This is a genomic window from Billgrantia campisalis, from assembly GCF_022341425.1.
Taxonomy (GTDB): domain Bacteria; phylum Pseudomonadota; class Gammaproteobacteria; order Pseudomonadales; family Halomonadaceae; genus Halomonas; species Halomonas campisalis.
Map to the genome: position 1 here is coordinate 1 of NZ_JABFUC010000012.1, position 56,892 is coordinate 56,892.

Annotated in this window: 50 protein-coding genes; 26 read left to right on the top strand and 24 right to left on the bottom strand. The window is 65.5% G+C overall.

The features are described from left to right. Positions 1-262: 262 nt before the first annotated feature. From HOP52_RS14235 to HOP52_RS14260, 6 genes are all read right to left on the bottom strand, one after another. A complete protein-coding gene (locus HOP52_RS14235) occupies positions 263-1,162 on the bottom strand; it encodes a hydroxymethylglutaryl-CoA lyase (RefSeq protein WP_238978066.1) in 900 nt (299 codons plus the stop codon). 177 nt (positions 1,163-1,339) lie between these two features. After that, complete coding sequence (locus HOP52_RS14240) at positions 1,340-3,385, bottom strand: acetyl/propionyl/methylcrotonyl-CoA carboxylase subunit alpha (protein ID WP_238978067.1); 2,046 nt, start codon at positions 3,383-3,385, stop codon at positions 1,340-1,342. Then, positions 3,382-4,221 (bottom strand): enoyl-CoA hydratase-related protein, encoded by an 840-nt coding sequence (locus tag HOP52_RS14245; RefSeq protein WP_238978068.1) that lies wholly within the window; start codon positions 4,219-4,221, stop codon positions 3,382-3,384. Before HOP52_RS14245 ends, HOP52_RS14240 begins: the two co-directional genes overlap by 4 nt. 7 nt (positions 4,222-4,228) lie before the next feature. Then, entirely contained in the window at positions 4,229-5,836 is a 1,608-nt protein-coding gene (locus HOP52_RS14250) for a carboxyl transferase domain-containing protein (protein WP_238978069.1), read from the bottom strand. A gap of 85 nt (positions 5,837-5,921) precedes the next feature. Then, positions 5,922-7,091 (bottom strand): isovaleryl-CoA dehydrogenase, encoded by a 1,170-nt coding sequence (locus HOP52_RS14255; RefSeq protein WP_238978070.1) that lies wholly within the window; start codon positions 7,089-7,091, stop codon positions 5,922-5,924. 184 nt (positions 7,092-7,275) lie between these two features. Next, on the bottom strand, positions 7,276-8,217 hold the full coding sequence (locus HOP52_RS14260; RefSeq protein ID WP_238978071.1) for a sodium-dependent bicarbonate transport family permease: 942 nt from the start codon (positions 8,215-8,217) through the stop codon (positions 7,276-7,278). A 131-nt stretch (positions 8,218-8,348) separates the two neighbouring features. On the opposite strand from HOP52_RS14260, the gene HOP52_RS14265 reads away from it, so the two are divergent. After that, positions 8,349-9,308, top strand: coding sequence for a LysR family transcriptional regulator (locus HOP52_RS14265; RefSeq protein WP_238978072.1), 960 nt, complete (start codon positions 8,349-8,351; stop codon positions 9,306-9,308). 24 nt (positions 9,309-9,332) lie between these two features. Here the strand turns inward: HOP52_RS14265 and HOP52_RS14270 are convergent, their stop codons facing one another. The 11 genes from HOP52_RS14270 to HOP52_RS14320 form a co-directional block, all read right to left on the bottom strand. Then, complete coding sequence (locus HOP52_RS14270) at positions 9,333-12,215, bottom strand: bifunctional diguanylate cyclase/phosphodiesterase (protein WP_275298215.1); 2,883 nt, start codon at positions 12,213-12,215, stop codon at positions 9,333-9,335. 100 nt (positions 12,216-12,315) lie between these two features. Continuing rightward, positions 12,316-13,170 (bottom strand): ABC transporter substrate-binding protein, encoded by an 855-nt coding sequence (locus tag HOP52_RS14275; RefSeq protein ID WP_238978074.1) that lies wholly within the window; start codon positions 13,168-13,170, stop codon positions 12,316-12,318. A 4-nt stretch (positions 13,171-13,174) separates the two neighbouring features. Next, positions 13,175-13,939: an ATP-binding cassette domain-containing protein gene (locus HOP52_RS14280; protein WP_238978075.1), complete on the bottom strand. Its 765-nt coding sequence runs from the start codon at positions 13,937-13,939 to the stop codon at positions 13,175-13,177. After that, positions 13,936-14,640 carry an ABC transporter permease gene (locus HOP52_RS14285; RefSeq protein WP_238978076.1) on the bottom strand — a complete coding sequence of 235 codons (705 nt, stop codon included), beginning with the start codon at positions 14,638-14,640 and terminating at the stop codon, positions 13,936-13,938. Before HOP52_RS14285 ends, HOP52_RS14280 begins: the two co-directional genes overlap by 4 nt. Positions 14,641-14,856: 216 nt before the next feature. Continuing rightward, complete coding sequence (locus tag HOP52_RS14290) at positions 14,857-16,968, bottom strand: OmpA family protein (protein WP_238978077.1); 2,112 nt, start codon at positions 16,966-16,968, stop codon at positions 14,857-14,859. Positions 16,969-17,269: 301 nt separating this feature from the next. Continuing rightward, entirely contained in the window at positions 17,270-17,743 is a 474-nt protein-coding gene (locus tag HOP52_RS14295) for a LabA-like NYN domain-containing protein (RefSeq protein ID WP_238978078.1), read from the bottom strand. Positions 17,744-17,745: 2 nt separating this feature from the next. Continuing rightward, complete coding sequence (locus HOP52_RS14300; protein ID WP_238978079.1) at positions 17,746-18,822, bottom strand: patatin-like phospholipase family protein; 1,077 nt, start codon at positions 18,820-18,822, stop codon at positions 17,746-17,748. Positions 18,823-18,946: 124 nt separating this feature from the next. Continuing rightward, positions 18,947-19,591: a hypothetical protein gene (locus HOP52_RS14305; RefSeq protein ID WP_238978080.1), complete on the bottom strand. Its 645-nt coding sequence runs from the start codon at positions 19,589-19,591 to the stop codon at positions 18,947-18,949. An 80-nt stretch (positions 19,592-19,671) separates the two neighbouring features. Continuing rightward, positions 19,672-20,481 (bottom strand): methyltransferase domain-containing protein, encoded by an 810-nt coding sequence (locus HOP52_RS14310; RefSeq protein ID WP_238978081.1) that lies wholly within the window; start codon positions 20,479-20,481, stop codon positions 19,672-19,674. Positions 20,482-20,623: 142 nt separating this feature from the next. Further along, on the bottom strand, positions 20,624-21,763 hold the full coding sequence (locus HOP52_RS14315; RefSeq protein ID WP_238978082.1) for an alpha/beta hydrolase family protein: 1,140 nt from the start codon (positions 21,761-21,763) through the stop codon (positions 20,624-20,626). Positions 21,764-22,029: 266 nt separating this feature from the next. Continuing rightward, a complete protein-coding gene (locus HOP52_RS14320) occupies positions 22,030-22,629 on the bottom strand; it encodes a TetR/AcrR family transcriptional regulator (RefSeq protein ID WP_238978083.1) in 600 nt (199 codons plus the stop codon). Positions 22,630-22,867: 238 nt separating this feature from the next. Between HOP52_RS14320 and HOP52_RS14325 the strand changes: the two genes are divergently transcribed. The 9 genes from HOP52_RS14325 to HOP52_RS14365 all read left to right on the top strand — a co-directional run bounded on the left by HOP52_RS14325 (position 22,868) and on the right by HOP52_RS14365 (position 31,655). Then, positions 22,868-23,719: a fumarylacetoacetate hydrolase family protein gene (locus HOP52_RS14325; RefSeq protein ID WP_238978084.1), complete on the top strand. Its 852-nt coding sequence runs from the start codon at positions 22,868-22,870 to the stop codon at positions 23,717-23,719. A 47-nt stretch (positions 23,720-23,766) separates the two neighbouring features. Then, positions 23,767-24,711: a VOC family protein gene (locus HOP52_RS14330; RefSeq protein ID WP_238978085.1), complete on the top strand. Its 945-nt coding sequence runs from the start codon at positions 23,767-23,769 to the stop codon at positions 24,709-24,711. Positions 24,712-24,807: 96 nt separating this feature from the next. Further along, positions 24,808-25,905 (top strand): C4-dicarboxylate TRAP transporter substrate-binding protein, encoded by a 1,098-nt coding sequence (locus tag HOP52_RS14335; RefSeq protein WP_238978202.1) that lies wholly within the window; start codon positions 24,808-24,810, stop codon positions 25,903-25,905. A gap of 169 nt (positions 25,906-26,074) precedes the next feature. After that, the gene (locus HOP52_RS14340; RefSeq protein ID WP_238978086.1) at positions 26,075-26,638 is read left to right on the top strand and encodes a TRAP transporter small permease subunit; all 564 of its coding nucleotides are present in this window, start codon (positions 26,075-26,077) and stop codon (positions 26,636-26,638) included. 3 nt (positions 26,639-26,641) lie between these two features. Beyond that, the gene (locus tag HOP52_RS14345; RefSeq protein WP_238978087.1) at positions 26,642-27,955 is read left to right on the top strand and encodes a TRAP transporter large permease; all 1,314 of its coding nucleotides are present in this window, start codon (positions 26,642-26,644) and stop codon (positions 27,953-27,955) included. A 48-nt stretch (positions 27,956-28,003) separates the two neighbouring features. Then, on the top strand, positions 28,004-28,402 hold the full coding sequence (locus HOP52_RS14350) for a YciI family protein (RefSeq protein WP_238978088.1): 399 nt from the start codon (positions 28,004-28,006) through the stop codon (positions 28,400-28,402). A 75-nt stretch (positions 28,403-28,477) separates the two neighbouring features. Next, entirely contained in the window at positions 28,478-29,338 is an 861-nt protein-coding gene (locus HOP52_RS14355) for a hypothetical protein (protein ID WP_238978089.1), read from the top strand. Between the two features lie 142 nt (positions 29,339-29,480). Further along, positions 29,481-30,986, top strand: coding sequence for a CoA-acylating methylmalonate-semialdehyde dehydrogenase (locus tag HOP52_RS14360; protein ID WP_238978090.1), 1,506 nt, complete (start codon positions 29,481-29,483; stop codon positions 30,984-30,986). A gap of 78 nt (positions 30,987-31,064) precedes the next feature. Next, on the top strand, positions 31,065-31,655 hold the full coding sequence (locus tag HOP52_RS14365) for a malonic semialdehyde reductase (protein ID WP_238978091.1): 591 nt from the start codon (positions 31,065-31,067) through the stop codon (positions 31,653-31,655). A gap of 49 nt (positions 31,656-31,704) precedes the next feature. On the opposite strand, the gene HOP52_RS14370 is transcribed toward HOP52_RS14365, so the two are convergent. The 3 genes from HOP52_RS14370 to HOP52_RS14380 all read right to left on the bottom strand — a co-directional run bounded on the left by HOP52_RS14370 (position 31,705) and on the right by HOP52_RS14380 (position 33,913). Then, complete coding sequence (locus HOP52_RS14370; RefSeq protein WP_238978092.1) at positions 31,705-32,280, bottom strand: antibiotic biosynthesis monooxygenase; 576 nt, start codon at positions 32,278-32,280, stop codon at positions 31,705-31,707. 71 nt (positions 32,281-32,351) lie between these two features. Next, a complete protein-coding gene (gene ycaC / locus HOP52_RS14375) occupies positions 32,352-32,972 on the bottom strand; it encodes an isochorismate family cysteine hydrolase YcaC (RefSeq protein ID WP_238978093.1) in 621 nt (206 codons plus the stop codon). Between the two features lie 71 nt (positions 32,973-33,043). Then, positions 33,044-33,913: a pirin family protein gene (locus tag HOP52_RS14380; protein WP_238978094.1), complete on the bottom strand. Its 870-nt coding sequence runs from the start codon at positions 33,911-33,913 to the stop codon at positions 33,044-33,046. Positions 33,914-34,039: 126 nt separating this feature from the next. Between HOP52_RS14380 and HOP52_RS14385 the strand changes: the two genes are divergently transcribed. After that, positions 34,040-34,966: a LysR substrate-binding domain-containing protein gene (locus tag HOP52_RS14385; RefSeq protein WP_238978095.1), complete on the top strand. Its 927-nt coding sequence runs from the start codon at positions 34,040-34,042 to the stop codon at positions 34,964-34,966. Positions 34,967-35,048: 82 nt separating this feature from the next. Here the strand turns inward: HOP52_RS14385 and HOP52_RS14390 are convergent, their stop codons facing one another. Next, positions 35,049-37,049 carry a sigma-54-dependent Fis family transcriptional regulator gene (locus HOP52_RS14390; protein ID WP_238978096.1) on the bottom strand — a complete coding sequence of 667 codons (2,001 nt, stop codon included), beginning with the start codon at positions 37,047-37,049 and terminating at the stop codon, positions 35,049-35,051. A gap of 310 nt (positions 37,050-37,359) precedes the next feature. Between HOP52_RS14390 and HOP52_RS14395 the strand changes: the two genes are divergently transcribed. The 7 genes from HOP52_RS14395 to HOP52_RS14425 all read left to right on the top strand — a co-directional run bounded on the left by HOP52_RS14395 (position 37,360) and on the right by HOP52_RS14425 (position 43,290). Then, entirely contained in the window at positions 37,360-37,863 is a 504-nt protein-coding gene (locus HOP52_RS14395) for a twin-arginine translocation signal domain-containing protein (RefSeq protein ID WP_238978097.1), read from the top strand. Positions 37,864-37,926: 63 nt separating this feature from the next. After that, entirely contained in the window at positions 37,927-39,510 is a 1,584-nt protein-coding gene (locus HOP52_RS14400; RefSeq protein ID WP_238978098.1) for a GMC family oxidoreductase, read from the top strand. A gap of 14 nt (positions 39,511-39,524) precedes the next feature. Next, positions 39,525-40,505 carry a thiamine pyrophosphate-dependent dehydrogenase E1 component subunit alpha gene (locus tag HOP52_RS14405; RefSeq protein WP_238978099.1) on the top strand — a complete coding sequence of 327 codons (981 nt, stop codon included), beginning with the start codon at positions 39,525-39,527 and terminating at the stop codon, positions 40,503-40,505. 14 nt (positions 40,506-40,519) lie between these two features. Continuing rightward, positions 40,520-41,551 carry an alpha-ketoacid dehydrogenase subunit beta gene (locus HOP52_RS14410; protein ID WP_238978100.1) on the top strand — a complete coding sequence of 344 codons (1,032 nt, stop codon included), beginning with the start codon at positions 40,520-40,522 and terminating at the stop codon, positions 41,549-41,551. An 11-nt stretch (positions 41,552-41,562) separates the two neighbouring features. Further along, on the top strand, positions 41,563-41,799 hold the full coding sequence (locus HOP52_RS14415) for a biotin/lipoyl-containing protein (RefSeq protein WP_043516513.1): 237 nt from the start codon (positions 41,563-41,565) through the stop codon (positions 41,797-41,799). A gap of 11 nt (positions 41,800-41,810) precedes the next feature. Continuing rightward, complete coding sequence (locus HOP52_RS14420) at positions 41,811-42,563, top strand: 2-oxo acid dehydrogenase subunit E2 (RefSeq protein WP_051496504.1); 753 nt, start codon at positions 41,811-41,813, stop codon at positions 42,561-42,563. Positions 42,564-42,567: 4 nt separating this feature from the next. Next, positions 42,568-43,290 carry a lipoyl protein ligase domain-containing protein gene (locus HOP52_RS14425; RefSeq protein ID WP_238978101.1) on the top strand — a complete coding sequence of 241 codons (723 nt, stop codon included), beginning with the start codon at positions 42,568-42,570 and terminating at the stop codon, positions 43,288-43,290. A 92-nt stretch (positions 43,291-43,382) separates the two neighbouring features. On the opposite strand, the gene HOP52_RS14430 is transcribed toward HOP52_RS14425, so the two are convergent. Both HOP52_RS14430 and HOP52_RS14435 read right to left on the bottom strand, forming a co-directional pair. Then, on the bottom strand, positions 43,383-44,432 hold the full coding sequence (locus HOP52_RS14430; RefSeq protein ID WP_238978102.1) for a 2,3-butanediol dehydrogenase: 1,050 nt from the start codon (positions 44,430-44,432) through the stop codon (positions 43,383-43,385). 192 nt (positions 44,433-44,624) lie between these two features. Then, complete coding sequence (locus tag HOP52_RS14435) at positions 44,625-45,224, bottom strand: VOC family protein (RefSeq protein ID WP_238978103.1); 600 nt, start codon at positions 45,222-45,224, stop codon at positions 44,625-44,627. Between the two features lie 539 nt (positions 45,225-45,763). On the opposite strand from HOP52_RS14435, the gene HOP52_RS14440 reads away from it, so the two are divergent. The 5 genes from HOP52_RS14440 (at position 45,764) to HOP52_RS14460 (ending at position 50,875) form a co-directional block, all read left to right on the top strand. Beyond that, complete coding sequence (locus HOP52_RS14440) at positions 45,764-46,075, top strand: helix-turn-helix domain-containing protein (RefSeq protein WP_238978104.1); 312 nt, start codon at positions 45,764-45,766, stop codon at positions 46,073-46,075. Further along, complete coding sequence (locus HOP52_RS14445; RefSeq protein WP_238978105.1) at positions 46,065-47,321, top strand: type II toxin-antitoxin system HipA family toxin; 1,257 nt, start codon at positions 46,065-46,067, stop codon at positions 47,319-47,321. Before HOP52_RS14440 ends, HOP52_RS14445 begins: the two co-directional genes overlap by 11 nt. Positions 47,322-47,407: 86 nt before the next feature. Next, the gene (locus HOP52_RS14450) at positions 47,408-48,178 is read left to right on the top strand and encodes a metallophosphoesterase (RefSeq protein ID WP_238978106.1); all 771 of its coding nucleotides are present in this window, start codon (positions 47,408-47,410) and stop codon (positions 48,176-48,178) included. Then, positions 48,178-48,477, top strand: coding sequence for a DUF1294 domain-containing protein (locus tag HOP52_RS14455; RefSeq protein ID WP_238978107.1), 300 nt, complete (start codon positions 48,178-48,180; stop codon positions 48,475-48,477). Before HOP52_RS14450 ends, HOP52_RS14455 begins: the two co-directional genes overlap by 1 nt. Positions 48,478-48,481: 4 nt before the next feature. Continuing rightward, positions 48,482-50,875, top strand: coding sequence for a DNA polymerase II (locus tag HOP52_RS14460; protein ID WP_275298217.1), 2,394 nt, complete (start codon positions 48,482-48,484; stop codon positions 50,873-50,875). A gap of 43 nt (positions 50,876-50,918) precedes the next feature. Here the strand turns inward: HOP52_RS14460 and HOP52_RS14465 are convergent, their stop codons facing one another. Beyond that, a complete protein-coding gene (locus tag HOP52_RS14465; RefSeq protein ID WP_238978109.1) occupies positions 50,919-52,367 on the bottom strand; it encodes a GntP family permease in 1,449 nt (482 codons plus the stop codon). A gap of 465 nt (positions 52,368-52,832) precedes the next feature. On the opposite strand from HOP52_RS14465, the gene HOP52_RS14470 reads away from it, so the two are divergent. From HOP52_RS14470 to HOP52_RS14480, 3 genes are all read left to right on the top strand, one after another. Continuing rightward, positions 52,833-53,111 (top strand): nickel-binding protein, encoded by a 279-nt coding sequence (locus HOP52_RS14470; RefSeq protein ID WP_238978110.1) that lies wholly within the window; start codon positions 52,833-52,835, stop codon positions 53,109-53,111. Between the two features lie 14 nt (positions 53,112-53,125). Further along, complete coding sequence (locus tag HOP52_RS14475) at positions 53,126-56,251, top strand: ATP-binding protein (RefSeq protein WP_238978111.1); 3,126 nt, start codon at positions 53,126-53,128, stop codon at positions 56,249-56,251. 185 nt (positions 56,252-56,436) lie between these two features. After that, positions 56,437-56,850 (top strand): carboxymuconolactone decarboxylase family protein, encoded by a 414-nt coding sequence (locus tag HOP52_RS14480; protein ID WP_238978112.1) that lies wholly within the window; start codon positions 56,437-56,439, stop codon positions 56,848-56,850. Positions 56,851-56,892: the final 42 nt, after the last annotated feature.

Here is a 56,892-nt window from a genome sequence, read left to right on the forward strand (position 1 = left end):
CACGTCTCCGTCCCGACCCTTGGCTGAGCCGACACGGTAGGTGGACGGTGGCAACGCTGCCACCTCGGGGGTGGGTCAAAAGCGTTGGCCGGTACTGGGTCACTTTACTTGGCCATTAACACCGGATGCCAAAACCTCCGTTTTGCTCCGGTTTTTCCATCGGTGATGGCTCGCGTTAATCAGCAATAAACACAGCGTGTAATAATCAAAAAACCCCCGAGTCAGTCACCTGGCTCGGGGGTTTTGCGTTGTGGCGCTGCAGTTACTTGGCGGCCAGCGCCACGCCTACCTTCGAGCGGTTGGGCCTGCCGATGGCCTGGGTGATCCAGCTGCCGGTGGCGGCCAGGGCGTCGAGGTCGATGCCGGTCTCGATGCCGAGGCCGTTGAGTAGGTAGACCACGTCTTCACTGGCCACGTTGCCGGAGGCGCCTTTGGCGTAGGGGCAGCCGCCCAGGCCCGCCACGGAGCTGTCGACCACGCTGATGCCTTCTTCCAGCACGGCGTAGAGGTTGGCCAGCGCCTGGCCGTAGGTGTCATGGAAGTGGGCAGCGAGCTTGTCCATGGGGATGTCGCGGCTCACCGCTTCGACCATGCGCTTGGCCTTGAGCGGGGTGCCCACGCCGATGGTGTCGCCCAGCGAGACCTCGTAGCAGCCCATGTCATAGAGCGCCTTTGCCACCTCGGCCACCTTGGCGGGGGCGATCTCGCCCTCGTAGGGGCAGCCGAGCACGCAGGAGACGTAGCCGCGCACCCGCACATTGGCGCCCCGGGCACGCTCCAGCACCGGCTCGAAGCGGGCCAGCGATTCGGCCACGCTGCAGTTGATGTTCTTCTGCGAGAAGGCCTCGGAGGCCGCGCCGAATACCGCGACTTCCTCGACGCCACACTCCAGCGCCGCTTCCAGCCCCTTGAGGTTGGGGGTGAGGGCAGCGTAGGTGACGCCCTTGCGGCGGCTCAGGCCGGTCATCACCTCGCGGTGATCGGCCATCTGCGGCACCCACTTGGGGGAGACGAAGCTGGCCGCCTCGATGTAGGCGAGGCCGGCCGCGCCCAGGCGGTCGATCAGCTCGAGCTTGGTCTCGGTGCGGATCGGTTCGGGCTCGTTTTGCAGCCCGTCCCGGGGGCCGACCTCGACCAGGCGCACCTGCTTGGGAAATGTCATGAATCTTCTCCTGTCGTGCTCACGACGAGCCGATGATGTGCCTTCGAGTCGCGGCTTGCCAGGCGACAGCTCTTCGAGGGGGCGCTGTGAACCCTTCCCTGGGCGCTACCGATGCCATCCATGGCATCGGACCCCCTCTGCGATCTGTCGCCGGCGCCGCACGTCAGAGCTGGCCTTTTACTCCTCTGCGGCGAACTCGAGCAGCACGGCGCCCTGGCCGACGGTGTCGCCGGCGGCGAAGTGGAAGCTCTCCACGTGGCCGTCGGCGGGGGCGGTCATGGTGTGCTCCATCTTCATGGCTTCCATGACCATCAGCGGCATGCCTTTCTCCACGCGTTGGCCCGGTTCCACCAGCAGCGCCACCACGGTGCCGTGCATGGGCGCGGTCAGCGTGGATTCGGCTTCGTGGTGGCCGTGGTCGATGGCGTCGATGCGCCGCCAGAACAGCCGGGTCTCGCCGCGCGGGTCAACCATCACCACCACGTTGCCGTCGCGGCGCGCCTGCAGGCGGCGGCGGTGGCCGTTGAGGGTGACCGCCACGGCATCGCCTTCCAGATGCTGCAGGCGGGCGGTGAGGGTCTCGCCGCCGATGGTCAGGTGCCAGGGATCGGCGTCGGTCTCACGGGTGCCCTCGACCACCACCACGTCCTCGGCGTCCGGCGCCTGGGCATTGGTCAGGTTCTGGCCGGTGGGGCACAGCGAGATGCGGATGGTGTGCGGGGCGTTGAGACGGAAGCCGTCGTGGCGATCCCAGGGGGAGTCGCTCTCGCACTCGCGGGCCAGCTGGTTGAGGCCGATCAGGGCGGCGCCGGCATAGGCCTCGATGTCGTACTTGACCGGGGCGAACAGGGTGGCTTCGTTTTTCTCGATGAAGCGCGTGTCGAGTTCGCAGTTCTTGAACGAGGGGTGGGTCGCCAGGCGCTGCAGGAAGGCGCGGTTGGTGACCACGCCCTGCACGTCCAGCGCCGCCAGGGCGCGGTTCAGGGTCGCCAGTGCCTGGTCGCGGTCGTCGCCGTGAACGATCAGCTTGGCGAGCATCGGGTCGTAGTGCATGGAGACGGCGTCGCCGGTCTCCACGCCGCTGTCCAGGCGCACCCGGGTCGGGTCGAGGCCGGCGCCTTTCAGGTCCATGGCGAACTGGGTCAGCAGGCCGGTGGCGGGCAGGAAGTCCTGCTCCGGGTCCTCGGCGTAGAGCCGCGCCTCGAAGCTGTGGCCGGTGATGGTCAGCTCGTCCTGGGTCATGGGCAGCGTCTCGCCCATGGCCACGCGCAGCTGCCACTCGACCAGGTCCTGGCCGGTGATCATCTCGGTGACCGGGTGCTCCACCTGCAGGCGGGTGTTCATCTCCATGAAGAAGAAGGAGCCGTCCGCATCCAGGAGGAATTCCACCGTCCCGGCGCCCACGTAGCCGATCTCCTTGGCGGCGCGCACGGCGGCTTCGCCCATCTCGCGGCGCAGTTCGGCGGTCATGCCCGGCGCGGGGGCTTCCTCCAGCACCTTCTGGTGGCGGCGCTGCACGGAGCAGTCGCGCTCGAACAGGTAGACGCCGTTGCCGTGGCTGTCGCAGAACACCTGGACCTCGACGTGGCGCGGCTGGGTCAGGTACTTCTCAATCAGCATGCGGGTGTCGCCGAAGGCGGCCTGGGATTCGCGGCGGCAGCCGTCCAGGGCGGCCTGGAAGTCGCCGCTGGATTCCACCACGCGCATGCCCTTGCCGCCGCCGCCGGCGCTGGCCTTGAGCAGTACCGGGTAGCCGATGGCGTCGGCCTCGCGGCGCAGCAGGCCGTCATCCTGGTCGTTGCCGTGGTAGCCCGGCACCAGCGGCACGCCGGCGTTGGCCATGCGCGCCTTGGCCGCGGACTTGTCGCCCATGGCGGCAATCGCCGAGGCGGGCGGGCCGACGAAGGTGATGCCGGCGGCATCGAGCGCCTCGACGAAGGGGCCGTTCTCGGAGAGGAAGCCGTAGCCGGGGTGGATGGCGCCGGCGCCGGTGCGCTTGGCGGCTTCCACCACCGCCTCGACCTTGAGGTAGCTCTCACGGGCGGCGGCGGGGCCGAGGCGCACGGCCTCGTCGGCTTCGCGCACGTGGCGGGCGTTGGCATCGGCGTCGGAGTAGACGGCGATGGTGCGCAGACCCATGGCGCGGGCCGTGCGCATCACCCGGCAGGCGATCTCGCCGCGGTTGGCGACCAGCAGGGTGTCGAAGGTGTTGGGTCGGCTCATGAGCGTCGCTCCGTGGCGGAAGTCGTGTTGTCGTCGTCGGGCTGGTTCCAGGCGGGCCGGCGCTTCTCGAAGAAGCTGGTCAAGCCTTCCTGGCCTTCAGCGCTGACGCGCAGTTCGCTGATCACGCGGCAGGTGTGCTCACGCGTTGCCTTGCTGTCGGGCTCGCGGGCCACCTCGGCGAGCAGCGCCTTGGTGGCGCGCTGGGCCTGGGGCGAGCCGCCGAGCAGGGTGTCGAGCATGCGGGTCACGGCGGCGTCCAGGTCGTCGGGGCCGACCACCTGGTGAGCCAGGCCCAGCGCCAGGGCGGTGGCGGAATCCATGACCTCGGCGGAGAGCGCGTAGCGGCGCATCTGGCGCGGGCCCAGGGCCCGCTGCACATAGGGACTGATCACCGCCGGCGAGAGGCCGATCTTGACCTCGGAGAGGCAGAACTTGGCCTTCTCGGAGGCAATCACGATGTCGCAGCAGGCGGCCAGGCCCACGGCGCCGCCGAAGGCCGCGCCCTGCACCCGGCAGACGGTGGGGCAGGGCAGGGTGTCCAGGCCGTGCATCAGCGCCGAGAGCTTGCGCGAGTCACTCAGGTTGCCGTCGAAGTCGTACTCGACCATGCGCTTCATCCAGCCGAGGTCGGCCCCGGCGGAGAAGCTCTTGCCCTCCGAGCCCAGCACCACGGCGCGGATCTCGCCCTGCCCGGCGGCCACGTGGAGACTCTCCAGGTGGGCGTTGAGCTCGGCGATCAGGCTGTCGTCGAAGGCGTTGTGGACCTCGGGTCGCTCCAGCATCAGCCAGGCCACGCCGCGCTCGTCGATGGTCAGTCGGGAATAAGTCTGTGTCATAACGACCTCACATCCGGAAGACGCCGAACTTGGTTTCCTGAACCTCGGCATTCATCGCCGCCGCCAGCGACAGGCCCAGTACATCGCGGGTCTGGGCCGGGTCGATGACGCCATCGTCCCACAGTCGAGCGCTGGCGTAGTAGGGGTGGCCCTGGTGCTCGTACTGCTCGCGGGTCGGCTTCTTGAAGGCTTCCTCGTCCTCCGGTGACCACTCGCGACCCTCGCGTTCATGCTGGTCGCGCTTGACCTGGGCCAGCACGCCGGCGGCCTGCTCGCCACCCATCACGGAGATGCGGGCGTTGGGCCACATGAACAGCAGGTTGGGATCGTAGGCGCGGCCGCACATGCCGTAGTTGCCGGCGCCGAAGCTGCCGCCGATCAGCACGGTGAACTTGGGTACCTTGGCGCAGGCCACCGCGGTGACCAGCTTGGCGCCGTGCTTGGCGATGCCTTCGTGCTCGTACTTGGAGCCGACCATGAAGCCGGTGATGTTCTGCAGGAAGATCAGCGGGATCTTGCGCTGGGCGCAGAGTTCGATGAAGTGCGCGCCCTTGACCGCGGACTCGGAGAACAGCACGCCGTTGTTGGCGACGATGCCCACCGGGTAGCCGTGGATATGGGCGAAGCCGGTCACCAGGGTGTCGCCGTAGTAGCGCTTGAACTCGTCGAAGTCGGAGTCGTCGACGATGCGGGCGATCACCTCGCGCACGTCGTAGGGCTTCTTGAGGTCGGTGCCGACGATGCCGTAGAGCTCGCTGGGGTCGAGCCGCGGCGGCTTGGGTGCCTGCATGGCGAGCTGGCCGCGCTTCTGCCAGTTGAGCCGTGACACGCAGCCGCGCGCCAGCTGCAGGGCGTGGGCGTCGTTCTCGGCGTAGTGGTCGGCCACCCCGCTGAGCTTGCAGTGCACGTCGGCGCCGCCCAGGTCCTCGGCGCTGATGGTCTCGCCGGTGGCGGCCTTCACCAGCGGCGGGCCGCCCAGGAAGATGGTGCCTTGCTCCTTGACGATGATCGACTCGTCGGCCATGGCCGGCACGTAGGCGCCGCCGGCGGTGCAGGAGCCCATCACCACGGCGATCTGCGGGATGCCTTCCGCCGAGAGGGTGGCCTGGTTGTAGAAGATCCGCCCGAAGTGGTCGCGGTCGGGGAAGACCTCGTCCTGGCTCGGCAGGTGGGCGCCGCCGGAGTCGACCAGGTAGATGCACGGCAGGCGGTGCTTGCGGGCGATCTCCTGGGCGCGAATGTGTTTCTTCACGGTGAGCGGGAAGTAGGTGCCGCCCTTGACCGTGGCGTCGTTGGCGACGATCACGCACTCCACGCCCGACACGCGGCCGATGCCGGTAATCACGCTGGCGGCGGGGACCGGGCCGTCGTAGACGTCATGGGCGGCCAGCGCCGAGAACTCGAGGAACGGCGAGCCTTCGTCGATCAGGTGATCGATACGGTCGCGCACGAACAGCTTGCCGCGGGACTCGTGGCGCGCCCGCGCCTTCTCGCCGCCGCCCTGGGCGATGGCTGCGGTCAGCTCGCGAAGCTTCATCACCTCGTGACGCATGGACGCGTCGTTGGCCTGGAAACCGTCGCTGCGCGGATTGATCTGGGTAGTCAGGATGGCCATTTATCGGCTCCTCAATTCTGAAGCGTATGAATGTGCGAGCGATACTCAGACTCTGGGGGGAGAGCCTGAGTGAGCGCAGCCATCCTTACTTGGATTCGTTGAAGATCTCGCGGCCAATCAGCATCCGGCGAATCTCGCTGGTCCCGGCACCGATCTCGTAGAGCTTGGCGTCGCGCAGCAGCCGCCCGGTGGGGTACTCGTTGATGTAGCCGTTGCCGCCGAGCAGCTGGATGGCGTCCAGCGCCACCTGGGTGGCCTTCTCGGCGCAGTAGAGGATCACGCCGGCGGCGTCCTTGCGCGAGGTCTGGCCACGATCGCAGCCGGCGGCCACGGCGTAGAGGTAGGCGCGGCAGGCGTTCAGGGTGGTGTACATGTCGGCGATCTTGCCCTGCACCAGCTGGAACTCGCCGATGGACTGGTCGAACTGCTTACGCTCGTGGATATAGGGCACCACGATATCCATGGCCGCCTGCATGATGCCGATGGGGCCGGCGGCGAGCACGGTGCGCTCGTAGTCCAGGCCGCTCATCAGCACGCGCACGCCCTTGCCCTCTTCGCCGAGCACGTTCTCGACCGGCACTTCGCAGTCCTGGAACACCAGCTCGCAGGTGTTGGAGCCGCGCATGCCCAGCTTGTCGAGCTTCTGGGCGGTGGAGAAGCCCTTGAAGTCCTTCTCGATGATGAAGGCGGTGATGCCCTTGGAGCCGGCGTCCGGGTCGGTCTTGGCGTAGACCACCAGCACATCGGCGTCGGGGCCGTTGGTGATCCACATCTTGTTGCCGTTGAGCACGTAGTGGTCGCCTTCGCGACGGGCGCGCAGCTTCATGGAGACCACGTCGGAGCCGGCGCCCGGCTCGGACATGGCCAGCGCGCCGACGTACTCGCCGCTCATCAGCTTGGGCAGGTACTTGGCCTTCTGCTCGGCATTGGCGTTGATCTTGAGCTGGTTGACGCACAGGTTGGAGTGGGCGCCGTAGGAGAGACCCACCGAGGCGCTGGCCCGGGAGATCTCCTCCATGGCGATGCAGTGGGCCAGGTAGCCCATGCCGGTGCCGCCGTCCTCGTCCGGCACGGTGATGCCGAGCAGGCCCATGTCGCCGAACTTTTGCCACAGGTCGTTGGGAAACTCGTTCTTCTCGTCGATCTCGGCGGCGCGCGGGGCGATCTCGTCGCGGGCGAAGGCGTTGACCTGATCGCGCAGCATGTTGAGTTCGTCGTCGAGGCCGAAGTCGAGGGGCTTGTAGGGCGTGTGCATGGGTGGCTCCCTTGTTGTGCTGTCAGGTGGTTGGCCGGCAGGCCGAAGCGGGCACAAAGCTGCCGCACTCTGTTGACGATGGTCCAAGCCTAGGCGAGGTTGACGTTAACGTAAAGTGCAGGTTTTGTCGGCTTCGACGAATGTCGAAGGGCGGGGCGCCGGGGAACCGGGCGCCCCGCCCGCCTCAGCCAGCCAACCAGAGCGCCAGTTGGTGGTAGAGGGGGATGCCGATGATCACGTTCAGGGGGAAGGTTAGGCCCAGAGCGGCGAGCATCGCCAGCCCGATATTGGCGTCGGGAATGGCGGTGCGCATGGCCGCCGGCGCGGCGATATAGGAGGCGCTGGCCGCCAGGGCGGTGAGGATCAGCAGCGAGCCGGCGGGCAGGCCCAGTGCCAGGCCCACGGCCAGGCCGGTGAGGGCCAGCAGCGGGGGGGCCACCAGGGCGAAGGTGAGCAGGCGCCAGTGGTACCAGGGGATGGGGCGCAGGGTTTCCGCGGCGGTCAGGCCCATCTGCAGCAGGAACAGCGCCAGCACGGCGTGGAAGGCGCCGGTGAGCAGGTCGGTGACGTTGGCGCCTTCCATGGGGCCGTACATGGCGCCGATCACCGCGCCGCCGGCCAGCAGGATCACCCCGCGGTTGGTCAGCGTCTCGTGCCAGATGCCCTGCAGCGCCTCGGCGGAGTCGCTGCCCTTGTAGCGGCGATAGAGGGCGATGGCCACCATGATCGCCGGCAGCTCCATCATCACCAGATAGAGGGTGACCTCGGCGCCGATGGTCAGGCCGCGCCCCTCGGCGAAGGCCAGCGCCACGGCGAAGGTGCCGGCGCTGACCGAGCCGTAGTGGGCGGCCAGGCTGGCGCTGTCCGCGGCGGAGAGGCGCACCAGGCGGCGCAGCACCGGCATCAGCACCAGCGGGATCACCGCCCCCAGCGCGGCCACGGCCAGCAGCTCCGGCACCAGCGACCAGCCCAGGTTGCCGTAGAGCGCCATGCCCCCCTTGAGGCCGATGGTCAGCATCAGCAGCAGGCTGAGGGTGTCGTAGGCGGCCTTGGGAATGGTCAGGTCGGACTTCACTACGCCGGCCAGCAGGCCGAGCAGGAAGAACATCACCACAATATCGGGCATACGCGTATCTCATTGGTCGGGGAGGGGAGACGGCGGCGATTGTGAGGACATCTCGATATTGAGACAAATTACAAGTCGGGCAATATACTATAGATGATTATCTATGCGAGTGTTCCGGCACGAGGCTTGCGATGAACATCCGTCATCTTACCTTTCGTCTGCTGCAGGTCTATGTGGCGGTGGTGCGCAGTGGGTCGGTGAGCGAGGCGGCGCGCCGGCTGCACCTGACCCAGCCGACCGTCTCCCAGCAGCTCAAGCGGCTCGGCGAGGCGGTAGGCGAGGCGCTGCTCGAGACCCGCCAGGGGCGGCTCATGCCCACCGAGGCGGGCAGCGAGCTGTATCGGGCCAGCCGCGAGGTGCTGGGCCGCTTCGCCGACTTCGAGGACTACCTGGAGGCTTTGCGCGGCGGTGAACGCGGACGCTTTTCCGTGGCCCTGGTCAACACCGCCCAGTATGTACTGCCGCGCTTGCTTGGCCCCTATAGCCAGGCGTTCCCTGACGTGGACGTTACCGTGCATATCGGCAATCGCCGTCAGATGCTGACCCGCTTCGAGCGTCAGGAAGACGATCTCTACGTGTTCAGCCATCCCCCCTCGCTGGCCCATGCCGTGGCCGGGCGCTTCTTGCGCAATCCGCTGGTGGCGGTGGCGCCACGGGGCCATCGGCTCGCCGGGCGAGACGCGGTGGCAATGAGCGAGCTGCTGGAGGAGCGCTTTCTGCTGCGCGAGCCGGGTTCGGCGACCCGCATGCTGTTCGAGAGCTGGCTGCAGGAGCAGGGGCTCTCCCTGGGGCCGACCCTGCAGATGGCCAGCAACGAGGCGATTCGCGTCGGGGTGGCCTCCCACATGGGGCTCGCCGTGCTCTCCGAGCATGTGCTGCCGCCGGAGCATCCCGACCTGGTGATCCTGCCGGTGGCGGGGCTGCCCATCGAGAGCCACTGGCAGTTCATCGTGCGCCGCGACCGGCGTCTGTCTCATGCGGCGCTGGGGTTTCTGCGCTTCGCCGAGGGCCATCTCGACGAGTGCGTGGAGCCGCGCTTCCTGTGCAACGAGCTGAATGCGCTGCTGGCGGGCTTGGAGCGGCTGACCTGAGGCGGCGTGCGGGACGCCGTCGGCTCAGGCGCGGGAGTCACTGGGCAGAGCGTGCTCCTCCTGGCAGGGGCGTTCGAGGGGCGGGGAGGTGCTGGGCCTGGCCAGCAGGAAGCCCTGCATGCTGTCGCAGCCGGCGGCGGCCAGGTAGTGGAACTGCTCCCAGGTCTCCACCCCTTCGGCGAGCACGCTCATCTCCAGACGATGCCCCAGGTCGATGATGCTGCAGATGATCGCCTCGTCCTTGGGGTTGCGGCCGATGTCCTTGACGAAGCAGCGATCGATCTTGATGCGGTCCAGCGGCATCTTCTTGAGGCGATTGAACGAGGAGTAGCCGGTTCCGAAGTCGTCCAGGGCCAGGCGGTAGCCGGCGTGGCGCAGGGCCTTGAGCTGCTGGAAGGCGAAATCCGGGTCGAGGTGCAGCAGGGTCTCGGTGATCTCCAGCTCCAGCCGGCGCCGCGACACGCCGGCCGCGTCCACCTGGCGGTTCAGGCAGTCGACGAAGTCGGACTGCAGCAGCTGCAGGGGGGATATGTTCACGGCCACGTAGGGAATACGCAGGGCCTCAGCGTCCCAGGCGGCGATCTGCCGGCAGGCCATCTCGATCACCTGCCAGCCGATCGGCACGATCAGCTGGGTCTCCTCGGCCAGGGGAATGAACTCTCCCGGCGATACCATGCCGCGCCGCGGGTGGTCCCAGCGCAGCAGGGCCTCGACGCCGTCCAGCGTCCTGTCCGCCAGGGTGTACTGGGCCTGGAAATGCAGCAGCAGCTGGTCGGTGCCGATCGCCAGGCGCAGGTCCTGCTCCAGGGAGAAGTGCTGCTGGGTGGCGTCCGTCTGGCTGTGCTGGTAGCGCAGGACCCGGTTCTTGCCCAGCGACTTGGCGTTGTGCAGCGCAGTGTCGGCGTTGCGCAGCAGCGTATGGTGTTCGATGCCGTGCTGGGGGCATAGGGCCAGCCCCATGCTGGCGGTGATCTGTAGATGCAGGCCGTCCACGCTGATCGCCTTGCGGGTCTCGTCCAGCAGGCGCTCGGCGGTCTCCTCGGGCACCGCATCCGGGGTCAGCCGCTGGAGCAGCACGAACTCGTCGCCGCCCAGGCGAAACAGCTCGCTCTCCTCCGGCAGGGCGGCCTGCCAGCGCCGGGTCAGCTCGATCAACAGCTGGTCGCCGGTCATGTGGCCCAGGCTGTCGTTGATCAGCTTGAAGCGGTCCAGGTCCATGAACAGCAGCGCGAAAGGGGGGTGCTCGGGCTGTTCCAGCAGCGCTGTCATCTCCTGTTCCAGCCGCAGTCGGTTGGGTAGCCCGGTCAAGGGGTCATGGTGCGCCTGGTGGCGCAGGGAGTGTGTCTGCTCGGCGACGCGGCGGGCCAGGCTGTCCTCACGGCCGTACATGCCAAGAATCACGCCGGAGGCCAGGGCGCCGACCAGCACCAGCAGCATCTGGAACTCCAGCGAGCTGTTCTCGGAGCTGGTGGCACGGTAGGCGTGGCCGGCGCTCATCTCCACCTGCCAGCGCTGCTGGGCGAAGTCGAAGGCGAAGCCAGCGCGATAGAGCTCGCCGCTGTCCATGTCGCTTTCCGGCAGATGCCGGTAGAAGGTCTCATCGGCTTCCTTGAGGGTCAGGGCGACATGCTCGAGACCGCTCATCGCGATGGCCGCCTCCACCATGCGCTGGATGGTGAAGACGCCGGCCATGAAGCCGACCAGCTGCTTGTCGCGGTCGAGCAGGCCGCCGTTCTGGGCATCGGGATTGAGATAGACCGGCTGCAGGATCAGCGCGCCGGGCTCGTCGGGGGCCTGGGTCAGGTTGAGAATCTCGGTGGCCACCGGTCGGCCGGTTTCCTGGGCCTGTATGACCCAGCGGCGCCGGTCGGGCTCGGAGAGCAGGTTGAAGCCGAGTGCCGCGGTGTTGGCGGCGAAGGGTTCGACGTACTGCACCACGACCAGCGGGTCGTCGGGCTCGGGGGACTCGCCATAGACCGCGAACGCCGGCCAGTCCAGCAGCGCTTGCGTGCGCCGCTCGAAGGCCTCGCGCTCCTCGGCGGCGACGATGGGGTCCCAGGAGTAGGCCAGCACCGCCGGGTTGTCGGCAAAGATATCGCTTGTCACCGCCCGGAAGGCATCGGGTGACATGCCCTGCTGCTGGGTGAACTCGCGTTCGAGTCGGCCGAGGTCGGCCAGATTCTGCTGATAGAGGTGATTGAGGTTGGCCTGCAGGACGGCCATGTCCCGCTGGAAGCCGTTGGCCAGCTGGCGCTCCAGCTGAAACAGGTAGGCCTGGTTGGTGACCAGAATGGCGGTGAGTCCGCCGGCGAGCAGCACCACCAGGCGCCGATGCAGGCCTGGGCTGCGGCGTTGATGGGGCGGGGTGAGCAGGGCCAGACACAGCGGAGCCATGAGGATGACGCCGAAGCTGTCGCCCAGCCACCAGGTCAGCCAGTCGTGGGCCAGGCTCATGCCCCCGGTCGGCTGGGTCAGCCACCACAGGCTGGTGACGCCGATGCTGGCGCTGATCAGGGTGCTGCCGAAGCCCGCCAGGAGGATGAAGCGTCCCAGGCGGATGTCGCCGCGCAGCGAGACCGGGTCGCCGAGGCGCTTCAGCAGGTAGGTACCCGCCGCCGCCTGCAGGGTCACGCCGACGGCGATCAGCAGGGCCGAGAAGAATAGCTCCGGGGTCAGGGCAAAGCTCCACTGGGTGGGCATGCCCAGGTTGAACAACAGACTGCCCAGGCCGGCCCCCGGCAGGATGCGATAGCCGAAGTGTCGTCCCGCCGCCAGTGCGACCCCGGCGGGGAGCCAGAAGGGAATGATCTGGGAATGTAACCCAGAGTGACTGACGACAACGCCCATCAGGAGATAGACGAGCGCAAGCGCGGGTATAAGGCCCCACAGTGATGGTCGAGAGCGCAACGCTATCCTCCAGGCATGCTGTCCGGTGTCATCCCCATTAAGGCACAGTTACTTGCAGGGTTACAGATATACGAAACGATCAGGGTGGCCGGGCGAGGCGTCATAGGACAGCCGGAAAGAACAGCGGTTCGCCGTCGAGGCGGAATTCGGCGATGGCGTCCTGGCCCTCCTCCGAAAGCAGCCAGTCATGCCACTGTTCGGCCAGGTCGTGCCTGAGGTGGGGGTGGCGTTCGCGGGAGAGCAGCAGGCTGGCGTAGCCATTGAACAGCGCCTCGTCACACTCGAACAGCACCGCAAGCGCCTGGCGATTGACGAAGGTCGCCCAACTGGCGCGGTCGGCGAGCGCGTAGGCGTCCATGGCGGCGGCGGTGTTGAGGGTGGCGCCCATGGCGCTGCCCAGTTCGCGGTACCAGGGGGCGCTGGGTTCGATTCCTGCGGCAGCCCAGAGGCGCTGCTCGGCGCGGTGGGTGCCGCTGTCGTCGCCGCGGGAGGTGAAGGGCGCCTCGGCGGCGGCGATCCGGGCGAAGGCTTCAGCCGCGGTTGGCGCTTCATCGATCGCCGCCGGATCCTCGGTGGGGCCGATCAGCACGTAGTCGTTAAACATGATGTCGGCCCGTTCGCTGGCGTGCCCCGCGGCGATCAGCGCGGCTTCGCCCGCGGGGTCGTGAACCAGCAGGGCGTCGGCGTCGCCGCGCCGAGCGAGGGCGAAGGCCTGGCCGGTGCCCACCGCGACCACCCGCACCTCGATGCCCGTTGCGTTGTGAAAACGCGGCAGCAGGTGGTCGAAGAGCCCGGACTGCTCGGTGGAGGTGGTGGAGGCGAGCAGCAGGACCTTGTCCGCCGCCGCGGCCGTGCCGGCGGCCAGGGTGCTGACCAGGCTCAGCACGCTCAGCGCCATGACGGCCGGGCGCGGGGAGTGGGAGCGGTGCGAGCCTCGACGCGAGCGTCTCATCATGGCCTCACCAGATCAGCTCGCCGGAGACGAAGGCGCGGGCCAGCGGGGTGCGGGGCTCGGCGAAGAAGCGCTCGGCGGGGGCATGCTCGACCACGCGGCCCTCGTGGAGGAAGACCACATCGTCGGCCAGGCGGCGTGCCTGGTTCAGGTCGTGGGTGGACATCAGGACATGCGTGCCCTGCCCATGGAAGGCGAGCACGGCCGCTTCCACCTCGCGTATGGAGGCCGGGTCCAGCGCCGAGGTGGGCTCGTCGAGAAACAGCACCTCGGGGGCCAGGGCCCAGGCTCGAGCCAGGGCCAGGCGCTGCTGCTCGCCCCCCGAGAGCACCCGCGCCGGTCGGTCGGCCAGTCCCCCCAGACCGAATCGCTCCAGCGCCGCGGCGGCCAGGCCGCGACGCCGGCGCCAGGGCACTCGCTGGGCGGCCAGCGCGTAGGTGAGGTTGGCCAGCGCCGAGCGGCGCAGCATCACCGGACGCTGGAAGACCATGGCTTGGCGCAGCGGGCGCCCGCTCGAGTGGGTCTGCCAGTGGATCCGGCCGCTGCTGGGGGCAAGCAGGCCATGGGCCAGACGCATCAGCAGGCTCTTGCCGGCCCCGTTGGGCCCCAGGATCAGGGTGCGGCCTCTGGGCGGCAGGGTCAGGGAGACGTCGTGCAGCAGCGTTCGACCGCGGTGGGCAAAGCCCAGCCCCTCCAGGCGCAGCAGCGGCGCCTGGGCGGGATGTGCCGGACGCCGGTGTCGGTCGTCGATGGGGGTGCTCAGGTCGGTCATCCCAGGCGTCTCCGGGCGCGTTCGCCGATCAGGTAGGCGGCGGCGTTGACCAGCGCCACCAAACCCAGCAGCACCAGGCCGAGGCCCAGCGCCAGGGCCAGGTTACCGCGGCTGGTCTCCAGGGCGATAGCGGTGGTCATCACCCGGGTCACGCCCTCGATGTTGCCGCCGACGATCAGCACCGCGCCGACCTCGGCGCTGGCCCGGCCGAAGCCGGCCAGCACCACCGTCATCAGCGTGAAGCGCGCGTCCCACAGCAGCCCCGGCATGGCGCCCAGGCGGGTGATGCCGAAGGAGCTTAGCTGCTCGCGATACTCCTGCCACAGGGTGTCGATATGGTCGCGGGTCAGGGCGGCGATGATCGGCAACACTAGCAGGGTCTGGGCGATCACCATGGCCGTCGGGGTGAACAGCAGCCCCAGGTTGCCCAGCGGGCCGGCCCGGGAGAGCAGCAGGTAGATGACCAGCCCCGCGACCACCGGCGGCAGGCCCATGAAGGCGTTGAGCAGGGTGACCACCAGGCCGCGGCCAGGGAAGCGCCACAGCGCCAGCGCCGCCCCCAGCGGCAGGCCGATCACCGCGCCGATCAGCACCGCCGCCAGCGAGACCTGCAGCGACAGCGTCACGATGCTGACCAGCATGGGGTCGAGACTGAGGAGCAGGGTCAGGGCGGACTGGAAGGCGTTGTCGGTCTCCGGCATTGCGCGTCTCTGGCGAGCGAGGTGGTCGGCGGTTCGTCACCGCTATCCTACGCTACGCCAGCCTGGGCGGCATTCGCGAAACGACACCGGCGAGCCTCTCTGGCCCGCGGCAATGCCGGACGCAGGGGGCCCTGTGCCATTGAAAAAGCCGACAGAGCGCATTGTCTGCCGGCTTTACCAGCCCTTTACCTTGCCTTTAGCCGAGGGCCGGACGCATCAGTGACGGGCCATGCTGGCATCGATCAATGGGGTGATCCGTCGGACGCTGGCGCGCCGGTTTTCCTGGCTGGGCCCCTGCGTGTCCACTTTCAGGTAGCGTTCACCATAGCCTTGTACGATCAGGTTTTCCGGAGGAATGGCGAAGTATTCCGTCAATGCCAGGGCAACGGCTTCCGCTCGTCGGTCGGAAAGGCCGAGGTTCATCAGATCCGACCCGACGGCGTCGGTGTGCCCCTCGACCAGGAAGATTTCGTTCGGGTGCTCCTCGATGATATCGGCCATGGTAAGCCCTATCATGCGCAGGGCTTCGGCTTCGGAAGGCTGGATAGCCGACGAGCCGGTGGCAAACTGGATGACGTCAAGATCGACGCGCGGCATCAAGTCGCGGAGACGCTGGTTCTCGCGCACCTGTCGGAGCGTGAAAACCTGCTCGAACTCCTGTACCGGCGGCGCCAACAGCGCCTGGCGCAGGATATCCTGATCGGCGCGACGGTAATTGACCACGTAACGATCATCCGGCAGGTCGTGGTGCAGGGGAGGGAGCGACTCGTTCAGTTCGACGGAAGATACCCAGCTGTCGGTCCTGCGGGTTTCGTCGATCAGCACGATAGCCGTGTCATCGGGAAGATAACGGGTACGCTTGAGCACGAAGCCACCGGAATCGCGAATGGTCACGATCCGGCTGCCATCCTCGCGAGTGACGGTGGAGCGGGTGACGCCATCGGCAAAGGATTCGGTGGTCTCGGTGACCCCGGGGCGACGCAGCAGCAGGTTCTCGTCCTTGCGCACATGCAGTTCGCCGTCACGTTCGACGATCATGCGGTCGCCTTGATCCGCGACGACACGTCCACCCAGCTGTGGAATCAAGGCGCCCACGACGGCACCCGCCGCGGCGGCGCCCAGGTACTTCCACATCTGGCTCTTGTCACTCTCGGTCTCTGACGCCGTCGCGACCTTGACTTCCTCGTCGCTGCTGCGGGTGGTGTCGGAGGTCACGACTTCCTCGGACGTCGTGGTGGCTTCTTGGGTGTCGAGGTCGGCGACAGCGGCCAGGGCTTGTGCTTCAGCCTCGGCGAGGGCTTGAGCGTCCTCCTCGGCCTGCTGCTTGGCCAGGGCCTCTGCCTCGGCTTTCTCTATGGCCTCCTGCTCGGCCAGGGCATCGGCTTCGGCCTGCTCGATGGCTTGCTGCTCGGCCAGGGCGTCGGCTTCGGCCTGTTCGGCCTGCTGCTCGGCCAGGGCGTCGGCTTCGGCCTGCTCGACGGCCTGCTGTTCGGCCAGGGCATCGGCTTCGGCTTTGTCGATAGCTTCCTGCTCGGCCAGGGCATCGGCCTCGGCCTGCTCGACGGCTTCCTGCTCGGCCAGGGCGTCGGCTTCGGCTTTGTCGATAGCTTCCTGCTCGGCCAGGGCATCGGCCTCGGCCTGCTCGACGGCCTGCTGCTCGGCCAGGGCATCGGCTTCGGCCTGCTCGACGGCCTGCTGTTCGGCTAGAGCGTCGGCTTCGGCCTGTTCGGCCTGCTGTTCGGCCAGGGCATCGGCCTCGGCCTGTTCGATGGCTTGCTGCTCGGCTAGAGCGTCGGCTTCGGCTTTGTCGATAGCTTCCTGCTCGGCCAGGGCATCGGCCTCGGCCTGCTCGACGGCCTGCTCGACGGCCTGCTGTTCGGCTAGAGCGTCGGCTTCGGCTTGTTCGGCCTGCTGTTCGGCCAGGGCATCGGCCTCGGCCTGTTCGATGGCCTGCTGCTCGGCCAGGGCGTCGGCTTCGGCTTTGTCGATAGCTTCCTGCTCGGCCAGGGCATCGGCCTCGGCCTGTTCGACGGCTTGCTGCTCGGCCAGGGCGTCGGCTTCGGCCTGTTCGATGGCTTCCTGTTCGGCCAGGGCATCGGCTTCGGCGTCGGCCTTGGCCTCGGCCTGCTCGATGGCCTGCTGCTCGGCCAGGGCGTCGGCTAGGGCTTCCGCTTCAGTGTCTTCTGCGGACTCTGTGACCTGAGCGAGTTGAATGATCTCGGTATCGGCAGGCGTTATCAGCGCCGTCTGGGCAATACCTGGGCTCATTAGCGACAGCGATGCCACAAGCACCGCGGGCTTTCTGAGAATACGCATTCGCTGTTTCATGTTCATCTTCCTCGACTAGCGCCCTGGGGTGGATCGCCGTGCTCTGCCAATCTGCCGAGGCAAGTTTCGTTTTCTGAGGTGAGTGACTAAGCGGGAGCCCTGGCAAGCAAGGAGGGAGAGGAGCGACTACCCCACCTGATGGATTCAGCATGGCCTAAGAAACGTGAATCATCGGTACGACAGCGCACACAGGAGTTCGATTGTCCGATTGCCCCTGCCCACTGGCGTCGTGGCACGGGTCAGCCATATCGCCCTGGGCCAGGTACTGTCGCGGCAGCGGGGAAGGTCGGAGGTCATCCGGTTACAGCAGTAGATCACCCTCGAGGGGCACGAAGCGTGTGGCCGAGCGCATCAGTGCGCCGGCGGTGAGCGGGGGGACACCGTAGACTTCGACCTCCACGCCGTAATCGCGGCGCAGGGTGTCGGCCAGCAGCGCGAAGTCACCGTCGCCGGAGGCCAGTACCACCACGTCGACCCCCTCGGCGTGTTTCACCGCATCCAGGGTGATGCCTACGTCCCAGTCGCCCTTGGCCGAGCCGTCGGCCCGCTGGATGAAGGGTTTGAGCTTCACCTCGAAGCCGATGGCCCGCAGGATGTTCTGGAACTGGCGCTGCTTCTCGTCGCCCCGGTCGATGGCGTAGGCGAATGCCCTGACCACCCGACGCCCCCGGGTCGCGCGCGCCCAGAGGGCGTTATAGTCGATATGCCGGCCGTAGGCATGGCGAGCGGTGTAATACAGGTTCTGCACGTCCACCAACAGCAGAGCGTTCTGCATGGTCAGGTACCACCGCCGTTGGAGGGGGGCTCCGCGGGCCGGCAGGGACGGAAGGTGTCCTGAAACACCGCATTCAGGTCGAAGGTCGAGCGCTCGCCGAGCGCATCGAAGTGGGCCTCCAGCCACTGTTCGGCCCAGCTGCGTCCCTGGGCGTGCAGGCGGGAAATGAAGTCCCACTCGGCGTTCATCTTGCTGGAAGCGCTGAGTTGTTCGACGTCATGCTCGGCATGGATCAGGTGCAGGCGCATGGCGCGGTAGGCCTCCATTTCCAGCCCTTCGGCATCGATCAGCTGCTGCAGCAGCTGAATGCTGCGCAGCTCCTTGATTAGGCTCGAATTGAAGGTGATCTCGTTGACTCGGTTGATGATATCGCGGGCGCTGTCGGGCAAGGAACGACGCACCAGGGGGTTGACCTGTACCACCACCAGATCGCGACAGCCCTGATCGTCGACCAGCGGGTAGAGTGCCGGGTTGCCGCTGTAGCCGCCGTCCCAGTAGGCTTCGCCGTCGATCTCCACGGCCGGGAACATGAACGGCAGGCAGGCCGAGGCCATCACACTGTCGGCGGTCAGCTCGGGTTGGCGGAAAATCGTCGCCCGACCGGTGCGCACGTTGGTGGCCGTCACGAAAACCTTGACCTTGCGACAGGCGTTGACCCGCTCGAAATCGACCAGCTCGCTCACCAGGTCGCGCAGCGGATTGATGCCCATGGGATTGAGCTTGGCGGGGGGGATCAGCTGGGTAAGGCTTTCGAAGAACAGATAGCTCGGTGAGTGGTCGAGGCTGTCGTTGCCCAGCAGACGATCCAAGGGGGTGCGCTGTATGGGCGAGAAACGCGCTGCGTCGCTGACCCCTTTCCAGAAGCGGTGCAGGGCCTCACGGGCCGCGTCGCGACCGCCCCTGTGCAGGCCGTCGGCCAGCACCACGGCATTCATGGCCCCGGCACTGGTGCCGCTGACGCCGTCGATCTCCAGTCGCTCCTCTTCCAGCAGGCGGTCCAGCACGCCCCAGGTCAGGGCTCCGTGGGAGCCTCCGCCCTGCAGTGCCAGGTCGATGCGTTTGCGCTCCTTGCGTGTCATAGGGGCTCCTTTGTGATGGTAAGTGTCTATGGCGGTGCAGTGTAGGCGCTCTGTACGCCGCTGTCTGCTCGCTGCCTGGATACCTGAGCGGGGCGGTGTCGAGGCGCGCCGCCGCAGTGCCCGCCTACGGACTCATCCAGCGTTCGAGGCCAAGCAGGCCGGTGACGAAGGCCAGCGGCAGAAAGCTGGTGGCCACCGCCACGGTGGCGATGAAGACGGCGGGCGAGAGCAGCCGGCCGGCGCCGTAGGCCATGGCGATGCCGCCGCCGCCACCGACGGCGGTATTGCCCGGCATGTTCAGCAGGGTCATCAGCGATAGGATCGGCAGCACACCGGCCGGAAGGCCGGCGCAGGCGGCGTTGAGCCGTGCGCGGTACCTCGCTGGCAGGGCGATGCGGCGCAGCGGTGCGCTTCGGCCCAGGCGCCGCCCGAGCAGGTAGGCGCCTGCCAGGCCGACAGAGGTGGCAAGGTAGGCGCCTGCGGCGCCGGGCGGGCCGAACAGCGCCATGATCAGCAGTCCAAGCTCCACCGACGGGACGAAGGGAATCGCCAGCACCAGGGCATAGAGTCCACAGGCCACTACCAGCACCAGGGTGCTGTCCGTGCCCTGCAGCAGCCACTGGGGTGGGGCGCCCGCCAGTTGGATGACCACCAGCACCACGGCCGTCACCACGAGGACGATACGCAGCAGGACCAGGTGGCGGCGGCACCGGCGCCCCAGCGCCCGCCACCGGTGCTCCCCAGGATTGTTCACCGCATCCGGTCGCATGTCGGCGTTCCTCCGCGCGGCTGACGGCCGCTGTCGAGGCCTGTTGCGCGTCGATGCCCTCCGGCGAGGGGCGTTGCCCGTCAGGCCGGCTTGGTCGCCAGCAGGCTGAGGCTTTTCACCCCGTAGGCGCGGCTTGCCCCCTGGGCGGCCTCGGTGAGGAAACGGTACTGAGGGTTGTCCTGCACCCTCTCGACCCGCAGCCCGGCGGCGCGGATACCGCGCTGGTAGTCGTCCTGCTGCATGGCGCCGCCGATGCAGGCCGCCCACAGGGTGGCGTCGCACTTCACTTTTTCCGGGAGCTGGCTCTCGGTGACGATATCCGACAGGGCCAGGCGGCCGCCCGGTTTCAGCACCCGGGCGATCTCGGCGAATACCCGGTCCTTCTGGGCGGAGAGGTTGATGACCCCGTTGCTGATCACCACGTCGACGCTGGCGTCATCGAACGGTGGCTCCTCGATGTAGCCGGCATGGAAGGTGATATTGGTAAACCCGGCGTCCCGTGCCAGGCGCTGGGCCTTGTCCCGCTGCTCGTCGGTCATGTCGAGTCCCAGCACGCGGCCTTCCGGGCCGGTGTAGAGGGCGGCGAGGAAGGCGTCGGTGCCGGAGCCGCTGCCCAGGTCCAGCACCGTCTCGCCGGGCTGGATGTTCGCCAGCGCCAGGAAGTGTCCGACCCCCGCGAAGGACTCCAGGGCCTGCCGGGGAATGCGGTCCAGGTCGGCCGGCGGATAGCCCAGCTCCTCGGCCAGGGGCCGGCCCATGGCAAAGTGGAAGTCCCCCTCGGGCTCCTTGGCGACCCGGCGGTACATCTCCTTCACCTTTTGGCGCAGGGATTCCTGATCCACCAGGCTGGATTCACGGATTGTGGTGGTTGATGTCGTTGCAGTGCTCATGGCCATCTCTCCTCGGGTTTCCCGGTTTTTGGGGCACTCCTGGACACCCGTCCCGGAGTGCCCCCAAGGACGCACGAGGGGGGTAAAAGGGTTCCAATCGGTGGGGCAGCGCAAGTGGTAGGGCGCAGTCAGTTGTGGGGGCTCACTCGCGCTCACCCAGGGCGAGCAGATGGGTGGTCGCGCGCCACAGGCCCCAGCCGTCCCGCCAGCCTGGAGAGACCTCCACGTGATTGAGCCCACCGGCCTCGAACAGCCGGGCTTGGCCCTGGGGTAGAGCATCCTGCAAACGCCGGCTGTGGCTGACCGGAATCACCCGGTCTTCGGGCCCGTGGATCAGCACCAGCCGTGCCTCCAGCTTGCCGAGATCCTGGGCCGACAGGTCCAGCGCCTCGAACTCCTCCACCATCGGCGGCGGCAGTTCCCGGATCAGTGCCTCCACCCGCTGGGGATCCTCGTTGGTCGCCAGGTCATAAGCCGCTCGCCCCTGGGGCCCCAGCCGATCCACCTCGGCCTGCACCGCGGCGTGGGGGTCGTCCAGCTTATTCCGGGCAATGGACGCCAGAACTGCCCGGTCGCTTTCGTCATCCAGCCAGTGCAGCTGACTCAACAGCACCGCCCAGCGCCCCTCCCGCAGCGGCGGTGGTGCCTCCTGACCGGCGCCACCGCGGTCCTCCCCGGTGGTGACATAGCGCAGCATGTCGGTGAGGTCGTAGTAGCCCCCCAGGGCGATCAGGAAGCGTACCCGGTCCTTGGTATCCTTCTGTTTGGCGGCGATCAGCGCCGGTCCCACCGCCAGGCTGATGGCGGCCACCGCCGTGCCCGACTCTCCTGCCGACAGCTCATCCGTGGCATAGCGAATGGCATCGGCGATGGCGTCCGCCTCGCGGGTGCTGATGGAAAAGTCCTTCAGTCCCTCCAGGTCCGGCACCATCACCGTGAATCCCAGGCGGGACAGCGTGATCGCGAACTCCATCAGGCGCGGATCGCGGCGACCCGCCTCGGTGAAGCCATGGACCAGAATCAAGCTGCCCCGGCGGGGCTCCTCCGGGCGGTAGAGGTCCGCCTGGTACTCGTGCTCGTCGATTGCGTAGGTCAGGCTCTCACGGCTGGGGTCCGGGGTTCGCTGCTTCAGCCGGCTCTCCTCGCTGCCCGCCGCAATATCCCCCAGGGCGAGCAGCGCTTCGTAGCCGCGGCTGACACTGCCGTGTCCTACCAGCAGGGTGGCGATGAGCCCCGTCACCAGCAAGAAGGCGACGACTCGTGTTGCAAGCGTCATGGCCATGCCGTTGATCCGTAGGGTTGGCAGTCTAGAAAGTATCACCTGTGCTGCAGGTTCTGCGATAGCCGCCGTCAGTGACCGCTGGGAGGTGGACATTGGTGGCTTCTGCATGGCGGCAACCATCAGCCGGGGGGAGGTGTCCTCGATGGCCTGGGGGCCGAGCCCGATGCCGCCTTCGGGAAGTTTCCACAGGCGCTGACCGAACCGCTTAAGGTTGGGCGGCCGCTGGCGACGGCAAGGGGGAAGAGCTGGTGGGGGGGATGAGTCTGTCAGCGGTTGCTCATGAGCCCATGCAGGAAGATATCGACCGCTTCATCGGCCGCGGCTGCCAGTCGCGCTCTGTCGGGCTCGCTGACCAGCCCCAATAGGCAGCGCAGCTGGATGTCGCCGGTGAGCGCATCCAGGAAGAGCGCCGCGCGTTGGTGGCTGTCGCCAGGCTTGATCAGTCCCTCGTCCTGCGCCCAGGCGAAGTAGTTGGCGAGGCAGCGATACGAGACGGAGGGCGCCGAGGCGAAGAAGGCCTTGGCGGCATCCGGAAAACGCGGTGCCTCGGCGACGACCAGGCGATGCAACTCCAGGGTGTTGGGGGCCAGCACGACATCGAAGAAGGTCTCCGACAGCTGCTTGAGTGCCTGGCCTGGCGGCAGTCCCCTCAGATCGAGATCGGTGAGCGGCGAGACGATCTTGTCACAGAGATTGTGCACGATGGCGGAAAAGAGCCCGTCCTTGTCGCCGAAATAGGAATAGATGGTACGCTTCGAGCCGCCGACCCTGGCGATGATGGCATCGACGCTGACCCGGGAGTAGCCACTCTCCAGGAATAGCTCGGTGGCGGCATTCAGGATGATCTCTCGCTTTTTGCTATTCATCGTATGGCCATGTGTCATCGATGGGCAGTACCGACGGCAATATGGTACTGACTATTACCCTACTCTAGCATGCTGCCCTGCGAAAGGGTACCCACGCCTTCGCTGTCCCGCGACACCTCCGATGGAAAAATCCTTGACAGCTGAAAAACAGGCGGCTAAAAGTTATCTCTAACGGTACTGTACGGTACCGTATCCTTCGTAAGCACAACGTCATACAACGTCATAGAGAGAGAGCGGCATGCGATTTGTGACCTTTGAACAGAATCAGCGCAAGGGCTTGGCAATCGAGGTGAATGGAGAGCTGAGGGGGATGATGGAAGGCGCCGAGGGCTATCCCGGCGATCTCCTCGCGCTCCTGCAGCAGGGTCCGGCAGCTCTGCAAGGGGCGTTTCACACCCTTGCCGCGGCGGCACCGATCGAGGAAGCGGCGATTCGCTACCTGCCGCCCATCGAGCGGCCCGGCAAGATCATCTGCGTGGGCTTGAACTATGCCGACCACACCAAGGAGAGCCCCTATGAGCAGCCCGACTACCCGACGGTCTTTCCGCGCTTCGCGTCGAGCCTGATCGGCCACCAGGCAGCGATCATCCGACCCTCGGTCTCGGAGCAACTGGATTACGAAGGCGAGATGGTAGCGGTCGTCGGGAAGGGGGGGCGCAACATTTCCCTCGAGCGTGCCCTGGAGCATATCGCCGGCTACTCCATCTTCAACGATGCCTCGGTGCGGGATTACCAGTTCAAGTCTCCCCAATGGACCATGGGCAAGAACTTCGACAGCACCGGCGCCTTCGGTCCCCGTTTCGTGACGGCGGATGAAGTGCCGCTGGGGGGCAAGGGGCTGCAGATCAAGACCAGGCTGAATGGCGAGGTCGTCCAGCAAGCCTCCACGGAGGATCTGATCTTCAGTGTGGCCGAGCTGGTCGCCATCATTAGTGAAGTCCTTACCCTCGAGGCCGGTGATGTCATCGTGACCGGGACCCCGTCCGGTGTGGGGTTTGCCAAGAAACCGCCTCTCTATATGAAGGAAGGCGATATCTGCCAGGTCGAGATCGAGGGATTGGGAATCCTCGAAAATCCCATTGCATCATGATGATGGATCGCTCTCATTCATCCATATGAGACAGTAGGTGAAGCTCCATGATTAGAATAAAAGATATTCATCATGTCGTGTATCGGCATCCTGACCTTGATGCGGCGGAAGCGTTCTTCTGTGATTTCGGAATGAGCGTGCAGTGTCGCGATAACAGCCATGTCTACTTCCGGGGCGCTGGGCAGAATTACTATATCTACATCGCCGAGAAATCCGATCGTTCAGAATTCGTCAGCATGGCGTTCGAAGTGGAGGATCGGCAGGATCTTGAACGGGCATCCCGACTCGATGGCGCCTCGAGCATTCAGCGCCTCGAGCGGCCAGGAGGCGGTGAGCGGGTCACGCTGCAGGATCCGTCAGGCCGCCAGATCGATCTGGTACATGGCATAGCATCTACCGATAAGCGGCCGATGAGGGCGGCGCTCGTTCACAATACCGCCGATGCCAAGCAGCGACTCGGGGAACTGCAGCGCCCAGGAAAGGGGCCGGCCGAAATCCTCCGGCTTGGTCATATTGCGCTGGGCGTGAAAGACCTCAAGGCCAACCTGGATTGGTACAAAGAGACGCTGGGCCTGCTGCCATCCGACATGGTCGTCGAGGGTTCGAAAGATAATGCTCATGCCGTCTTTCTGAGGCTGAACCGTGGCCAGTCATGGACGGACCATCATACGGTCGCCTTGTTCACGGCCCCGGAAGACCATGTGCATCATGCCTCTTTCGAAGTTCAGGATGTCGATGCTCAAATTCTCGGGAATACTTGGATGAAGGAGAGAGGATGGAGCCCCTTCTGGGGCGTAGGACGACATCTCCTGGGCAGCCAGATCTTCGACTACTGGTACGATCCGTCAGGAAATATCGTCGAGCATTTCACGGATGGTGACCTCTATAACAGCGAGTCTTCAACGGGGTTCGTGGAGGGCGGCGATGACAGCCTTTACCAGTGGGGTCCCGAGATGTCGATAGAGAAATTCCTGGGGTTGTCCGGTCAGTAAGTAAGCTTGCCCTGACGACGATGGAAGCAGTATGGAAGTCAGCCATATCGCTTCGTTCGATGATTACAACAAGAAAGAATCCATGAGGTGAACAAGATGATGTCCGTAAAAGTGTCGGGAGCCATCGCGCTCGCACTGGTCATGCCGGTGCTGATCTCCGGGTGTAGTGAAAGCTCCGCTCAGGATGTACAGACGATCAATCTGAGGGTCGGTGCCAGCCATCCCACGACCCTGCCTTGGGTAGGGTCCATTCCCAACAACTTCATTCCCGAAGTGGACCGCCGTGTCGCCGAGCTGGAGACCCCCTACCAGATCAACTGGCAAGAGGCCTACGGTGGCCAGCTCTACAGGGCAAACGCCTCCCTGACCTCGGTTTCGCAGGGCATCGTGGATATGGGGTGGGTCTTCAGTACCATGGAGGCGTCCCGTCAACCCCTGACCCAGGTGTCCGTTTATGCACCGGCCGTGACCGATGACCCGGCGGTCATGATGGAGGTGTTCAATGAGCTTAACCGCTCGGTCCCGGCACTCAAGGCAGAGTGGGAGAGCAATAATCTGGTGTTCCTCGGCGCCAGCGCCAGCGACCCCTTCCAGCTGTTCACCGTTACGCCGGTAGAAGAGGTGGGTGATCTCGATGGCAAGCGGATCTCGGCAGCCGGCGTGCTCTCCTCCTGGCTGCGGGGGACGGGAGCCATCGGCGTTCAGGGCGCCTTGCCCGACTTCTACACCCAGGTGCAGACCGGTATCACCAATGGGGCCCTGGTACTCCCCTCGGGTGGCTTCAGTATCAAGATCAATGAAGTGGCGCCGCATCTGACGAAGGTCAATCTCGGCTCCATGTATTTCGGTGGGCTGGCCGCCAACAAGGATAGCTTCGAGAGGCTGCCTGAGGAGATCCAGGAGATCCTGCTCGATGTCGGCGCCCTCTACTCCCAGAGTATTGCCGAGGACGTCATGGCGATCTACGAACAGGGCATGATGAATATGGAGAGCGACCCCAAGGTTACGGTCAATGCCTGGTCTGTCGACCAGCGCATGGCCTGGGTCCACAACATGCCGAACCTTGCCAAGGAGTGGGTGGAAGATAATGAGGCCAGAGGGCTTCCGGCAGGCGAGGTGCTCCGGGCTTATATGAACGCCATGCGTGAGCGTGGTATCGAACCCTTGCGCGACTGGGACAAGGAAATCAACTGAGGCTCTGATATCGTGATAAGAAGCGATCGCCAGTTGAGTCTTACCTACTACATGAATGGCCTGGCTGGGATGTGTGTCATGAGTCTTTTCTTGACACTGGGTTGTGCCAAGTCACGCTCAGCCAGGTTCAGATTTCATCGGTAGACACCGTTGGTATTGGGAGGTTGCTATGAACAATAACAACCATGCATTGAAGAGTAAGAGGTCGCACTTAGGGCCGGAAGCCATGTTCGGGCACCTTGCCGATGGCATGAGTGCACTGGGATCGCTGGTTATCTTCGGCATGATGCTGCTGGTCTGCAGTGATGTGGTGCTTCGCTCGCTCATGAATCGACCCATTTATGGCGTGAACGAGATCATGTCGCTTTCCATTGTGGCGATAGTGTTTCTTCAGCTGGCAAGCACTTTGAAGAACAATCGGATGGCGAGGGCCGATATATTCATCGATAAGCTGATAAGGACGTCTCCAGGATTAGGCTATGCGCTGCGTGCCTTGTTCGGGGTGGCTGGCATGATTGCATTCAGCTTCGTCATCTACGGTACCTATCCCCTTTGGGAAAGGGCATGGCATGGCAGTGAGTACATTGGCGTTCCGGGGCTGTTGACGGTGCCCACATGGCCGGTACGCATGATCGTGATCCTGGGCGGCATCCTGACAGCGATCCAGTACGCGATCAATGTCAAGGGCGATGTCGTACTTGCCATACACAGTTACCAAGAGAAAAGGGGGTGAGCCATGTCGGGTGAAATCGTAGGCCTTGTCGCCGTTGCCTTGATGCTCATCACGATCTATGTAGGCATGCATATTGCCGTGGCGCTGATCCTCATCTCCTTTGGCAGCATATGGTTGATGCTGGATCCCACTCTCGCGGTACGTATGGTGGCATCCGCTGCCAATGATTCGATCCAGGACAGTCTATATGGTGTCGTTCCTCTCTTCGTGCTGATGGGGCTACTGGTCTCGGTCTGTGGTGTGGGGAAGGATACCTTCGATGTGGCCGGGTGGCTGCTGCGCAAGATCCGTGGGGGCCTGGGCATGGCCACGGTTGGCTCGAATGCGGCTTTCGCGGCCATTACCGGTGTCAGCATTGCCTCTGCCGCGGTATTCAGTAAGATCGCCGTTCCGGAAATGATGCGCCATGGACACACCAGTCGGTTCTCGGTAGGCGTGGTTGCGGCGAGCTCGGTACTCGGTATGCTGATTCCCCCGAGCCTGCTGCTGATTATCTATGGCGTGCTCTCCGAGCAGTCCATCGGTCAGTTGTTCATCGCCGGTATCCTTCCGGGATTGCTGCTGGCCGGCTTCTTCTGTCTGTTGATCGTAGTGATGGCGAAGTATTTCCCGGGCTTCGTGGGCCAGGCGGGGGGAGCGGATAAGGCACTGGTGGAAGATGAAAGCCTTGGCTCTCTCATAAGAAAGGGCTTGCCGATCGTGGCACTCATCATGCTGGTATTGGGTGGCATCTACACTGGGTTCTTCACACCCATGGAAGCCGGTGCCGTAGGGGCATTCGGGGCTTTCGTGATGACCTTCCTGAGGCGGCAGCTAACCGCCAAGAAGCTGTGGCGGGTGTTGGTGGAAACGGGACATGTATCGGTTTCCGTGCTCTTCCTGATCGTGGCCGCCAGTCTCTACAGCCGAATGTTGGCGATGACCGGCCTTCCCGCCTCACTCACCGATTTTATGATGGGCTATGGGTTCGGGCCTCTCGAGTTCATTCTGATCTACATCGCCATCATCCTGGTGATGGGGTGCGTGCTGGATTCGGTCTCCATCCTGCTGATCATGGTGCCCATTGCTCTGCCGATCGCTTACAGCTTCGGTATGGATCCTATCTGGTTCGGCATCATCACGGTGGTGGCGGTGGAGATTGGCCTGATTACTCCACCTTTCGGTTTGTCGGTGTATACGGTAAAGGCATCCCTGGACGATCAAAGTATTTCGATAAAGGAGGTGTTTCTAGGCGTCATCCCCTTCGTTATCTGCATGTTCCTCGTGCTGATGGTGTTGGTGGCGTTCCCTTGGTTCAGCGTAGCGCTGATTCGGTAGCACGAAGACCATGATGGTGGGTCTCGTTGAGTAATAATGAGGTGAGTCATGAGCAACGAAGTGATTACCAAAGAGTTCCTGTATGGAATCTGCAAGGAAAAGGGATTTCTGGCCAAGAGCCTCTTCGTCGTCGCCACACGGCCGTCAGGCGATATGGCCACGGTCATGGACAACATCGAGGAGCACCTGAAGTATCAGGTTGCGCTGGAGAAGCGAGGCATCCTCTTCGCGGCGGGTCCGACATTCTCACGCGACGGCACGTGCTGGGAAGGCGAGGGAATGGTCGTGATTCGTGCGGATTCCCTGGAGGAGGCGCATCGGATCGCAGCGGAAGATCCCATGCACAAGAGTGGCGCAAGGGAGTTCGAGATTCGCCCCTGGCTGCTGAATGAGGGGAGTGTAACGATGAAGGTGACCTATTCGGACGGCAAGATCGACATTTCGTGACTACCGTCGGTCGTTCCCGGGCCGGCCATGGCCCGGTGTTGGATGATAACAACTAGATACCCTGGAGATTGAATAGTGACTAAAGTGAAAGCCTGGAAGATCGCGTCGTTGTCTCTGGCGAGTTGCCTGGTGGCTACTGGCGTCAACGCGGCTACCTGGAGCGATACCTTTATCGGGTATCGCTATGGGACACAGTTTAAGGAGCCGGGAAACGACAAGGCTATCGATAACCATATCCTGCAGCTTTCGCATGCCAGTGGCTATGCATACGGCAGCAATTTCTTCAATCTTGACTATCGCCAGTCGGATAGGAACGACCCGATTCACGGGAGTGATGCCGGGGCGGCGAACATGTACCTGGTGTATCGGCATCAGCTGCACTATGGCAAGCTGTTCGGTGAGCCATTGAGTTTCGGTCCCGTCCGGGATGTGGCACTGACGGCAGGCTTCGATCTCAGTCACAAGAACAGCAGTTTCGCCTCGCGCAAGCGCCAGCTGCTGCTGGGGCCGACGCTCAAGTTCGATGTGCCTCGTGGCTTTGTCGACCTGAGCCTGCTGCTCAGTCGAGAGTGGAACCATTGTGGGCTGGACGCCTGTGGCTTCGAAGGGAATCGTAACAAGATTACCTTCGACAACTACTACCAGATCAGCCTGGCGTGGGGGCTGCCCTTCAGTGCCGGGGCTCTTCCCATGAAGTTTCAGGGCTTCTTCAATTACAATGGAGAGAAGGGCAAGGATTATTTTGGGGTGGAAACCAAGCCGGAGAGGCTGTCGCGTACTTCATTGATGCTGGATGTCGGCCAGCTCGCCTGGGGGAGCCCGAATAACCTCTGGGCCGGCGTTGGCTATGAACACTGGAGAAACAAGTTCGGGAACCATGACAAGCCCGGTGTCGATGTGGATGCGCTGACATTCAATCTGGAGTGGCATTTCTAATACTCTTTCCTGGTTGCAAGAGCGCTCGATTATTCATGCTGATGGTATGCATTTGTGAAATGCCCTTCATGGTGGTAGAGGCCGATGCGTCTATCCGAAGGGCGGTATGTTACACAGGATAGTTCTTTTGAGGTGGCAAACAATGACAAGTTTCTTGAATCATTACATCGATGGAAAGAAGGTTTTTGGAAGCGGCAGCCGTTTTCAGGATGTCTACAACCCTGCGACTGGACGCGTTCTGGCCCAATTACCGCTGGCCGATACGCGCGAACTGGATCAGGCCGTAGCGGCGGCGAAGCACGCCCAGACGGGGTGGGCGGCGGTCACCCCGTTGCGACGGGCGCGCATCATGAACCGCTTCAAGGGGCTGCTGGAGGAGAACGCCGAGAAACTGGCGGAGTTGATCTCGCTGGAACATGGCAAGGTGCATAGCGATGCCATGGGGGAGGTCACACGGGGGATCGAGGTAGTCGAGTTCGCCTGTGGAGGCCCCCATCTGCTCAAGGGGGAGGTGACGGAGAATATCGGCACCGATATCGACTCCCTGTCGCTGCGCCAGCCCCTTGGTGTGGTGGCCGGTATCACGCCCTTCAACTTTCCCGCCATGGTGCCGCTGTGGATGTTCCCCGTCGCCCTGGTATGCGGTAACACCTTCATTCTCAAGCCCTCCGAGCGCGACCCCTCCGCAGCCCTGTTCCTGGCGCAGCTGCTGAGCGAGGCGGGGCTACCCGATGGCGTCTTCAATGTGGTCAATGGCGACAAGGCGGTGGTGGATGCCATTCTCGCCCATCCCGATATCGAGGCCGTCAGTTTCGTCGGCTCGACGCCGATTGCCCGCTACATCTATGGCACGGGGTGCATGAACGGCAAACGGGTCCAGGCCCTGGGGGGCGCCAAGAACCACATGGTGGTGATGCCCGATGCCGACCTGGACAAGGCCGCCGATGCCCTCATGGGCGCGGCCTATGGGGCAGCCGGCGAGCGCTGCATGGCGATCTCCGTTGCGGTGGCGGTCGGCGACCAGGTCGCCGATGCCCTGGTTGAGCGCCTGGCACCGCGGGTGCGTGCTTTGGAGATCGGACCCGGCAGCGACAGGAGTGCAGAAATGGGTCCGCTGATCACGGCCGAGCATCGGGACAAGGTCAAGTCCTTCGTCGATCTCGGCGTGGAGGAGGGAGCATCCCTGGTCGTCGATGGTCGGAGCTTCGCGATGCAGGTGCCGGGATTCGAGGAGGGGTTCTTTCTGGGCGGCAGTCTCTTCGATCATGTCACCCCCGAGATGCGCATCTATCGCGAGGAGATCTTTGGCCCCGTTCTCGCCATCGTCCGGGCGGCGAGCTATGAAGAGGCCGTGTCGCTGATCAATTCCCATGAGTATGCCAACGGCACGGCGATCTTCACCCGTGATGGCGACGCCGCCAGGAAGTTCTCCCACGAGATTCAGGTGGGCATGGTGGGCGTGAACGTGCCGATTCCCGTCCCCATGGCCTTCCACAGCTTCGGCGGCTGGCGCAACTCGTTGTTCGGCGACCACCACATGCATGGTCCCGAAGGGGTGCGCTTCTACACCCGGCTCAAGACCATCACTTCCCGGTGGCCGACCGGGATCCGTGCCGGTGCCGACTTCGTCATGCCGACCATGGAATAACGGCCGACACCCCTCTCGGCCTCGCCCGATAGGGTGGCCGGGAGGGCGACCCCGCAAGCCATACAGGAGGATAGGATCATGAGTGCGATTGGTCAGGCCGCCCAGGCCACGCTGTTTACCGAGGCGCGTACCCACAATGTCTGGCAGGACCGGGACGTCAGCGAGGAGTCGCTACGCGAACTCTATCGACTGATGAGCTGCAGTCCGACGTCCATGAACTGCCAGCCGTTGCGTCTGCAGTTTCTCCAGAGTCAGGCGGCCAAGGAGCAGCTGCTGCCTGCCCTGCTGCCGGGCAATCGGCAGAAGGCCCTGCAGGCCCCCGTGGTGGTGGTGCTGGGGTATGACCTGGAGTTCTACCGCCATCTGCCGCGCCTGTTCGCCCATAACCAGGAGGCCCAGTCGACCTTCATCGGCAAACCGCAGCTGATTCACGACACGGCGTTCCGCAACAGCGCCATTCAGGGCGCCTTTCTCATCCTGGCGGCGCGCTCCCTGGGTCTGGATGTCGGCCCGATGTCGGGCTTCGATCACGCGGCCGTGGATGCGGAGTTCTGGCCGGAAGGCCGGGTCAAGACGAACTTCCTCTGCAATCTGGGCTATGGCGATCCCGAGGCACTCTTTCCCCGCGGCGAGCGTTTCGCCTTCGACGAAATCTGCCAGGTGCTGTGAGCCCCGTTGGGCACGAGGAGGTTCCGGTCGAGGCGTGCCGACGTCACAACTAACGAAACAGCCAGGGCGCCACCAGACGTACCACTCGCGGCATGATCACGTAGACCACCAGGCCCACGATGGTGGCGGCGACCAGGCCGTGGCGGATGCCCCAGGTGTCCAGCGCCGGCAGCAGGCCGAAGAGCGGCAGCCACAGCAGCGGTACGAGCATGGTCAGGGGCCAGATCACCGCGGTGGTCACCAGCCACTGCTTCCAGCGGGTCGGCTGCTTGCTGGCGGGGGTGGGCGGGGTGAACCAGTAGTCGATGCCGCTGACGATCTCCACCCGTTCCTGCTGTTGCAGCTCGGACTGGATCGCCGACATCAGCTCGCGGCGCTCGGGGGATTCCCGCCAGCGCCGGGCATCGCCATCGCTGGCGAAGCGCACGGCGATCTCGTAGTCGTGATGGCCCTCGGGCGGACGCAGGATATGCACTCCCTGGTGGCCGGGGAAGCGACCGGCAGCCTCGATGATCTGGCGCAGCCAGGTCTCGTAGCGATCCACCGCCTCGGGCTTCACCCGATGATGAATCTGGATGGTGGCTCCCTCGCAGTGGGCCGAGGAATCCGGTTCTGGATGGGACATGGCGCCTCCATGGCGGTCAGGTGGGTGGACGAGAAGGGCCCGGCCGGTGGCCGGGCCCCTGGCTGACTCGCTTAGCTCTTCTGGGCGGTGTAGCTCTGGATCAGGTTGGCATAGGCGGGCAGGTGGCCGGCCAGCAGGCCGCCGAAGCCCTCGATGTCGTTGCGCCAGTCGCGGTGCAGTTCGCAGCCGACGCCGAACCAGGTCATCAGCTGGGCTCCCGCCTGGGACATGCGATCCCAGGACGCCTCGCGGGTGGTCTGGTTGAAGGTGCCGGAGGCGTCGGTGACCACGAATACCTCATAGCCCTCCTCGAGGGCCGAGAGCACCGGGAAGGCCACGCACACCTCGGTCACCACGCCGGCGATCAGCAGCTGCTTCTTGCCGGTGGCCTTGACGGCCGCCACGAATTCCTCGTTGTCCCAGGCGTTGATCTGCCCGGGACGGGCGAAGTAGGGAGCGTCGGGGAAGGTCTCCTTGAGTTCCGGCACCATGGGGCCGTTGGGGCCATCCTCGAAGCTGGTGGTGAGGATGGTGGGGATCTCGAAGAACTTGGCGATATCGGCCAGGGCCAGGACGTTGTTCTTGAAATCGTCCGGGCTGAAGTCGCGTACCAGCGAGAGCAGGCCGGCCTGATGGTCGACCAGCAGCAGGGCGACATCGTCCTTGTTCAGGCGGTTGTAGGTATAGGACATCTCGTTTCTCCTTACTTTCTCGGATGGAGCGCCCGCAGGGGAGTCGGGCGCGGTCGGCCGCGGCAGGGCCGCTAGCCTTCCAGGCGGCCGAACTTGCCGGCCTGGAAATCGGCAAAGGCCTGATGGATCTCCGCTTCGCTGTTCATGACGAAGGGGCCGTATCCCACCACCGGCTCGTCGATGGGCTCGCCGCTGAGCAGTAGCAGCTTGGCGTCGTTGTTGGCCTCCAGTTGCAGCTCGTCACCCTGGCGCGCGAAGCAGACAAGGCCGGCGTCGCGCACCAGCGCATCGCCGTTGACCTGCACGGTGCCTTCGAGCACCACCAGCAGGGTGGTGTGGCCCTCGGGTACCCTGAGGGTCGTTTCGGCGCCCGGCGCTAGCCGCAGGTCCCAGACATTGATCGGGGTAAAGGTGTGGGCCGGCCCTTCATGGCCCCGGTATTCGCCGGCGATCACCCGCAGTTCGCCGGCCCGCTTCGGCAGGGCGACCCGGGGGATATCGGCGTCGAGCAGGGTCTGGTAGGCCGCGGGTGCCGACTTGTGCGCGGCCGGCAGGTTGACCCACAGCTGCACCATCTCCAGGGTGCCGCCTTGCTCGGTGAAGGCGGGGGAGTGGAACTCCTCGTGGACGATGCCTGCCCCGGCGGTCATCCACTGCACGTCGCCCTCGCCGATGTGTCCGCCACTGCCGGTGGAGTCGCGATGCTCCAGCTCGCCGCGGTAGACCAGGGTGACGGTCTCGAAGCCGCGGTGAGGGTGGGCCCCCACGCCGCGGGGACGGCGCGCCGGGGCGAAGTCATGCGGCCCGGCATGGTCGAGCAGGAGGAAGGGGCTCAGGTGATCGGCGCCCAGCCGGTCATAGGCGAACAGCGAACGCACGGGGAAACCGTCGCCGACCCAGTGGCCGCGGGGGGCGCCGTAGATGCCGAGAATCTTCTTCATGGTCTGGCTCCTGCATGAGTGGGGCCTTAGCCCGATACAGGAAGCCTATAGTGGGAACGAAAAGACCGGTAGAGGCTATAATTTGCCCTCTTCGTTCCATTTATAGGACGACAAGGACGAGCCTTCATGCAGGATCTCAACGACTTCTACTACTTCGTGCAGGTGGTGGACCATGGCGGTTTCGCCCCGGCCGGTCGCGCCCTGGGGATTCCCAAATCGAAGCTGAGCCGGCGCATCGCCCAGTTGGAGGAGCGCCTGGGCACGCGCCTGATCCACCGCTCCACGCGCCATCTGTCGGTCACCGAGCTGGGCCAGGCCTTCTACCGCCACTGCGTGGCGATGCTGGTGGAGGCACAGGCGGCCGAGGAGCTGATCCAGCACAATCTCGGCCAGCCGCGCGGCACGGTGCGGCTGAGCTGCCCGCCGAGCCTGCTGCACTACCTGATCACCCCGCTGTTGGTGCGCTTCATGGTGCAGTGTCCCGACGTCGAGGTGCAGGTGGAGGCCACCAGCCGGCGGGTGGACGTGGTCAAGGAGGGCCTCGACATGGCCATCCGGGTGCGCTTCCCGCCGCTGGAGGACAGCGATCTGGCCATGAAGGTGCTGTCGCGCAGCCCTCAGCGCCTGGTCGCCTCGCCCTCCCTGTTCGAGAAGCGGGCCTGGCCGCGGGCGCCGGGCGATCTGGTCGAGCTGCCGAGCCTGGACTTCGACCAGGTCGACCGCCAGCACCTCTGGGTGCTGGATGGGCCGGACGGAGTGACCGCCCAGATCCGCCATCAGCCACGGCTGGTCACCGACCATGCCGAGACCCTGCACCAGGCGGCCCTGGCCGGCCTGGGGGTGGTCAAGCTGGCCCTGCTGGTGGCAGGCCGGGATCTGCAGGCGGGTCGCCTGGTCGACGTCCTGCCGGGCTGGGAGCCGCGGGGCGGCATCCTGCACGCCGTCTTTCCCTCGCGGCGCGGGGTGCTCCCGGCGGTGCGGGCGCTGCTCGACTTCCTGGCCGACAATATCAACGAGGTCGACTTCAGCAGCCAGACCGCCCAGGCTCAGTAGTCGTGGGTCGGATCGGGGAGGAGAGCATGCGGTTACGTGCGGCCAGGCCCGAGGATGTCGAGTAGTGGGGCCCGGCCCAGGCTCAAGTCTGCATCTGCCGGTTTGGCGGCACGATGCCCAGACGTTTCATGCGCCGGTAGATGGTCGGGCGTGATAGGCCCAGCTCCCGGGCCACAGCGCTGACATTCCACTGGTGGCGGCACAGCGATCGGTAGAGCAGGTCCTGTTCCAGCGGGCGCGGGGTGGCGGCCGGCACTTGACCGATGGTGGTGCTCTCACTGGCCGGAGCGCTGGGGCGCCCGGCCCCGGGATGGGCAAACTGGCCGGTCAGGCACTCCTCTGGCAGGTCGCCGACCACCACCTCGTTTCCGTCGCCGGTGGCGAGTGCATAGCGCAGGGCGTTGTGCAGCTCGCGGATATTGCCGGGCCAGGGGTAGGCGAGCAGGGCGCTCATGGCGTCGCCGCGCAGTCGCGTCCTGCCGCCGCGCTCCTGGTTGAGCTCGGTGAAGATTCGCCGGATCAGGTAGCCCTTGTCGGCACGCTCGCGCAGCGGCGGCAGGCGCAGGCTGGCGCCGTTCAAGCGATAGAAGAGGTCCTCGCGGAAGCGCCCGGCGGCGATTAGCTCGCGCAGGTCGCGGTGGGTGGCGGCGACGACTCTCAGGTCCACCTTGAGGGGGCGGCTGGCGCCGATGGGTAGGACTTCCTGTTCGGCCAGCACCCGCAGCAGGCGGGTCTGCAGCTGGAGCGGCATGTCGCCGATCTCATCGAGGAAGAGGGTGCCGCCGTCGGCCTGGGCGATCAGCCCCTTCATGCCCTTGCTGCGGGCGCCGGTGAAGCTGCCGGGCTCGTAGCCGAATAGCTCGCTCTCGATCAGCGATTCGGGCATGGCGGCGCAGTTGATTGCCACGAAGGGCTTGTCATGGCGCCGGCTCGACTCGTGCAGGGCGCGGGCCATGCGCTCCTTGCCGGTGCCGGTCTCGCCGATCACCAGGATATTGATCGGCTCGTTGCGCAGCCGGGCGGCTCGGGTCAGGGTATCGCGCATGCTGGGATCGTCGTCGGCCAGGGCCTCGAGGGGCGCCAGGCTGGTGTCCCGGGCCTGGGTGCCGCCGCCGGTCGAACGCCGCGGCGGTTCGATCAGGGTAGCGAAGTGGATCTCCCGGTGGCGGCGGGTATGGAAGGCCTGAACCCGATCGTCGCTGTGCTGGGGAATGGCCAGCACCTCGTCCACCTCGGCATCGAGCAGGTCCTGGATATTCCAGGCCCGGAAGGGGCGTGCTTCGCTGGCTTCCGGCAGCGGTAGCTCGTGATAGCGCAGCAGCTTGCGCCCTGCGGTATTGGCCGCCACCAGGCTGCCGTCCTCCTCGATGGCCAACAGGTAGCGGCGATTGATCTGCACGAACTCCCGAGAGCGGTCCAGGCAGACGATGGCGTGGTCACCGTAGCGCTGCAGGAAGTAGGCGTCCTCGATCATCTTGGCGGTGTATTTCACCAGCTGCAGGGCGAAGGTCTGCGAGTCCTTGGTGGCCGGCGACTGGTAGGCGGAGATATCGAGCACCGCCAGCAATCGGCCATGGGGGTCGAAGATCGGCGCCGCCGTGCAGGTCAGCCGAATATGGTGGGCACTGAAGTGGTCGCTGTGGTGGCAGGTCAGTGCGCTGCGCTCGTGGATACAGGTGCCCACCGCACAGGTGCCGGCGTGAGCCTCGCTCCAGTCGGCGCCCAGGTAGAGCCCGGTGCGCTGGTGTTCGCGCTGGTCGGCCTTGGCGCCGAGGAACTGTACGGCGATGCCTCGGGCGTCGGTGAGCAGCACCACATAGCCCAGCGGTGCCACCTGGCGATAGAGCTGCTCGACCCCGGCGCGGGCCACCTGGAGCAGATCGTCGGCCAGGTCCTGATGCTCGCGCAGGGTAGCGCCGGGCACGTAGCGAGCCGGGGTGGGACGGGCCGGGTCCAGTCCATAGCGGTCGATGCAGCGACGCCAGGAGCGCTCGATAATGGCCGCTTCCCCCTGGCCCCCGGGACGATTCAGGGACTCGAGGATGGTCTCGACATGCTGGCGTTGGCTCAGGCTGGCGGTCATGACGTGCCTCTAAGGGTGTCGTTGTTATGTCTTCAAGGTAAGGGGGGGACGCCACGGCCGAGATACGACCTTGGTCGACCCCTTTACAGGTGTAAAGGGCGTTGTAAAGCGCGCTGTCACGACCTGTTCGGCCACCTGTCACGCGATGCCTGATGCGTGGCGTTGTTTTCGGGGCGAGAATCTCACTTTTTCTTTTTTATTTTCAGTGACTTGAATCTCTTGTTGGCCAGGTTGGCACGAAAGCTGCCATGGCATGGGTGTGGCCGCTGCCATTGGCGGGCCTGCCAATAACAAGATGAGGAGTCACGCCATGACCGCTTATCCCCGGGCGACGCTCAGCCGTCGCCGCTTTCTCACCCTTACCGGCGCCCTAACCGCCGGCAGCTTGGCGTTGGGTGCCACCGGCCTGTGGCCGCGCTGGGCCCTGGCCGAACCCGACCTGGCCCAACGTCTGCTGCGCCTGGGCCGTGACATCTACCCCCACGAGGCGATCGCGGATCGCTACTACCTGGAGACCCTCGCGCCGTTGCTGGAGGAGAACCGTGAGCTGGTCGCTGCCGGGCTCGATGACCTGGACCGCCGCGCCCGGGCCGCCCACGGCAGCGACTATGTCGGCATCGAGAATGACGCCGAGCGGGAAACCCTGTTGCGGGACATTCAGCACACGCCGTTTTTCGCGACGGTCAAAGGCAGCCTGTTGATGGGTATCTACAACAACCCGGCCTTGTGGCCCGAGTTCGGCTACGGCGGTTCCTCCTGGGAACAGGGCGGCTATCTTCACCGCGGCTTCGACGCCGATCCGGACTGGCTTTGACCGGGCCCTTGATAACGACGGGCCGCAGTCTATTCGACGATAACAACGATAGGGGCACAAGAGATGAGTAGGCAATTCGATCTAAATGACGACAGCCTCGTGGTGATCATCGGCTCCGGTGCCGGGGGTGGCACCCTCGCCAATGAATTGGCGCAAAAAGGCATTCGGTCGGTGGTTCTTGAAGCCGGAAAGCGCTTCACCATGGAGGATATCGAAAACGACGAATGGGGGATGTTCAACAAGATCAGCTGGCTAGACCAGCGCAATCTGGTGGGGCCCTCTCGTCTGGCCGAGGATTTTCCCAATTTGCCTGCCTGGATCGTGAAGGGTGTCGGTGGTTCCACCATCCACTGGGCCGGGGTGGCCATGCGCTTTCAGGAACACGAGTTCAAGATGAAAACCCTCAATGGCGCCATTGCCGGTGCCAATGTGGAGGACTGGCCGCTGACACTGCAGGATCTGGCGCCCTATTACACTCTTGCGGAAAAGAAAATGGGGGTGTGTGGTACCGAGGCGACCGGTATGCCCTTTCATGGCAAGAGCACGCACTACAAGGTCATCGAAGCCGGCGCCAAGAAAGTCGGCGCCCGCTGCGAACAGGCGCACTTGGCCATTAATACCGTGCCATTCGATGGGCGGGCGCCCTGTCAGGTCACCGGATTCTGCATGCAGGGCTGCCGTTTCGGAGCCAAGTGGTCGACCATGTACGCGGAGATTCCCAAGGCCGAAGCCACCGGCAACGTGGAAGTTCGGCCCAACTGCATGGCCCTTAGAATCGAACATGACCGCAATGGGCGGGCGACCGGTGTGCTCTATGCCGGCGCCGATGGGCAAGAGCATTTCCAGAAGGCGCGTATCGTCGCGGTGGCGGCCAACTCCATCGAGTCGCCGCGCATCCTGCTCAATTCTGCCTCCAATCTGTTTCCCGATGGGCTGGCCAACTCCTCGGGTCAGGTTGGCAAGAACTATATGACCCATGTCACGGGAGGCTCCTACGCCGAGTTCGATCACCCGGTACATATGGAACGCAGCACCGTGGTGCCCGGCATCGTCAAGGAGTGGGAGGATAACGATCCTTCTCGTGGCCATGTCGGCGGCTATGAACTGGAGGCACTGCATCTGGGGCTGCCGTTTATGTCGGCGTTTCTGGACCCGGGCGCGGCCAATGGATGGGGCCGTCAGTTTGCCCGCTCCATGGAGAACTACAGCAAGATGGCGGGTTTCTGGATTTGCGGGGAAGACCTCGCCCTGGAGTCCAACCGTATCACCCTGCACCCCACTGAGAAGGACCAGTATGGCTTGCCGGTGCCGGTGGTCCATAAAGCGGATCATGAAAACGATACGCGCATGCGCGACCACGCTTACCGGATGTCCAAGGAACTGTTTACGGCCATCGGTGCGCGCCATGTGAACGATCTGCCGCCCTATCCGGCCAGTCACAACATGGGCACCAATCGAATGCATGCCAATGCCCAGGATGGCGTCGTTAACCAGTGGGGTCAGTCCCACGATATCGATAACTTGTTCATCTCGGACGGCAGCCAGTTTACCAGCAGTGGGACGGAAAACCCGACCCTGACCATCGTTGCCCTGACCATTCGTCAAGCCGATTACATCGCCGAGCGCATGTCACGCGGCGAACTCTGAGAGGAGGAATTCCTATGCAACCGACAGCCGAACAGCGGCGCTGGATGTACCGCAACATGGTACTGAGTCGCTACCTGGAGGAGCGCATCGAGGCGCTCTATATGGAGGGCAAGACCCCGGTGTTCAACATGGCCAAGGGGCCCATCCCCGGAGAGATGCATCTCTCCAATGGCCAGGAACCCTGCGCCGTGGGGGTGTGCGCCCATCTCGAGGCCGGCGACATCGTGACCGCCACTCACCGGCCCCACCATATCGCCGTGGCCAAGGGTGTCGACCTGGATGCCATGGTCGCCGAGATCTTCGGCAAGGCCACCGGGCTTTCCGGCGGCCGCGGCGGCCATATGCACCTCTTCGATGCCGCGGTGAACTTCTCCTGCTCGGGGATCATCGGCGAGGGGCTGGGCCCGGCGGTGGGGGCGGCGCTCTCTCGCAAGCTGCAGGGCAAGCCGGGCGTCGCCGTGGCCTTCATGGGGGAGGGGGCCGCCAACCAGGGTGCCTTTCACGAGGCGCTGAACCTGGCGGCGGTGTGGCAGCTGCCGGTGGTCTTCGTCATCGAGGACAACGCCTGGGGGATCTCGGTAGCCAAGCAGGCCTCCACGGCCGTGCCGCGCAATGACGCTCGTGCCAGTGCCTATGGCATGCCCGGTCACCACGTGGCCGACAACGACGTGGAAGGTGTCTATGCCGCTGCCGGTGAGGCCATCGCCCGGGCCCGGGAGGGGCTGGGGCCGAGCCTGATCGAGATCGAGACGGTGCGCCTGGCCGGTCACTTCATGGGCGACGGTGAGGATTACCGGCCCAAGGGCGAGAAGGAGGGTCTCACCGATCCCATCCCCCGCTACCGCGGCACCCTGCTCGAGGCCGGGGTGCTCGATGAGGCCGGCGACGCGGCCCTGGTGGCCGAGGCTCACGCGCGTGTCGAAGCGGCCATTCGCTTCGCCCAGGACAGCGACTTTCTGCCGCCCGAGGCGGCGCTGACAACCGTCTTCGTATAACCGGGAGAACCGTCATGACCACTACCACCAAGAGCGCCAGCCGCAAGCTGACCATCGCCCGGGCCATGGCCGAGGCGACCGCCCAGGAGATGCGCATCGATCCGCGGGTCTTCGTGATGGGCGAGGACGTGGGGCCCCTGGGCGGGGTCTTCGGCAACACCCGCGGCCTGCATGATGAGTTCGGGCCGGAAAGAATCCGCGATACACCGATCTCGGAGACCGCCTTTATCGGCGCCGCCGTGGGCGCCGCCTCCGACGGCATGCGGCCTGTCGTGGAGCTGATGTTCGTCGACTTCTTCGGCGTCTGCATGGACGCCATCTACAACCTGATGGCCAAGAACACCTACTTCTCCGGCGGCAAGGTCAAGGTGCCCATGGTGCTGATGACCTCCACCGGCGGCGGCTACTCGGATGCCGGCCAGCACTCCCAGTGCCTCTACGGCACCTTCGCCCATCTGCCGGGCATGAAGGTGGTGGTGCCGAGCAATGCCTATGACGCCAAGGGGCTGATGACAGCGGCGATTCGCGACGATAACCCGGTGGTCTTCATGTACCACAAGGCGCTGCAGGGCATGGGCTGGCTGGGCACCGAGAAGGGCGCCACCGTGGCGGTGCCCGAGGAGGCCTACACGGTGGAGATCGGCAAGGCCGCGGTGGCCCGCGAGGGGCGGGACGTGACCCTGGTCAGCCTGGGCGTCGGCGTGCACCACAGCCTGCGTGCCGCCCAGGCCCTGGAGGCCGAGGGCTTTTCCGCCGAGGTCATCGATCTGCGCAGCCTGGTGCCGCTGGACCGCGAGACGCTGCGGGCATCGGTGGCCAAGACCGGGCGGCTGATCGTGATCGACGAGGACTACCACAGCTATGGGGTCAGCGGCGAGATCATCGCCAGCGTGGCCGAGCACCCGGGCTGCCGCCTGCGGGCCGCGCCGAAGCGGGTGGCCTACCCGGATATCCCCATTCCCTTCGCGCCGACCATGGAGCAGTGGGCACTGCCCAATGCCGACAAGATCGTCGCCGCCTTCCATCAAATGCTGAGTGAGAGTTGAGGAGAGACCCTATGACGACCGAAATCACCGTACCCACGGACCTCTGGGAGGGCGACACCGAAGGCGTGATCACCGCCTGGCTGGTCAATGACGGCGCCGAGGTCGCCGAGGGCGACCTGGTGGCCGAAGTGATGGTGGAGAAGGCCCAGTACGAGATCGAGGCGCCGGCCACGGGCCGGCTCGGCATCGCCAAGGAAGAAGACGAGGTGGTCAGCAAGGGCAGCGTGATCGCCACCCTGGAACCCTGAGGAGACCCGCCATGAGACTCGACACCCGGGAGACCGCCGCCCCCTCGGGGGCGGATGGTGCCACGGCCTCGATCAAGCTGCGCGGCATGCGTGGCATGATCGCCTCGAAGATGCTGCAGAGCCTGCAGCAGTCGGCCCAGTTGACCCATCATGCCAGTGCTCGCCTCGATGCCCTGCAGGCACTGCGGGAGCGCTGCAAGGCGCACGGCCGGGCCGCCCCTTCGGTGCAGGACCTGCTGCTGCGCCTGGTGGTGCAGACCCTGGCCGATTTTCCGGCACTCAATGCCACCCTGGAGGAGAACTGCATTACCCGGCATGCCGCGGTGCATCTGGGACTGGCGATTCCGCTGCCCGATGACCTGCTGGTGGCCCCGGCGCTGTTCGATGCCCAGTCCCTGAGCCTCGGTGAGCTGCCCGGGGCGCGCCGGGCGCTCACCGAGCAGGCACGCGACGGCAAGCTTGGGGTCAAGGCGCTGACCGGGGCGACCTTTACGGTGTCGAACCTGGGGCGCTCCCGGGTGCACCACTTCACGCCGCTGCTCAACCTGCCCCAGGTGGCGATCCTCGGCATCGGTGGTGTGGAGCCCCGGGTCGTGGCAGACTCGGACGGCTGGCGTGCCGTGGAGGTGATCGGCCTGTCGCTGACCTTCGATCATCGCGCCGTCAATGGGGCGCCGGCGGCGGCCTTCCTCGATGCCCTCTGCGAGCGCATCGAGGGGCTGGCCAGCGATGCCTTCGACCATGAATTGCCCTTCCAGGAGTGACGCCATGTCGGCAGCCCCGCCGATAGATGACATCCAGCCCCGGTTGCAGCGTCCCAGCGTGGCGGAAGGGCTGGTCCAGGAGGAGGCGTTGTTGGAGGCGATCTGCCAGGGTGAGACCGAGTTCGCCCTGCTGGCCTGGTCGCCCCACGACCGTGCCCTGGTGATGCCGCGTCGCCACGAGCGCTTGGCGGGCTTTCCCGAGGCGCGTCGGGTGCTGCGCGAGAGGGGCTGGCCGATTCAGTTCCGTTCCACCGGCGGCACCCCGGTGCCCCAATCCTCGGCGGTGATCAATGTGGTCCTGGCGCAGCGCTGCCAGGTCGGCAGCTCCGCCGCGCACCTGGAGTGGGGCTATCGTCGGCTCGGCGACCCCTGGTGCGCCTGGCTAAGCGACCTGGGGGTGGCCGAGGCCAACCTGGGCGCTGCCCCGGGGGCCTACTGCGATGGGCGCTTCAATGTGCGCATCGGCGAGCGCAAGCTGGTGGGTACCGCCCAGCGCTGGCGGCGGGTGCGGGGCAGTCGCGATATGGCGATGCTGATCCATGGCGCCATGCAGGTGGGGGAGACACCCGAGGCGCTGGTGGAGGTGGTGAACGCGTTCCAGAGCGCCATCGGCGACCCCCAACGCTTCTCGCCGGCCAGCCATGTGGCGCTGTGCCAGGTGCTGCCCGACCTTGATCTTGAGGCAGCACTGCCCGGGCTGCTGGCACGCCTGGGCGAGGCTGGCTGAGCTGTTTCTGATTCATCAACCGTCCAGTCATGTCGGAACGGGGCCCGGATGGGCCCCGTTGTGGCTGGTTTTCGAGCGGCGATGCCGTTGCCTCAAGGTTCAACCATGATCTTGATGTGCGATTTGTCGTTGAGCAGGGCCTCGAAGCCCTGGTCGACGACGTCATTCAGGGCGATACGCGCGGTGATCAGGTCCTCGGCGCGAAAGTACCCCTGCTCCATGAGGGCGATCACGGCAGGGTAGATATGCCGGTAGGCAATGATGCCCTTCATGGTGCGCTCCTTGATGACCAGGTCGTTGGGCTGGAAGGCCGCTTCCGTTTCCCAGATGCTGACGATCACCGTCTCTCCGCCAGCGTGGGTCGCGTTGATGGCCTGGTTCAGCACGGCGGGAATGCCGGTGACCTCGAAGGCAACGTCGGCGCCGCCCTGGGTCAGGGCGTGCACCCGCTCCACTGCGTCCTGCTCCCGGGGGGCCACTACCCAGGCGCCCAGGTCGGCGGCCTTGTTCCGGCGGGCGGCCGAGGGTTCCACGGCCACGATCTTTGACGCGCCGGCGGCCTTGAGGGCTTCGATGATCACCAGCCCGATCGGGCCGGCGCCGAAGACCACGGCGTTATCGCCCGCCTTCAGAGAGCTCTGGCGCACCGCGTGCAAGCCCACGGCAGCGGGCTCGACCAGGGCTCCCTGTTCATAGGAGAGGGAGTCGGGCAGAGGATGGACCATGTGCTCACCGACCACGGTGTATTCCGCAAAGCCGCCTCCGCCCCCCGAGAGCCCGTGGAAGCCCAGCAGGGGTGTCAGGTTGTAGCGCTCCATGAGGTATTGCCCATCCTTGTGGGGCGAGAGGATGGGCTCGATGGCCACCCGGTCCCCGGGCTTGACCCGGGTAACGCTCTCGCCCACCTCGACGACCTCGCCGGCGAACTCGTGGCCCATGATGATGGGCGCGCGCTGTTGGCTGAGGGGGTGCGGTTCCTCGACCGGAATGAAGATGGGGCCGGCACTGTATTCGTGCAGGTCGCTGCCGCAGATACCGCATGCGGCGACCCTTACCTTGACCTGGTGCGGGTCTTCGAGGACCGGGATATCGACCGCTTCCACGCGAAGATCCCTGGCCTTGTACCAGACCGCAGCTTTCATGGTGTTTGTCATCTGGTCACCTCGTCATGTCACTGTGCCGATTAAGCCAGGCGCATGCCGCGAGCCGTTCTGCGCTGCAGTGACCGGCTATCCCGCCTGCGCGTGCCTTCGGTATGCGCCTGGTGATGTCGGCATCCTTTAATTGGGCGGATCAGAGGCAGCATCCTGGGATGCCGCCGCAGGTGGAGAGACTCAGAACCGTGGGTCCCAGAGGCGACTGCTGGTTTCGGCCTCGTAGCCCATGCCGTAGGGTGAGCTGACCAGTTCCAGCTGCATGCCCCAGGGCGCCATGAAATAGACCCAGGTCAGGCCCTCCATGGGGCCCTCGGTGAACGTCTTGGGGTCGCCCAGTACCTCCACGTCGTTTTCCTTCAGGTAGGCGACGGCTTCATCCATGTCGTCGACGTAGAAGGCGATATGGTGACCGCCGATGTCGCTGTTGCGTGGCTGCTCGGTGCGTTGATCGGGGGCGGTGTACTCGAAGATCTCCAGGTTGGTGCCATTGCCACAGCGCACCAGGTGGGCGGCCGGAATAGTGGCTTCTGCGTGGACATCGAGATTCACGTCCATCCAGTCGTCATCGAAGGGGCCGAAGGGCCCGATGGTGAAGAAGGCCTCGCAGCCGATGACGTCGACGAAGAAATCCACTGCCGCTTGGCGGTCGGGAACGGTAAAGCCGAAGTGCTGGGTGCCTCGCATGCCGGGGATCTCTGCCTGGGCCGCCTGGCTGGCCATCAGCAGGGCCAGGGAGAGGGGGGCCGCCAGGGGAGCGCGCTTGAGGGTAGCGAACATGGCATATCTCCATTGTTGTGCATTGTTGTCAGTGACAGTTGTCGGTGACGGATGCCACCGGAACGAAGGAGCAATGACCATGCCAGCGGTGGAGCATGTGAAAGACCTCGGTAAGTCCATGTTTTTTAATGGGCTACCTTGGTCAAGTGGAGGTTGACAGGTGTCAAGGGCGATACAGCGATGTAACGGTTGTCACGTTACAAGCCACCACGGCGACCGCCGCGATATCCAGATAGGCCTGGCGGTGCGTCAGGCCGCGGATGGAGAGCCGCGTGATCACCGCCCGCAAGTCGGTCGAGCGATGAGCGATACGCCGCACGCTGCTTCGGCATGTTGGGTCGCGACATGGATCGGGCGGCCCAGCTTGCCGAGGAGGCATCGCAGGCCGCCGTTCACCGCACTCCGCGTAGCCCAGTGCCAGACTGAAAGCACGTTGACGGACTAGGGTTTCCGTGTAGCGCTGGCGCAGGGACTGATAACATCCTATTATGCATCTTATAAGATGCAGGTGGTGCAATTAAGCAACACATTAGGTGCTCATGGATCTCCGCGATCAATACCGCCAACGCCGTAAGGCGCTGTCTTTCACCCAGCAGGATGTGGCTAGCCGCACCGGTATGGTACGCCAGCAGTACCAGCGGCTGGAACGTGGCGGCAATCCGCGTCTGGATACTCTCGAACTGGCCGCGGATGGACTCAACGCCAAGCTGATGCTGATCCCTGTGGAGAAATGGCATGCCGTTCAGGCGCTGCTGAGGGGAGAGGATGAGAGCATTGGCCTCAATGCCGATCCCTGGCAGGGGCTTCTGGGGGATGATGAGGGCGAAGGGAAGGAGCGCGATGGCGAGTGACACGGTCGAGATGCTGCGCCTTGAATTACATGGCCGCCGGGTGGGCTATCTGGCCGGCTACCGGAGCGGCCGCAATGTCTTGGTCTTTGACGAGGCGTGGCGGCTCGACACCTCGCGCCCTACGCTGTCCGTGACTCTGCGTCCCGATTTCCCAAGGGCCGATGCGTTGATGCAAAAGCCTTGGGTTCGCCAGCAGCGCTTGCATCCTTGGTTCTCGAACCTGCTCCCGGAAGGGGCGCTGCGTGACTGGCTTGCCCAGCGGCTCAAGGTGCACCCGGACAATGAATTCCCCCTGCTGGCGAGCCTTGGGCATGACCTGCCTGGCGCCTTGCAAGTCACTCCGGTACCGCCCGACGACATGCCGGACTGGGTGTTGAGCCATCGACGCAGTGTCACATCGGTACGCCGGGTAGCCGAGGTGGGCGGTGGTTTTTCTCTTGCCGGCGTGCAGATGAAATTCTCCATGCGCGAACGCGATGGGCGTTTTCACTTCGGTCATGCCGATGCGCTCGGCGACTGGATCGTCAAGACGCCCTCGACACGCCACCCACAGGTGCCTGAAAACGAAGCCACGGCGATGTGGTTGGCCCAGAGCGCGGGTGTGGAGGTCCCAGAGATTCGCCTGATTCCGCTGAGTGCCCTCGAAGGCCTGCCGGCCATCAACCTGCCGGATGAACAGGTTGCCTACGCCATTCGTCGGTTCGATCGCCAAGCCGAGCGACGTATCCACGCCGAGGACATGGCGCAGGTACTGTTTCGCTATCCCCACGAAAAGTACGCTGGCCCCAACTACGAGCAGCTGGGACGCCTGCTACGCGAATTCACAGACGATGGCCTGGCCAATGTTCAGGCCTTCGCGCGTCGCCTCTTGGTGGATATCCTGCTGGCTAACGGCGATGCACACCTTAAGAACTGGAGCCTTATCTATCCGGATCAGAGGACCCCGCGACTGGCGCCTGCCTATGACATCGTCACAACGCTCGCTTACCTCGTAGGCGATCACCGGCTGGCGCTCAACCTCAACGGGAAAAAGGACTGGTACCGCTTAGGGGAAGAGGACTTTCATCGCTGGGCCGAGAAAGTGGGCGTGGCCTGGCCCGCCATCCGCACGGTACTTAACGATACCGTAGAACGTGCTCGGACCCAGTGGCCTGGGCAACTGGTGGAAATGCCCATGGCTGAAGCACATAAGGCGACTCTTAAAGAGCACTGGCGCTGCCTCGCACCGGAATGGCGAATTGTATGATGCCGGCTACCGCGTCGATCCTGAAAGCTGGGCTCGGGGCATGAGCCGTCATACCATGGGCATTCACTTCACCCTTCGAGTTGGCCATGCGCCTGAGAATTCTTTCGGACCTGCATCTGGAGCATTTCGAACTGGGCCGCGAACTGCCAGAGGTGGCGGCCGACGTGGTGATTCTGGCGGGCGACATCCATGCCGGCACCCTGGGGCTTGAGTGGGCAGCGGAGCGGTTTGCCGGCACGCCGGTTGTGTATGTGCCCGGCAACCATGAGTTCTACGGGACCTGCATGCCGGTCCTGCGGCGGGAGTTGGAAGCCGAGGCCGCCCGGCTCGGTATTCATCTGCTGGACAATCGCTCGCTGACCCTGGGCGGCGTACGCTTCCTTGGCACGACGCTGTGGACCGACTTCGCCCTCTATGCCGATGCGCCCGAACACGACCCGCTGCTGACCGAGGCCAAGGCGCTGGGCTTGATGCCCGATTTTCGGATCATCGAGCAGCCGCAAGGTGAGGTGTTCACACCGGGGGAGAGCCGGCGCCTGCATGCCGAGGCGCTTAGCTGGCTGGAAACAGAGCTGGCCCGGCCGTTTCCTGGCCCTTGCGTGGTGATCAGCCACCATGCGCCTCTGGCCGACTGCATCCCGCCGGGCTACCGCGGCGACACTCTCTCACCAGCCTTCGCCTCCCACTTGCCGCAGCTGATGGGCCGGATGGCTATGTGGATCCACGGCCATGTTCACGAGCCGGTCGATCTGGACGTAGGCGGAACCCGGGTGATCGCCAATCCCGGCGGCTATCCCGACGAGTTCGACCCGCCGCTGTTCACGCCCGACCTGGTCATCGAGTTGCAAGAGCCATGATGCCGCTGATCGTGGCCTATCTGCTGGCGAGCCTGGCGGCGGTGATCCTGTATGGCGTCGACAAGACGGCAGCGCGGCGGGACCGCCGGCGCATCCGCGAGTCGACCCTGCACCTGGTGGCCCTGTCGGGCGGCTGGCCGGGGGCGCTGCTGGCCCGACGCTGGTTTCGGCATAAGACCCGCAAGCAGCCCTTCGGCGCCATTCTGTGGGGCTGCGTGGCGGTGAACGTTGGCCTGGTGGCGTGGTTGGCCACGGCGGAGGCCACCGCGGGCCTGCGCCGGCTGGCGGGTTTGGGCTAGTCCCTTGTCGCATCAATACGGCTTTATCTTGACCCGACACTGGGAGGAGACGCCCCGGGGTACCGAGATCCGCCTCTGGCTGGCCACCGACGAGGGCCCGCTTGAGGTGCGCCTGCCGCCCCGGCCCTCGGTGGCTTTTCTGCCGGTCGAGCAGCGCACGCGGGCCGAGGCTGTGCTGGCTGGGCATGCAGAAGCAGGCGCGGGTGTCGAGTTTCGCGAGCTTGACCTGCGCGACTTCCACCACCGCCCGGTGCTGGGCCTCTACTGCGCCGATTACCGTCAGCTGCTGCGGCTCGACCGGCGCCTGCGCGATGCCGGGGTCGAGCTGCTCGAGGCCGATATCCGTCCCCCGGAGCGCTACCTGATGGAGCGCTTCATCACCGCGCCCGTGGCGGTGACGGGCAAGCCGGATGGCCAGGGCGGCCTGGTAGAGGCCCGCCTGCGGCCGGCTCCTGACTACCGCCCGCGGCTGCGTACAGTGTCACTGGATATCGAGACCAGCGCCAAGGGCGAGCTCTACTCCATCGCCCTGGAGGGCTGCGGGCAGCGCCAGGTCTATATGCTGGGGCCACACCGCGGCGAGGGCGAGGTGGAGGGACTCGATTTCGCGCTCGACTACTGCGCGAGCCGGGCCGAGTTGCTCGAGCGGCTCAACGCCTGGTTCGCCGAGCACGACCCCGACGCCATTATCGGCTGGAACCTGGTGCAGTTCGACCTGCGGGTGCTGCGCGAGCACGCCCAGCGGCTCGGCGTGCCGCTGCGTCTCGGGCGCGGCGGCACCGAACTGGAGTGGCGCGCCCATGGCCACCAGTCCAACCATTTCTTCGCCTCCGCTGCCGGGCGGCTGGTCATCGATGGCATCGAAGCGCTGCGCTCGGCCACCTGGCATTTTCTCTCGTTCAGCCTGGAGAACGTCGCACGGACGCTGCTCGGCGAGGGCAAGGCGATCGACAACCCCTACCAGCGCCTGGACGACATCCTGCGCATGTTCGCCGAGGACAAGCCGGCGTTGGCCCGCTACAACCTCAGGGACTGCGAACTGGTCACCCGGATCTTCGAGAAGACCCAGCTGCTGGTCTTCCTGCTCGAGCGGGCCACGGTGACCGGCCTGCCCGCCGATCGCAGCGGCGGCTCGGTGGCGGCCTTCACCCACCTCTACTTGCCGCGCCTGCATCGGCTGGGCCTGGTGGCGCCCAGCCTCGGCGAGGGGGAGGGCGCCGAGAGCCCCGGCGGCTTCGTCATGGATTCCCGCCCCGGCCTCTACGACTCGGTGCTGGTGCTCGACTTCAAGAGTCTCTATCCCTCGATCATCCGCACTTTCCTGATCGACCCGGCGGGGCTGGTGGCGGGGCTCGCCGACCCGTCGGACGCCGCCTCGGTGCCGGGCTTTCGCGGTGCGCGCTTCTCGCGCACCCGCCACGCCTTGCCGGCCATCGTCGAACGGGTGTGGGCCGGGCGCGAGGCCGCCAAGCGCGCCGGCAATGCGCCGCTCTCCCAGGCGCTGAAGATCATCATGAACAGCTTCTACGGCGTGCTGGGCTCGAAGGGCTGCCGCTTCTTCGATGCGCGCCTCGCCTCGTCGATCACGATGCGTGGCCACACCATCATGCACCGCACCCGGGAGCTGATCGAAGCCGAAGGGTATACCGTTATCTACGGCGACACCGACTCCACTTTCGTCTGGCTGGGCCGTCCCTTCGAGGAAGGCGAGGCCGTGTCGATCGGCCACCGGCTGGTGGCCCGGGTCAACGCCTGGTGGCGGGAGCACCTGGCGGCTGAGTACGGCCTTGACAGCGCCCTGGAGCTGCAGTTCGAGACCCACTACCGGCGCTTCTTGATGCCCACCATCCGCGGTGCCGAGGCGGGCAGCAAGAAGCGCTATGCGGGCCTGGTGCTGGATGGCGAGGGCCGCGAGCGGCTGGTATTCAAGGGGCTCGAGACGGTGCGCACCGACTGGACGGAGCTGGCCAAGGAATTCCAGCAGGAGCTCTACCGGCGTGTCTTCCTCGGCGAGCCCTGGCAAGACTATGTGCGCGACTATGTGCAGGCCTTCCTGCACCGCGCCCGGTCGGGGGAACTCGACGAGCGGCTGGTCTATCGCAAGCGGCTGCGGCGGCGCCTGGACGACTACCGCCGCAATGTGCCGCCGCATGTGCGCGCGGCCAGGCTCGCCGACGCGGAGAACGACCGCCTGGGCCGGCCGCGCCAGTACCAGCACGGCGGCTGGATCCGCTACGTGATGACGGTGGCCGGCCCCGAACCGTTGGAGGCGCACCGGTCACCCATCGCCACCGACCACTACCTGACCCGCCAGTTGCAGCCGGTGGCGGATGCGATCCTGCCCTTCGTGGGCGACGACTTCGCCTCGCTGATCGACCGTCAGCTGGGGCTGTTCTGAGTGGCCGGTCGGCCCGGCCTCGCCGTTTCAACATCCGTTGAGGCTAGAACGACCCCAGCAGGGTGCCCAGGGTGATCAGCAGCACCAGCGAGAGGATCGGGACCAACACGGCGACCACCGCGATATCCAGATAGGCCTGGCGATGCGTCAGGCCGCAGATGGAGAGCAGCGTGATCACCGCGCCGTTGTGGGGCAGGGCATCCAGCCCGCCGGTGGCGACGGCTGTGACCCGGTGCATCAGCTCAGGGGCGATGCCGCTGGCCTGTCCCATGGCGAGGTAGGTGTCGCCCAGCGTGGCCAGGGCGATGCTCATGCCGCCGGAGGCCGAGCCGGTCATGCCCGCCAGCAGGTTGACCGCGATGGCCAGCGAGATCAACGGATTGTCGCCGCCTACCGAGGTCACCCAGAGGCTGATCGCCTCGAAGGCCGCGAGCGATGCGATCACCGAGCCGAACCCGACCAGGCTGGCCGTATTGAAGATCGGCAGCAGCGAGGCGTTGGCGCCGCTGTCCAGCGATGAGGTCAGGTCCTGCAGGCGTTGCCAGTTGAGTGCGATCAACACCAGGATGGAGAGTACCAGGGCGGCGATCACCGACCAGACCCCGCGTACCGACTCGATGCCGGTGGCGCCATAGGCCGGCTCGGCGAGGTACCCCGTGTCCATGGCCGGGATCACCACCGCCGTGAACAGCAGGTTCAGGGCGATGACCAGCACGATGGGCAGCAGCGCCAGCGGCAAGGGGGGCAGGGCGCGGGCCTCGCTACGGGGCGTGACCTCGGCCAGATCGAAGCCTTCGCCCGCCGCGTGCTCCCGCAGGTGACCGGCCGGCGGTGCCTCGCCCTGGTGGTCGCCATAGCCTTCGCCGACCGCTCGCGCCTGACGCGCCCGATGGCTCAGCCAGGCCTGCCCCAGCCCCAGCATGACCAGGCCGGTGAGGATGCCGAGCCCCGGTGCGGCAAAGGGCGAGGTGCCGAAGTAGGGCATGGGAATGGCGTTCTGGATGGCCGGCGTACCCGGCAGGGCCGTCATGGTGAAGGTGAAGGCGCCCAGGGCGATGGTGCCGGGGATCAGCCGCTTGGGCAGGTTGGCCTGGCGGAACAGCGCCGCGGCGATGGGATAGACCGCGAAGGCCACCACGAACAGCGAGACGCCGCCATAGGTCATCACCGCACAGGCGAGTACCACCGCCAGGATGGCGCGCGCGTCGCCCAGGCGTGCGACGATGGCGCTGGCCAGCACCTCGGCGCTGCCCGAGTCTTCCATCAGCTTGCCGAACACCGCCCCCAGCAGGAACAGCGGGAAGTAGCGCACGATGAACTCGCCGGCGGCCCCCATGAACACCTGCGTATAGCTGGCCAACAGCGGGGTATCGACCGAGACCAGCGCCACCAGGGCGGCCAGGGCCGGGGCGAGAATCAACAGGCTGAGGCCACGGTAGGCAAGATACATCAACAGCAGCAGTGCAATGGCAATCGCCATGATACCGATCATCAACTGTTCCCTTCGTCACGTCCTGTGGGGTTAGGTCCCCGGTTCCTTTTGCTCGTTGCCATTCCGGGTCCTATTCTCGCGTGGATGCTGCGATGCAGTATAGGCCTCTCGGTAGTGAACTGCACCATGGCGTGGCGTCCCGGTGCGAATCACCGGCTCGCTGCGGGTGAGGAGCTGCGGACGGTCGCGCTGACCTGGCCCCCCAACGAGGAGGAGAAGCGTATCGTCATGGGCTCGAGTTATTAGAGCTTCACCGCCCGCAAGCCGGCCGAGCGATGCGCGATACACTGCATTCTGCCCGGGCAGGTAACGCGGAGTCGGGGGGGAACTGCTAGAACTGAAGGATGGGAACACGGCGAAACATTCGAGCAAGGCGGGTGGCTCTGGTGCCGCATCACAGTGAACCGCACCGGTATGATAGCGAGTCTCCGTTGCCGTCACCGATCTCCAGACGGAGGGAATCTCATGCCCTATCTCGTAATGGAGCGCACCTTCGATGAACCGATGTCGGATGTCGATCTGGCGCGCATGGGGGAGCGTCTCGGCCCCTGTTTGCAGGACCATAGTGTCCAGTGGTTGCGCAGCTATCTCTCCAACGACCGGCGCCGAATGATCTGTACCTTTCAGGCAGCGGATGCGGAGTCGGTCCGTATGGCCTACCGCACCGCCGGCTACCCCTTCGAGAAGGTCTGGCCGGCGATGGTCCTGCCCACCGATGAAGGGCTGGCGCCGCCGCCCTCCTAGCCGGGTCTGGTCGCGTGACAACGTCGGAAGTGCCGCGGTTGGAGATCCGGCTATTGGGCAAGTTGGAGGTGCTCCGTGATGGCACTTTGCTCGACCTGCCCCGCTCCCGCAAGGCCCGCGCACTGCTTGCCTACCTGGTGACATCGGGTCAGGCGTACTCTCGTGAACACCTCTGTGACCTGCTCTGGAACGGCCCCGCCGACCCCCGCGCGGAACTGCGCTGGTGCCTGGCCAAGATCCGCCCTCTGCTCAACGACGACACCACCCATCGCCTGGTGACCGAGGGCGATTACGTGCGCTTTTGTGCAAAGCGCGTGGCGCTGGATGTCACACGCGTACGCGAGTGGGTCCCGTCGGCACCGCAGGACGTCTCGACGGAGTCTCTTCGCCAGGCGGCTGAACTGCTTCGAGGCCCCTTTCTGGAGGGGGTGGACCTCCCCGACTGCTACCGTTTCGATGCCTGGTGCGTTGCCGAACGCCAAGCCCTGCTGCAGCTGCACGAGGAGGTCTTGCAGACGCTGGTGCAACGGCTGAAAGACCAGCCCGATGCCGCGTTACCCTACGCCCGTGATCGACTCCTGCTCGACCCCCTCTGGGAGGATGCCCACGCCGACCTGGTCATGCTGCTGCACGCCATGGGGCGGACTGCCGAGGCACGGGAGCGTTACGAGCAGTGCCGGCGGGTACTGCAGCACGAACTCGGGGAAGCACCCTCGGCACGGCTAGAAGCGTTGCACCGGCAGTTGAGCTCGACTCCGCCTGCTCGCACCACGGGGTCGCCTTCGCCTCTGCCTTCGCCCGCACCATCGGCGGAAGTGCCGTCCCTGGTTGGCCGTCGCAGGGAACTGGCTTGCGTTCGGGAGGCGCTGGAGGAGGGCGCCCCGCTACTCATCAGCGGCGAGCCGGGCATCGGCAAGTCGCGTCTACTGCAGGAAATCGCCGCCCAGCTTCATGCCAGGGGCACCCAGGTGCTCAGCGGACGGGCGTTCGAAATGGATGCGACCCGCCCCTATGCCCCCTGGATCGACGCCCTGCGCTCGCTCCCTTCCACTACCATCCCCGTCGCGCTACGGCCGGAACTCGCCGCCCTGCTGCCCGAGCTGGGGCCCGCTACCGAAGACCCGGGGAATCGCAACCGCCTGTTCAACGCGGTCGCCCAGTGGCTGGTGGCGTTGGTCCGGGGCGGCCTGCCCCTCGTCGTGATCCTGGACGACCTGCAGTGGTTCGACGAGGCATCGGCAGCCCTGCTGCACTATTTGGCTCGTGGCACCGCCGGCTATCCGATGGCGTTCCTCTTGGCGACCCGCGGGGGGGAACTGGAATGCAATTCGGCGGCCCAGCGCCTGGTTCATTCGCTTCGCCGCGATCATGCCCTGAGGGTGTTGACGTTGGCGCCGCTCTCCGCCGCGGAGACGGCAACCGTCGCGCACAGCGTGGCACCGGGCGTGGACGGCGACCACGTCTTTCGCGAGTCCGAGGGCAACCCCCTGTTCGCCCTGGAGATCGCGCGCGCCCATCAGGGCGGCCAGCCGCTTCTGGGCGATACCCTGGGCGGTCTGATTGCCGGTCGTCTGGCAGGCGTTGGCGAGGAGGCAGCCGCGCTGCTGCCATGGGCCGCGGCACTCGGGCGCCGGCTCAATCCGGATCGATTGGCGGCGGTGATGCATCTGCCATGCACGACGCTGCTGCTCGGCCTGGAGGATCTGGAACGCCGTGCCATCCTGCGCGCGACCGAGGGAGGGCGTTACGAGTTCACCCATGACCTGATCCGCAGGGCGGCCTACCTCTCTCTCTCCGAACCACGTCGACGCTTGATCCACCTGCAAATCGCTCGGAGCCTGGCTCGCAGCATCGAGCAGTCGAGGCTGTGGTCTCGAAAACGCCTCATACCCCCGGCGCTCGCCGCAGGTCAGGCGCGCTCCCGCCTCATGGAGGAGTCGTCTGCCGCCGAAGTGGCTTATCACGCCAGCCAGGGAGGCGATCACGCGCTCGCCGCCCACGCCTGTGCGGTGGCGGGCCGCCATGCGTTGCGGATCCACGCCTACGAGGACGCCGCGGCACTGGCACGGCAGGGCCAGAGTCATCTCGAGCCACTGCCCGACGACATGCGGCTGCAGCGCGCCTTCGAATTCCTGGAACTGTACATTCATCCGGGCATGGAGCCGTTTCAGCCGCCCGACCTGGAGCAGCGGCTGCGTACCCTCGTGGCTGAGGCTCGGGCGACCGGCACGAGCACCCAGGTGCATGATGGGCTCTACCTGATCGGCGTACTGCTCTATCTGCGCGGGCGCTATAGTGACGCTTTGGATCTCACCATCCGGGCGGAACGCGCCGGACGCATGGCCGAACCCGCCACCGTGGTCCAGGCCGTGGCCGACACGGCCCGCTGTCTCGGCATGTTGGGCCGTGACATGGATCGGGCGGCCCAGCTTGCCGAGGAGGCACAGCAGCTTGCCGAGCAGCTCGATGTACGGGAACCCGGCTGCGAACTCCCCCTGGCGCTCGGCCTGGTCAGCCACCATCGCGGTGAGTTGCTGCAGGCACGGGCATATATCGAGCAGGCGCTGGAACTCGCCAAGCGCGATCGGACCCCCTGGTGGGAGTGTTACTGCCTGTCCCGCCTGCCCATGATCGAGCTGGAGCGGCAGGCGCCGGACGATGCGCTGGAGTGCTGCCGTGCCCTGCAAGTCGTTGCCGACACGCTAGGGGAGGGCAGCGGGGCCGAGGTGCCATTTGCCCGGGCGCTGGAGGCCCTGGCGAGGCTGCAACGCGGAGAGCGCCAGGCGGTGGCCGGATTGGACCTTGCCCTGGAGCAGCTGAACACGGCGGACAGCCAGTGGATGATCGCCTATGTGCAGAACCTGGCGGCCTGGGATGACTGGGAGGCGGGCCGGGCCGATGCTGCCCGGCAGCGGGCCGAGGCGGCATTGCGGGCCGCCGAGGCGGTGGGTCAGGCGGATGAGTTGACCGTGTCGCGCGCTTTGCTCCTGCGGGTCGCCCTGAGCGGGGGCGACCGAGAAACGGCTCTGGCTCACCTGGAACAGCTGAATGCCGACGACCACCGCTGCCCCTCCGCCCGTGCCCGACGCGCAGCCCGGGATGCGCAGGCCGCCGCCCATTGCCATCTGCCCGTTCGATGATTTTTTGCCGTTTCCACACCCCTTCCAACGCCCATCCCAACGCTCGTGTGCTCTGCTGAGATTGTCCGCTCCAAGATGCGTGGCAGTCAGCCGCCGACCTCAGGCGTCAGTTGCCCGCACCCCGGGGGCTGGACCGACCAACACACCGAGCTGACTGGAAACGACAGGTTTCGTGGGAGGCAGCAATGAAAACCATCCTTATCACCACGGCCGCGGCACTCACCCTGGCCGCCACCACCGGATTCTCTGCCCCGGCATATAGCAGCGAGGCGCCGGATTTCGTCAAGGACACCTTCCCCGAACAGGGGATCGAAGGGGCCTGGCAGAACATCCAGTCCGTGATTGGAGACCCGGATTCGGCACTCGATGGCAAGACCAAGGAGCTCATCGCGCTTGCCGTCTCGGCGCAGATTCCCTGCGATTACTGCATCTACTCCCACACGGTGGGGGCGCAGGCGCATGGTGCCACCGACGCCGAGATCAGGGAGGCCCTGGCGACGGCTGGGCTGATCCGCAAGTGGAGCACCCTGCTCAACGGCTTCCAGTACGACATGGATGCGTTTCGCCAGGAAGTCGATGCCATGTACGAAGGGGAGTGACGCGAAAGCGTTTCGCTATCCACCAATGAGAGGCAGCAACTG

Coding starts and splice junctions, on each gene's coding strand:
- HOP52_RS14235 (WP_238978066.1), bottom strand. CDS start 1,162: ATGACATTTCCCAAGCAGGTGCGCCTGGTCGAGGTCGGCCCCCGGGAC.
- HOP52_RS14240 (WP_238978067.1), bottom strand. CDS start 3,385: ATGAGCCGACCCAACACCTTCGACACCCTGCTGGTCGCCAACCGCGGC.
- HOP52_RS14245 (WP_238978068.1), bottom strand. CDS start 4,221: ATGACACAGACTTATTCCCGACTGACCATCGACGAGCGCGGCGTGGCC.
- HOP52_RS14250 (WP_238978069.1), bottom strand. CDS start 5,836: ATGGCCATCCTGACTACCCAGATCAATCCGCGCAGCGACGGTTTCCAG.
- HOP52_RS14255 (WP_238978070.1), bottom strand. CDS start 7,091: ATGCACACGCCCTACAAGCCCCTCGACTTCGGCCTCGACGACGAACTC.
- HOP52_RS14260 (WP_238978071.1), bottom strand. CDS start 8,217: ATGCCCGATATTGTGGTGATGTTCTTCCTGCTCGGCCTGCTGGCCGGC.
- HOP52_RS14265 (WP_238978072.1), top strand. CDS start 8,349: ATGAACATCCGTCATCTTACCTTTCGTCTGCTGCAGGTCTATGTGGCG.
- HOP52_RS14275 (WP_238978074.1), bottom strand. CDS start 13,170: ATGATGAGACGCTCGCGTCGAGGCTCGCACCGCTCCCACTCCCCGCGC.
- HOP52_RS14280 (WP_238978075.1), bottom strand. CDS start 13,939: ATGACCGACCTGAGCACCCCCATCGACGACCGACACCGGCGTCCGGCA.
- HOP52_RS14285 (WP_238978076.1), bottom strand. CDS start 14,640: ATGCCGGAGACCGACAACGCCTTCCAGTCCGCCCTGACCCTGCTCCTC.
- HOP52_RS14290 (WP_238978077.1), bottom strand. CDS start 16,968: ATGAAACAGCGAATGCGTATTCTCAGAAAGCCCGCGGTGCTTGTGGCA.
- HOP52_RS14295 (WP_238978078.1), bottom strand. CDS start 17,743: ATGCAGAACGCTCTGCTGTTGGTGGACGTGCAGAACCTGTATTACACC.
- HOP52_RS14300 (WP_238978079.1), bottom strand. CDS start 18,822: ATGACACGCAAGGAGCGCAAACGCATCGACCTGGCACTGCAGGGCGGA.
- HOP52_RS14305 (WP_238978080.1), bottom strand. CDS start 19,591: ATGCGACCGGATGCGGTGAACAATCCTGGGGAGCACCGGTGGCGGGCG.
- HOP52_RS14310 (WP_238978081.1), bottom strand. CDS start 20,481: ATGAGCACTGCAACGACATCAACCACCACAATCCGTGAATCCAGCCTG.
- HOP52_RS14315 (WP_238978082.1), bottom strand. CDS start 21,763: ATGGCCATGACGCTTGCAACACGAGTCGTCGCCTTCTTGCTGGTGACG.
- HOP52_RS14320 (WP_238978083.1), bottom strand. CDS start 22,629: ATGAATAGCAAAAAGCGAGAGATCATCCTGAATGCCGCCACCGAGCTA.
- HOP52_RS14325 (WP_238978084.1), top strand. CDS start 22,868: ATGCGATTTGTGACCTTTGAACAGAATCAGCGCAAGGGCTTGGCAATC.
- HOP52_RS14330 (WP_238978085.1), top strand. CDS start 23,767: ATGATTAGAATAAAAGATATTCATCATGTCGTGTATCGGCATCCTGAC.
- HOP52_RS14335 (WP_238978202.1), top strand. CDS start 24,808: ATGATGTCCGTAAAAGTGTCGGGAGCCATCGCGCTCGCACTGGTCATG.
- HOP52_RS14340 (WP_238978086.1), top strand. CDS start 26,075: ATGAACAATAACAACCATGCATTGAAGAGTAAGAGGTCGCACTTAGGG.
- HOP52_RS14345 (WP_238978087.1), top strand. CDS start 26,642: ATGTCGGGTGAAATCGTAGGCCTTGTCGCCGTTGCCTTGATGCTCATC.
- HOP52_RS14350 (WP_238978088.1), top strand. CDS start 28,004: ATGAGCAACGAAGTGATTACCAAAGAGTTCCTGTATGGAATCTGCAAG.
- HOP52_RS14360 (WP_238978090.1), top strand. CDS start 29,481: ATGACAAGTTTCTTGAATCATTACATCGATGGAAAGAAGGTTTTTGGA.
- HOP52_RS14365 (WP_238978091.1), top strand. CDS start 31,065: ATGAGTGCGATTGGTCAGGCCGCCCAGGCCACGCTGTTTACCGAGGCG.
- HOP52_RS14370 (WP_238978092.1), bottom strand. CDS start 32,280: ATGTCCCATCCAGAACCGGATTCCTCGGCCCACTGCGAGGGAGCCACC.
- ycaC (WP_238978093.1), bottom strand. CDS start 32,972: ATGTCCTATACCTACAACCGCCTGAACAAGGACGATGTCGCCCTGCTG.
- HOP52_RS14380 (WP_238978094.1), bottom strand. CDS start 33,913: ATGAAGAAGATTCTCGGCATCTACGGCGCCCCCCGCGGCCACTGGGTC.
- HOP52_RS14385 (WP_238978095.1), top strand. CDS start 34,040: ATGCAGGATCTCAACGACTTCTACTACTTCGTGCAGGTGGTGGACCAT.
- HOP52_RS14390 (WP_238978096.1), bottom strand. CDS start 37,049: ATGACCGCCAGCCTGAGCCAACGCCAGCATGTCGAGACCATCCTCGAG.
- HOP52_RS14395 (WP_238978097.1), top strand. CDS start 37,360: ATGACCGCTTATCCCCGGGCGACGCTCAGCCGTCGCCGCTTTCTCACC.
- HOP52_RS14400 (WP_238978098.1), top strand. CDS start 37,927: ATGAGTAGGCAATTCGATCTAAATGACGACAGCCTCGTGGTGATCATC.
- HOP52_RS14405 (WP_238978099.1), top strand. CDS start 39,525: ATGCAACCGACAGCCGAACAGCGGCGCTGGATGTACCGCAACATGGTA.
- HOP52_RS14410 (WP_238978100.1), top strand. CDS start 40,520: ATGACCACTACCACCAAGAGCGCCAGCCGCAAGCTGACCATCGCCCGG.
- HOP52_RS14415 (WP_043516513.1), top strand. CDS start 41,563: ATGACGACCGAAATCACCGTACCCACGGACCTCTGGGAGGGCGACACC.
- HOP52_RS14420 (WP_051496504.1), top strand. CDS start 41,811: ATGAGACTCGACACCCGGGAGACCGCCGCCCCCTCGGGGGCGGATGGT.
- HOP52_RS14425 (WP_238978101.1), top strand. CDS start 42,568: ATGTCGGCAGCCCCGCCGATAGATGACATCCAGCCCCGGTTGCAGCGT.
- HOP52_RS14430 (WP_238978102.1), bottom strand. CDS start 44,432: ATGAAAGCTGCGGTCTGGTACAAGGCCAGGGATCTTCGCGTGGAAGCG.
- HOP52_RS14435 (WP_238978103.1), bottom strand. CDS start 45,224: ATGTTCGCTACCCTCAAGCGCGCTCCCCTGGCGGCCCCCCTCTCCCTG.
- HOP52_RS14440 (WP_238978104.1), top strand. CDS start 45,764: ATGGATCTCCGCGATCAATACCGCCAACGCCGTAAGGCGCTGTCTTTC.
- HOP52_RS14445 (WP_238978105.1), top strand. CDS start 46,065: ATGGCGAGTGACACGGTCGAGATGCTGCGCCTTGAATTACATGGCCGC.
- HOP52_RS14450 (WP_238978106.1), top strand. CDS start 47,408: ATGCGCCTGAGAATTCTTTCGGACCTGCATCTGGAGCATTTCGAACTG.
- HOP52_RS14455 (WP_238978107.1), top strand. CDS start 48,178: ATGCCGCTGATCGTGGCCTATCTGCTGGCGAGCCTGGCGGCGGTGATC.
- HOP52_RS14465 (WP_238978109.1), bottom strand. CDS start 52,367: ATGATCGGTATCATGGCGATTGCCATTGCACTGCTGCTGTTGATGTAT.
- HOP52_RS14470 (WP_238978110.1), top strand. CDS start 52,833: ATGCCCTATCTCGTAATGGAGCGCACCTTCGATGAACCGATGTCGGAT.
- HOP52_RS14480 (WP_238978112.1), top strand. CDS start 56,437: ATGAAAACCATCCTTATCACCACGGCCGCGGCACTCACCCTGGCCGCC.